Below are 55,224 nucleotides of genomic sequence, written 5' to 3' on the forward strand. Positions count from 1 at the left end.
CGTGTGCCAAATACCGAAGTCCACGCCGCCGTCAGCGGGCCGCACCATCCAGCGCAGGTACATGTTCAGGCGCTTGCAAGCCGACTTACGGGCCGGGGTGGAAATGTGCTTGCGGGTGCGGTGCGGAGCATCCTCCAAACTAAATACCAGGTTATGAAAATGCTCCAGCCGCTCTTTTTGTGTCCTGACCTCGTTCCGCTCTCCTGTAAAAGCCATCTCCAGACTCTCGTGCTGCTGGTAGTACCACCGGAACCAGTGAATCAGGTATAGCAGGTCGGTATCGTTGAAAGTACGGTGTTTGAAGCCGAGAAATCTAGGCAGATCCTGCTCCTGGTGCTGCAAAATAAACTCGTGCGGGGCATTGTCCATCAGGTCCATCAACTTCAGGCAGTTGTTGATGATCGTTTTGCGCTGCCCCCAGGCCAGGATGGACGCAAAAAAACCACTGATCTCGATATCCTGTTTTTTGGTAAAGCGGTGCGGTATGGAGACCGGGTCGTTCGGAATAAAGTTAGGCTGGTTGTAGCGGGCTACCCGGTCGTCGAGGAGGGCTTTGATCTGGGCGATATCCTGTTTCATGTGCTTGGTACGAGAAATGGCGCTATGCAAGTTAAGTAATATGCAGTTGGTAGCCCAGTTTTCAGCTGCCAACTGCAGGTATATAACGGCAACAAAAAAGCCCGGACATCGCTGCCCGGGCTTTTTCTTTATCGCTATACCTACTTAGGGCATGTAAGACAATTCTACTCTGAACTTCTGATCAATGGCGCCCAGTTTCTGGCAGGCTTTCTTGGACAGACGCACTACCACGTTGTTGTTCTCGCCTGTGCTAGGTAGTTTACCGATCACACGTACGTACACTACCTGGTCGTTCATGGCGTTTTTCACCTGCATAATGGTGCCTACCGGAGCTGTTTTGTGCAGTGCCAGGTATTTGTTGGTATCTGCTTTCGGGTCGATCATTTCGGCCATACCTGTTTCAAGAATCTTCTTGGCACCAGATACAGAATCCACCATCTCTTCATCATCGTCATCCTTAACGCTGGTAGCAGGTGCCGGTGTGGCAGGCTGCGGCGTCAGCACAACGTGTGTATTGGTCGGAGTAGCTGGAGCAGCTACAGGGTCTGTAGAAGCTACAGCTGTTTCCGTTACCTTATCTTTTGCAATCTCGTCATCCGTCTCGCTCACGTAGATGGGGTTCTTGGAAGGAACCGGCTGGCCTTTGCCTACGATCAGCAAAGCACCTACGCTGATCGTGTTATCTGGCAGGTTGTTCCAACGCTTAATGTCATCCACTTTCACGGCATGCATGCGCGAGATGGAGTACAGCGTCTGCTGCGGCTCTACCTGGTGCAGTTTCTCGCCACGGCTGTTCACAGTAAAGGTACGGTTGCTGGCCGTGCCTGCGGCAGGCGCCTGCTTAACAGCGGGAGATGCTGCGGCATACTTACGCGGAATCAGCACCAGCTGCCCAACATTGATGGTAGTTTCTACAGATGGGTTGGAGTCCACGATCTGGGCCACGGATACACCATACTTTCTGGAAAGGGCGTAAAGCGTTTCTCTTGGCTCTACGCGGTGCTGCACGTATACCTTACCGTTCTTACGCTCCACACCAACCGAGTCGCGCAGGGCAACCATGTCGAAGGCTGAAGCCGAAATAGGAAGCAGCGGTATTGCTACAAGGGCGATAAGTAAAATTCGGATCATAGCTAAAAGTCGAACTAAAAATTAAAGAGAATATGCCTTCAAGGTTGTTTTGTTTTGCACGAAATACAAACTGCGCATAAAGATAAAAAAAGTATCTGAACCTACGCCATCAATTGCACCTGCAAGTAACTCATTTAAGTGCAAAAAACCATTTAAATCAAAAATAGCCAGAAAATTATCTAACTTATTTTCACCAGTCTTAAGGTAATAACTCACCACCAGACAGGTGTCCGTTTCGGCATACTCCAAGACACTTACAGGCTCACAATCAAGCTCCTGCGCCAAAAAATCGCGTACCTGACCGAAATAAGTTTCCCCCTCCCGGTATAGGTGTGGGTACTGCACAGCCCCAAATCGTATTTGATGGAAGCGCTGCACGCGATCAGCCGCCTCTTTTTGACTGATATCGTTTTGAATGGTTTTACCGTAACCGCTTTCCAGCAAAAGCAGTTCCCCGCTTTCCTGACTAATATCGTAAGCCAGTAGTCCTTGTTCCTCTATTCCATAAAATGCCAGCTCCGGCTGCTGCCACAGCGCTATACCTGAGTCAGTTGCAAAAGCCCGTATACCTTTGTGCTGCCCCAATTTGCGGTCGCCGTACCCGTGCAGGTATAGCACATGTTCCTGCACGTCTTCCAGGCCCAGCCACCAGGTGTTAGGATCGGGCAATTTCAGCTCCTGGAACTGGCCAGCAGGCAGGTGCAAGGTATAGAAGCGGGCCTGCAGCAGGTCGGCGTCACGCACCTCCAGCGCCAGCCAACCACCGGGGGCATCCAGTCGGATCCGCCATACGGGCGCCTCAAAGTCGTATTTAAAAAGCAGGGAAAGGATAAGCGGGATTTTTTTAGTATCTTATTTCCGATTAAGCCCAAATGTATGAAATCTAACGCAAAAATATGGCCCTGGTCCTCCCTCCTCTTGCTGGCCCTTCTCTTTTCTTGCACGACTGCCTGGGCGCAGGAGCGCCAGAAGGTGTTCATCATGGAGATTAGTTCGGAGATCGACCCACGTACCAACCGCTATACCCAGCTGGCCTTGGAAGAGGCCACCCGCGTGGAAGCTGACCATGTGCTGCTGAAACTGAACACCTACGGCGGTGCCGTGAATGATGCTGATGCCATCCGCCTGCGCCTGCTCGAGTATCCGAAGCCCATCTATGTTTACATCGACAAAAACGCTGCCTCGGCCGGGGCGCTCATCTCCATCGCCTGCGACAGCATTTACATGGCGCCGGGTGCCAACATCGGGGCAGCCACTGTGGTGGGGGCCGACGGGCAGGCCGCTCCGGGCAAGTACCAGAGCTACATGCGTTCGATTATGCGCTCCACCGCCGAAGCCAACGGCCGCAACCCCAGACTGGCCGAAGCCATGGTAGACGCTGCTGTGGACAGCACCTTGTCCGCAGATCAAGTGCTTACTCTCACCACCTCCGAAGCCATCCAGCACGGCTTTAGCGAAGGACAGGCCAACAACATCGAGGAAGTGCTGCAAAAGCTTAATCTGCAGGACGCCGAGATCGTCCGCTACGAACTTAGCACGACAGACAAAGTCATTTCTTTTTTCCTGAACCCCGTTATCAGCGGCATCCTCATCCTGATCATCATCGGCGGACTGTGGTTTGAGCTGCAGACTCCGGGTGTGGGCTTTCCGCTCATAGCCGCTATTGTAGCCGGCGTGCTATACCTGACGCCCTTCTACCTCAACGGACTGGCCGAGCATTGGGAAGTGCTGTTGTTCATTGTAGGGCTGGTGCTTATTGGCCTGGAGGTATTTGTCATTCCGGGGTTTGGGGTAACAGGTATAAGTGGCATTGTGCTCGTATTTCTGTCGCTGCTCCTGATTATGGTCAACAACCAGGCCTTTGACTTTACGTTCGTTTCGTCTGAGCGCCTGATGGAAAGCCTGGTATCGGTGTTGCTCGGTATGATCAGTGCCGTGATCATTGTGGTGCTGACCTGGAATCGTGTGCTGGGAAGCCGGGCCCTGCGCCGTGTCACGCTTGTCAATACCTTCGAAAGTAAAGAAGGCTACCGCTCCAGCCACTCTGCCGAGCACCTGATCGGTAAAACAGGTATAGCCTATACCCGCATGGCGCCAAGCGGACGGGTGATGATAGACGACAACGTATACGACGCACAGGCCCGCGACGGCTTCATCGACAAAGGCGATGTGGTGCAGGTGATCGACCAAAGTACCTTTGCGCTGCGGGTGAAGAAAGTTTAGAAAAGGAGGGTGCAGCATAAGTGGGAAGCCCTTTCTGTGCCATGCAACCCTTTCTGTAAATTTGGGGTCATGAGAACAGAAAATATCCTCTACTTTCGGAGATGAAAAAATCCAAGCTATACCTGCTGGCTCCGCTGGCCCTTATGCTGACTGCCTTTTCCTGTGACAAGGACGATGACTTCGAAACTGTCGAAACAACCGCCACCCTCTTCTGGACAGGCGATATTGCCGTCGACGGCTGCGGGTTTTCAGTACATATTGGTGAGAAGAGCTATAAGCCCGAAAATGAAGGCGACATTGACGATTCTTTCAAGGTATATGAGCCTACCACGGTAGAGGTAAAGTTAGTTCACCTGGGTCAGCGGGACTTAGCATGCGATATGCTTCCCGGTAAATCAAAAAGGGACTTCATCCGCGTTCTGTCAATTAAAAAACGCTAAAACATCATCAATTGCTATCAATCTACTTCTACTCTAAACCTATGAAACTATTCCTTCAGCTTACACTACTATTTGGCCTTTGCTCGCTCTTGTTGGTTGCATGCCAGAATAATGCGGACGGCAACGCCGAAACCGATGACGCCATCCTGATCTGGTCGGGAGAGTATATGGTAGACGGTTGCGGTTTTGAAGTGGAGATAGACGGTAAGCGCTTTAAGCCGGACAACGAAAACGAAATGGACGCAGCCTTTAAGGTGGAAGGCGAAACGCCCGTGATCATCACCTACGAGAAGCTGGGCCGCCAACTCGACATCCGCTGCGGACTGTCTACGCAAAGCAGGGCCATGGACGCTATCCGCGTGATATCCGTTAAGAAACGGACCTAGCCCGCTCCAAGCTTTTTATACCTGTCTGCTGCATTACTCCTATCTCTTGCGTAACTTGCCGGGGCCTGCCGCTGCATGGCCGGCCACCGAAACCCGTATGCCCTATGCAAGTACTCGGCATTATACCTGCCCGCTATGCCTCCACCCGTTTCCCCGGAAAGCCACTCGTCGACATCAACGGCAAAAGCATGATCCGGCGGGTATACGAACAGGCTTCATCATCTGGTTTAGCAGAAGTGATTGTAGCCACTGATGATCAGCGCATTCTGGACCATGTACATGGCTTCGGAGGCAAGGCCGTAATGACGGCTGCCCACCACCAGAGCGGTACTGACCGTTGCTTCGAAGCCTACCAGCTTCACGACCAGCCATTCGAGTATGTGATCAACATTCAGGGAGACGAGCCCTTTATCCGGCCCGAGCAGATCGAGCTGGTGGCCACCTGTTTCAATAACCCGCAGACGCAACTGGCGACCCTGATCAAGAAGATCACCACCCCGGAAGAGCTCTTCAATGTGAATGCGCCGAAAGTGGTGGTAAGCCGCCATGGGGAGGCCCTGTACTTCAGCCGCCAGCCTATACCCTACTGCCGCAACGTCCCCAACGACATCTGGCACAAACAGCACACGTATTACAAGCACATTGGCATTTACGGCTACCGCACCGACATCCTGGAGCAGATCACACAACTGCCCCCTTCCAGCCTGGAACTGGCGGAATCGCTGGAGCAACTGCGCTGGCTCGAAAACGGTTTCCGCATCACCACCGCCATCACCGAGTTCGAAACCATCGGCATCGACACCCCGGAAGATCTGGAGAAAGTTAGAGAAGTTTGAGAGTTATAAGGCATAACCCACAGGTATAGATTTACTCTTGGATGTTTATCTATTCAATTATTTAACAATCAGAATTTTATCCATCAACAAATAAACCATACCTTGAAGCATTATACCTTGCTGCGATTTGTAAAGCTGAACCTATACTTCTTCGGGATGTATGGGCTGCTGACTGCGGCCTGGTTTGGAATTACGGGAAGGTTCAGTGAGGAGTCGACTGGGGCGATCAATGAAATCCTGGTAAATGCGGCGATCTTCTCGCTGCTGTTCACCATTGCCCTCCTGCTGTGGTATAGGAGAACGGAAGTGAGAATACCAGTCAAGAGTATCTCACCAAAAGCGCTGGATCAAAAACTGGAAGAGATCGGCTACGAGCATATACCTGGCAAGGACAAAGGCGCGGTGCAGGTATACAAGCCCCGTCCCCCAAAAGCTCCTGCTCTGGCCGGCCACCTGTTCGTACAAAAGTCTGCTAACTTCTACCACCTGCAAGGGCCGGTGAGTCAGCTGAAGAGTCTGGAAGTTTAGAAGGTTTGCTAGGTTAGGTAACCTACGCATCAGTGTGACGTCGTTCACGTCTTGGAGTAGCCATTTTAACGCTCTTCCGGACTTCCATGCCTGGAAGTATTTCTGCTGGGGACATACCTGTCCCCGTATACCTGCGAAACAAACACGGCACACGGGAATTAGGAAATCCCCGACAGTTTGCTTAGGGATTAATAAATTCCGAAGAGCCTTATAGCAAAGCGTTTGAGGACGAGACCACGCGTCCTGTCCGAATGAATCGTGTACTTCTATACCTTGTTAAACCATGCAGGAAAATCCCCTGGTGGTATGCCTCTACAAAAGGAGGCCAGGGGCAGATTACTCTGGCTTCCAACAATTTAACCATCAACAGTTCAACAATCCACTAAAATCACCCTCCCGCTTTCTTGGCTTTGTAACCAGCAGCTTGGAGTACCTGCAGCACTTTATCGCGGAAGTCGCCCTGTATCAGGATCTCACCATCTTTAGCCGAGCCGCCAACACCGCATTTGTTCTTAAGCATTTTACCAAGCTCTTTCAAGTCATCGTCCGTCCCGACAAAGCCAGCCACCAGCGTCGCCTGCTTGCCTGCACGGGATTTTTTGTCGAGCATCACTTTGAGGTTCTGCTGCTGGGGCGGAAGCGTTTCGGCTTCGTTCTCCTGCTCATATTGGTAATTGAAATCAGAACTAGTGGAGTACACCACTCCCTGTCTGCCTTTTTTATTCTTGTCGCTCATAATCTTGTTCTCTATACCTGTACTCGCTCCCCTTCTTTAGCGTGCCACCACATGCAGCGATTGTGGCACCATACGCACCTCAAACTCTTTCGCCTTGCCCAGATATTCGCCGTCGGCGTGGTGCATCATCTCATGGTCGGTCTGCACGGTTACCCCTTCTGTCTTAAAATATTCGGCGCTGTCAGCACTGGCCGGTTTGTTGGCCAGCATCGCGTAGCTCAGTTGCAGCGCTTTAAACATATCCAGTTTACGGATCAGGCACACGTCCAGCATACCGTCCCGTATATTGGCCATGGGAGCAATATAGGCGTTATTGCCATACTGTGCCGCATTGGCAAAGGCCATCACGAACAGCTCTGTCTCGATAGTTTTGCCATTGATGACGGCCTTCACCGGGAGATGGCGGTAGTTGCGTACCTCCTTCAGGATTAGCTCCACATAGGTCTGCAAACCGCGCTTCTTGCTCCCTGCAAATACCGAACTGATGTAGGCATCAAAGCCTATACCTGCCGTCGTGAAGAAAGGGCGCCCGTTGATCGTTCCGCTGTCAATCTGAGAACGGTGTCCCAGGTTGAGGAAGCGGATGGCCGCATCAACTGTGAGAGGTACCTGCAGATGGCGGGCAAGTCCGTTGCCAGAGCCTCTTGGGATAATGCCCAGTGCCGTTTCAGTATGCAGCAGTCCCTGAGCCACTTCGTTCACCGTACCATCGCCCCCAACAGCTACTACGACCGCATAGCCCTGCGTCGCCGCCTCTCTCGCCAGTTCCGGGGCATGACCCGCGTAATCGGTGTACACGATGTCGTGGTCAAACTTTCCGTGGTCCAGGTGGAGTTTGATGCGGGCGGCCACATCAACCCGGCTGCTGGGTCCGGAGGTGGGATTGATGATGAACCGGAATCGGGGACGTTTGCTCATATCGGTCAGATCGGCCAAAGGCGCTGTTGACTGGGTAAATTCTACGCAAATTAACCGATTCCGCAGGAGAATAAAAAAAGCCCGACATATTGCCGGGCTTTCTGTTCTTAAGGTATAGGTTCCTTATTTGAGGTGGAATGTCAGCACTGGGGTATCAGAGTGGTTTACCAGGTCTTCAGCGATACTGCCGCTGAGCAGGTGGGCCAGACCAGTACGGCCGTGTGTGGCCATCATGATTAGGTCAGCGCCAACCTCCTCTGCAAAGTTAAGGATACCGTTTTCCTCAATGACGTCGTTGTATACATTGGTGGTATAGTTTTGCAGCCCGTAGCGTTCGGCAGCATCCTGCATGCGTGTGCGCAGGATGGCGTTCGACTCAAAAGCGCCAGGCGTGTTGACGTATACCAGGTGCAGCTTTGCACCGAACATCTGCTGGAAGAACTTGAACTTCTCCATGGCAGTGCCGATCTCGCGCTTGAAGTCAGATGGCAACACGATGTTGCGAACCCGGAAATTGGCAATAGGGGCTTTGATAGTTAGTACCGGGCACTCGGCCGTGCGCACCACCTTCTCTGTGTTGGAGCCCAGCAGGAACTCATTCATGCCGCTAGCGCCTTTTGAGCCCATTACCACCAGGTCTACCTGGTCGTCGCTGATCACCCGGCGGATCTTACGGATCACGTTGTCGGCATCCACTTCCTGCACCACCTCAACCCCGGCATGCTCTACCGAACGCTCCAACTGGGCCATTCGGCTTTTGGTCGCCTCGAGCAGCTTCATCATATATACCTGTTCCATACCGTCTCCGCCAACCAGGTCACCGGTTACGCTAAAGGATTGTGAGTAGGGCATCTCCACAACGTGCAGCAGCTTAATGGCGGCTCCTGTCTGGCGTGCGATGGCAACAGCTACTTCAAAGGCATTATGGGCCTGGTCAGAAAAGTCGGTGGGTACAAGTATTCTTCTCATAATTGGTGCGGTTTATTGCTTTGCTTTGTTTTCATTGTAAAGATACAGGGCTCTATACGCCCAAACGATGACGAATGTCATTTCAGGTGAAATATAGTGATTTTCTTTTATATACGCCATAAAACACAAAAGCCCACCAGAAAGGCGGGCTTTTGCGGGTATAAGGTATAAAACCGATGATTAGCCAAGCTTGGCGATCAGGTCAGCCGTTCTGTTTGAGTAGCCGGCCTCGTTGTCGTACCAGCCTACCACTTTTACCAGTGTTTCGTTAGCAGAAGTCAGCTCTGCATCGAAAACGCAAGAGTGGGTGTTGCCTACGATGTCAATCGAAACAATTGGATCTTCGGTGTACTCCAGGATGCCTTTCATATCGCCTTCAGCGGCTTTCTTCATGGCAGCGTTGATCTCTTCTTTCGTGGCAGGACGCTTCAGGATACAGGTAAGGTCGGTCAGCGAGCCATCCGGAATAGGAACGCGCATCGCCACACCGTCCAGTTTGCCTTTCAGGTGAGGAAGCACCAGGCCAACAGCCTTGGCAGCACCTGTAGATGTTGGGATGATAGAATATGCTGCTGCACGTGCTCTTCTCAGGTCGCTGTGCGGGGAATCCTGCAGGCTCTGGTCAGAGGTATAAGCGTGTACTGTAGTAATATAGCCTTTCTCGATACCGAATGTGTCGTCCAGTACTTTCGCCATTGGCGCAAGGCAGTTGGTAGTACAAGATGCGTTGGATACGATGCGCTCATCACCTGTCAGGATGTCCTCGTTCACGCCGAGTACTACAGTTGGGATGTTACCTTTGGCTGGAGCCGAAATAACCACTTTGCGGGCACCTGCCTCCAGGTGGCCACCAGCGCCTTGCTCGTCCACGAAACGACCAGTAGACTCCAGTACTACGTCCACGCCCATTTTGCCCCAAGGCAAGTTCTTAGGCTCGCGCTCTGCAGTGATCTGAATCTCTGTGCCATTTACGATAATACCGTTGTCAGTGGCTTCTACTGTACCATTAAAACGGCCGTGCACTGAGTCATACTTCAGCAGGTGAGCCAATGTTTTGGTGTTGGTCAGGTCGTTAATCGCTACTACCTCTACATTGTCCTTCTCCAGAAGGGCCTTAAAAGTAAGTCTGCCGATACGGCCAAAACCGTTAATTGCAACTTTAATTTTAGACATGGTATTTGGGATTGATTTGTTTTAAAATTTTGATGGCACGAAGTTACGATTACAGACAAGGAAAAACAACATATTTTTTCCTTACTGATTCTTAATGTTTTACGCATAAACAGGCTAAAAAATCAAAAAAACATTTGCCTTGTAAGCTCTTTGCCTTATCTTTGCACCACCAAACGACAAAATGGTCCGTTCGTCTAGGGGTTAGGACTCCAGATTTTCATTCTGGCAACAGGGGTTCGATTCCCCTACGGACTACTCGAAAGCCTCTCAGTTAACGCTGAGAGGCTTTTTTTATGCTATTCGGACGCTAAAGGGGCCGTTCTCCTTCTGCAGAGTTCCAGGAGTTCTTGCTTATAGATACACCACAAGGCCATAGATAGCTTCAACCCCTTCAGATTTATTTGCTTTTAGGCCTGTGGGCTATAACTCATTGTACCTAATCTTAGACTCTCACTTACACATCTCCTAAAAATAAAATATTCTGATTCTCAGGATGGCAAAATGGAACTTCAGACGCACCACTCGCTTAGTAGCCTCACTATATCACTACGAATGGCCGTATCATGCAGAGGGAGAGCATGGCTAGTTTTGCTATTAAAAGCTATCTTTAGCCCCGCCTCATTCCGATGGAAAATTCATCCCCAAGTGGACGCGGGTGAAACCTGATACCACTAACATGTTGCCAGATGACAAAACTCTACTTACTGCTCGCTTTTATACTGATGTCCCTGGGCGCGCTAGGCCAGAACCTCGTACCCAACGGCGACTTTGAGGAGTACACCACCCTGCCGGTGGAGTCAGGGGAATGGCACAAGCTCAAAAACTGGTCCAACGTCAATGAGTACATCCCTTCCAAGTTCCCCTACGGCTCCCCCGATTACTTCCATATTCAGGCAGGACAGGAGGTCCGGTTACCTAATCTCCACAACGCCACTGTTAACCCATACTCTGGATCCGCAGTGGCGGGCTTTTTAACCTTCACCAGCGATGTGTCTAACTTCCGGGAGTACCTGTCCGTTCGACTAACCTCCGCAATGGAGGTGGGAACGAAATACAAGGTATCCTTCTGGGTAAGCAACGGCGGCGGAAAGCTCAGTTATGGTACCGCCAGCAACAACATAGGCGTTTACTTTTCTACGGCCGCACCCAGGCAGTTCACCCACGAGCCAATTAAGGTCACCCCACAACTTGAAGTGAAAGAAGAGATTTGGTCTAACGAATGGCAGGAAGTCTCTTTTGACTTTACTGCAGACTCGGCCTACACGCGCCTGACGATAGGCAACTTCTACACCGACACAGAGACGTCCACCTCCGTCCGGATAAAATACACGTATAACACAGCCTACTACTATCTTGACAAAGTAGAGGTAGTCGAAATTCCGACGCTCAAGATTACTGGCCAGCTTATGATTTGCAGAGGGGATTCTGCCGTGCTCAAGGCAGTTAACGGCACTGAGTATAGCTGGGCAGAAAGCACGAGACCGGGAGTAATTCTGTCCACAGCAGAGACGCTAAAGGTGGCACCAAAACAGGCCACGACATATGTGGTGAGCAGCAGCACAGAGAACGCCTCCTTTACCGTTCAGGTGAACGAGCCTCCCCTCATCAATCTGGGTGCGGATACCACCCTATGCCCCGGACAGTCGCTTTACCTCAACCCAGACGTTCCCGGTGCCACGTACAGGTGGCAGGACAACAGCACCGTTCCAAACTACACCATTACTAAGCCCGGCCTTTATTGGGTGGAGGTGACCTTAAATGGATGTAGCACAAGAGACGAGCTGCAGGTATCGTACAAACATTGTGAGATTACGCTCGTGATGCCCAACATATTCACTCCCAATCATGACGGCCTCAATGACTCCTTTAGGCCTATAAAAATGGCTGGTATAGAGCAGGCGTCCCTTTTTATTTACAACCGTTGGGGAAATAGGGTGTATGCTAGCGAAGACCTCCTGAAAGGGTGGGACGGACAGGGACATGGAGCCGGAAGCTATTTTTGGCAAGCAGTATATATTGATGCGTATGGGAGCAGGAATTCTTTAAGTGGCACCCTGACACTGGTTCGGTAGGCTGCAGTTGGAGGCAAAGACCTTTTGAGTTACAAGGCTGATAACTTGATAGGCCTTTGCCAACTCTACCTCTACTGAGCTGCAAAGCTGATCTACTTACTGTCCTTCTAGCTCTAAAAGCTCATCAAAAGTTATCAAATCCCTGTGAATTTTGTTGACCCGGCGCATGAAAAAATGATGCAGGAACTCAAAAAGGCAGATTATGCCAAGGCCGTAAAGGACATGGAGCTACAAAACAGCTTTGTGCCGGACAGGTTCCGGCAGGAGAACGAAGCGATAAACCAAATATTTGAAACAGGCACGCTGCCAGCTGTTGGAAAACTGCCGCAGGTGCCGGCAGTGGTGCTCACATCGGTGCAAAAAAGAGCTAAGCCTGAATTGTTTCTCCATGAACCTGAAGGCGTGGAAGTTTGGCGCAACCTGCACGCCGAGTTTTTTAGCCAGTTTACCAGCGGTTCCCATATAGTAACAGCTTTCAGCGGGCACAACATCCACCGCGAAGAACCGGAATTAGTAGTTAATGCAATCAACCAGGTAGTGCAAGCAGCCACCAAGGAAAAGCAGCGACAGGATCATGAAGCAAAAATGGCTGCCTTAGAAGATAAAATAATGCAGGCGGCAGCCTACCTGAAACAGCGAAAAGAGTCGAAGGCTGAAGCAGTGGTGTTCGAGGAGCTGAAGGGTTCCGGCTTCGGCGAGCGCACTATCAATACCATTGCCTACCAACAGCTCAACAACCCAGCTACCATGCCAGTTTCCCTGCTGATCTTCAAGTATAACACGGTAGCATATGCTACCTCGGCCAATGCATTAGATAGCTACGGAGAGGCATTGCTGAAGCAAGGAAAGCTGAAGCTGGCTGAAGAGCAGTTCCAGAAAGCCATCGATCTTGCCACTGCTGCCAACGACGCCTCCACGCTTAAAAACAGCAAAAGCAATTTGGAAAAGATCAACCAGATGAAAAAGTCAAAATGATGCAAGGATAGCGGCGGCAATATGTTTTTCAGCCACTCTTCTATATAAGATAAGTTTATAGAACATTCAAATCTATGTGGATAAGGTTCGATATTTCGATCCTTTGGTCTACCATAGTAAAAAAGCCGCTTCACATCACATGGAGCGGCTTTTTTTATTCCCTTCGAATAGGGTTCAGTCAAAATTCTCTCCCTCTCATTTTGTGTGCAAATCCTACATTCAAATTTGATCAACTATCAAATTAAATACCTTATAATCATTTATTTACAACCAGTTACGAATACTAAGCATGTCTTTGCTCTGAGGGACTAAACCAGCACAAAAAACGGTAACCTGGAGAGATACCAAAAAATACAGATTGCCTTCCTATTGTTTGCAGCCCCTACTATGTTTTCAGGGCCAATGCTCAGACTTCTCATATCTCATCAGGTGTAAAATTGACCAATGTCTATGACGCGTTCGGCGCTGAAAACGCAGGGCTAAAGCAGGATTTTGGTTTCTCTTGCCTGATAGCGTACAAGGGGAAGGTGAATACCTATTTAGGCCTTCGGGAAAGCCAATTTTGCGTCACATACGGAATCTAAGTCGTGCATCTGTAAAAATGACATCAAAGGAAGCGTCCATAAAAAACGGCAGCCGATTAACCGGCTGCCGTAAGGAATAACATTTTAAAAAGGATTTGCTTTCAGGAACCTGACATTTATATGGCGTAATAAAGTAGCTCAGGTACACGGGCGGTAAACGGCCGGTTGCGGGTACTCTCCGGTTCTGTCCTGTTGCCCGAAGCGTGCAACTGCAGTTCATTCGCCGCATACCATTTCATCCTTCCTTTCGGATGCTCTACCAGCACATTCTGATCTTTAAAATTTCCGTCTTTATACAATCTGAATCTTCCTATTCCCGCTGGGGTTTCCAACTCAATGCCAGCAATTAAGCGTTCAAAGTTGATTTTCGTTTTTACAGCCATTTGATTTACAAAGAATGATTAAGAATAAGCACTTTAAATCTATCTGCTGCAAGGTAGAAAACGACTGTTGCCAGAATGTTACCCTATTATAACGCTTTCATAAAGTTTTGTAAGAGGGTATAATATGCTGGACAGTTACTGCTCATCGCATCACGATTTCAGGAAATCACTTTAGCAGCAAAGGCATAAGATGTCGTTATACCTGCGGGATACTGACACTATGGGCTACTAATAACCTGGAGCACTTTGCAAGATATCCTGGCAGTAAGTTAGGTGGCCCTTCAAATGGATGTCGCTTTATGAAAGAGATTGGCAGCGAATGATTAAGGTGGGGAGGAACAGGAGAATTAAAAAGGGCCTGGATTGACTCATCAGGGGGTAAAAATTACCTTTTGTTGAGGAATACGATGGTAGTTTCTGCTACTGGTTTAAAGCCAACCCATTGGAATTTATGGGAATGATCCTCATCTTTGGACCGTAATTATACAACATGGCATCTCATCCTTATATCACCCCTACTCCATACCGTTTTGCTTACAAAATAACATTTATTACCTCGCCTCAGTGCTCTCATTTCTCTTACTGCCTGGCCTTTATTTGAGCAGTTAATCTAAGGAATCAGATTGTTTTGCAGCCTTAAACTTCCTCAGGGGCTTCACTAAAATTTTGTCGCTTCTACCCTCATCTGTAAAATGTCAAATCTTACAAATAAGAAAATAGCTATACCGGCTATACCTGCCGTTCTGCTTGCTATGATCAGTGTGCAGGGTGGCGCTTCTATTGCCAAGCACCTTTTCCCTGTTTTAGGGGCGAGTGGTACAGCCTCTTTGCGTATTGGCTTCGCGGCGCTTATCCTGCTGGCTGTCTTCAGAACCAACCTCTTTAAGCTAACCAAAAAGCAGTGGCTGTACTGCCTGGCTTACGGCACCTGCCTGGGAGCCATGAACTTGGTGTTCTACTTTGCCATCAAGCGCATCCCGCTCGGCTTGGGGGTTACCCTGGAGTTCACCGGACCACTAGTGCTGGCATTGCTGGGTTCCAGAAAGCTTCTGGATCTGGTTTGGGTGCTGCTGGCCTGCATAGGTATAGCGCTTATTGCACCCTGGCAGAACAACAACGTGGACCTGTTAGGCGCAGGGTTGGCTGTCGGGGCAGGCGCCCTGTGGGCCGGCTATATTGTGCTGGGTGGAAAGGTATCGAAAGTGATGAAAGGCAGCGATGCAGTCGGAGTTGGAATGCTCTTTGCCAGCCTGTTTGTAATTCCTTTTGGCGTTTTCAGTGGAGATTTGGCTGCAGTAACTGGCCCCCTTTTGCTGATCGGTGTGGCTGTTGCGCTTTTAACCAGTGCTATACCTTATACCCTGGAAATCGGGGCACTGCGTCAGCTCCCACCCAAAACATTCGGCATCCTGATGAGTCTGCACCCGGCCTTCGCCGCTCTCTCGGGTTTGCTATTTCTGGATGAATACCTAAGCGTGACGCAGTGGGTATCCATTACCTGCGTCATCGCGGCAAGTGTGGGCGCTACTTACTTCTCAAGAAAGGTATAATGGTGCGCAAACTGACTGGCAGGGTAGTCATGCTTAAGGTAGCGACAGGGAACTGATTATCTGGGGATAGCTGGGTATAGGTATACGCTTTAACAGAAGTGTTCTTTTAATCATCTTTATTCACTTGCTTGTAGGCACTGCGATCCGCTTTCCTCCGGTTGTCGAAGTTTTCCTGTTCCAACGCTTTTCGATCCCATCGGGCCAGGTCAGCGGCCGCCTCATAAGTGCTGTGCAGGAAGTCTATCAGCACAGCTTCCGGATCATCGGCACCTTGCACTGCATCGTAAGGTAGAATGAACTCCCGAAGCTCCGGATGGTAGTAGGCCTGATCAGGTTTTATGCGGGCTTCTTTATACCCTTCCGGTTCTGGATAGATGTAGCTGTAAAACGCTGCTGAAGGAAACGCCTCGCTTCCCGGCCAGAAGCCGCAGCTACAAACTTCTTTTGAATAGGCTTCCTGTGCTACCCAATCGGGTAGGTTGGGCACGCCTCCCGGATGCTTGGGTGCCTCACGGCCAGAGAAACGCGACACTGCCAGATCGAAACTACCCCAGAAGAAATGCACAGGGCTGCACTTGCCTCTGAACTCAGCCCGGAACCGGGTAAAAACATCTTGCGCTCGCAGGAATGCCTGGTGCAAAGATGCGGCATGTTCCGGGTTGTAGGTAGCATGGGTTACATCTTTGTCAAATGAAATAGGGTTTTCCAATTCATTCGGGACCGGGTAAATGTCTGCCCGTATACCTACTTCCCGAAGGGCATCCAGAACCTGTTGGTAACAGCCCGCCACCGACAACTTTTTTAAGTCAATACTTTTTGTTTCGCCCGCACTGGTTTTTAGTTGCAGTTGGTGGCGTATAAAGTCAAAGTCAAGCTGAAAGTGCTTTTCCCCGTCCACGATATCCGAAGTAGTGAGTCCGCTGGGCGTGACATAGAGTGTGACGTGCCAGGAATGATTGATCCAGGGCGTTTTAACCAGTCTGATCTTCCCCACGATCTGCGTCCACAGGTGTATCGTTTCATAGGTTTTTTGAGCTTCCTCAAAGGAAAGCTTAGGCCATGTTGTTTTCATCGGCAATTATTCTCAAACAGACGTTAATCCAGTAGTGTGATGATATCGCTGGGCTTGCTTAAAAGGCGGTGCAGCGGACATGCTTTCGCTATTTTACACAGCTTGCCCCGTTGCTCTGTCGTCAGCGTTTCACCAAAAGATACACTGCAGTAAAAAACGTTATTACCAGAGGCTGCATTGGTGTTTTTCACCAGGTTCACCTTTGCTTTAATCCAGCTTATCTCCCACCCTTTTCGTGTTATATACATACGCAGGGTAATCACCATACAAGATGCCAGGGCCATACACAGGTAGTCCCCGGGGTTAGGCCCCAGATCCTGTCCTCCAAGATCAATAGGTTCATCGGCTACCAACCTATGTTGGTTCGAGAGAAGTTTTGTCGTATAGACTTCCCCGGTATTTTCGGCTTCAGCAGTAGCAATTATGTTGGGCATTTTTTGTTATTAAATGTTCGTACAGGACTGAATCACTCGTCTTGAAAAATTTGACAGACAACAATCTAACACCAATACCAGGTTAACTGTTTTTGCTTAATTCCCAGTCCATTACACCTTATACCGCTTCGATAGGCAAGTGGTTCTGAAAGCGTCACACCTATCTTGCTTTGCCTTGAACGCCGGGTTTGTGTCGGGGTGAAATGGCCCATAATTGCAACCTACGGCATGCCCCAGATTGAAGAGGAGCAACCAGTGTAGACGATCGCGGTCACCAGGGCAGGAAACACCTTGGGTATCAGACTGGGGATGACACTTGTGACCTTTATTAGAAGTCAATATGGCTGGCAATAATATATACTGACTTATACCTTAGGCGAATGACTTTGGCCAACCTATACCTTCACCGGATGTGTTTCCAGGTATGCTGAAGTGTAAGGATGTTCCTTAGCTACTCCTTCAGACATGATGTGCATCACAGTCCATCCTCTTTCTTTAAGATAGTCCGAGATGATGGCGCGATGGCACCGCCACCACACGGCTTCGGAACACATGTAGGCGGTTCGCTTCTGGGTGGCGAGCTCCGTCAGCTTTGCTATTGCATCTTCAAATTCCTTGGTTTCAGCGTAGTCGGCATAGCCTCGAAAGGATTCGCTCCTCCAGACGGTGTGGGGTGAGTCAGGCCTTGGCTTTCTGCGGCCGCCCAGCTCTTGCTCGGGCATATACCTGATACCAGCCTCGGGCAGGTAAGATTCCAGGGCTGACACGTTGAATTGAGGATACTTTTTAGAGCCGGGATACCGGCGCACATCTACTAGCACCTCAATCTGAAATGACTGCAGCGCTACCACAAATTCCTCCGGACTTCTGGTCGAGTGACCGAATGTCCAGATAGTTTTGTTCGTTGTTGCCATATTTGTTTGTCTTCACGTTAAACACCTTCATCTTTTGTAACAAATGCGCGGCCTTCCTGGAAGCACTATGAGATCGCTTTCAATCCAGCCTCGATCAAGACAATGTTATTTTGAGGTGCTTTCTCCCTGACTGCCTGTACAGCCTCTTGCGCCTGTTCCAACGGCATTCCGATTTGTTTCGAGAATTAAGTGTTGAATGGCCTCATTGCCTGGCTTTTCATACTGCAGGCAGGACGAAAGGTTGGCTTGAGATAGTGTATGTTCCTTAAAGCGGCCCCGAAAGAGCCTGCTTACTCTGTCACTGCGCTGGAACTTCGGGCACTGGCAGACTGACTATATCGTAGCCCCTCTTCGAACTAGAACATGTCATACTCATCACCTTCTTTATGGCCGATAGGGTCAGCATGGAGCCGTGTGATCACTCATTATTACTCGTTGTAGGCCGCGGTAATGGCAAATGCGCAGATCCCGAACAGGTCAGGTTTACAATTCCGGGTTGTCGTGGCCCAGCTTAAGTAAAGGCGAAGGCCCCTGCCAGATCAGGGACGAAGTAGAGCGACTTTAGTTCTTTCATTCTGATACCCCCAAGTTTAATGGAACCAGGCCGCGGCGGCCGTCATCATCGCCTGCAAACCAGTTTTTAAGGTTGGGTGTATTACGGGCGCAAACTTAGGTGAATGGTTACTGGGTATAGAATTTAATTTATCTGCCTTCAGCGCCTCCCGGAAAGTCTGCGGATTGGTTCCGCCTACAAACCAAAAAACATAAGGCACTTTCCAATTCCGGCCAAAAATACTAAAGTCCTCGCTGGCTGAAGCGGGCTTGGTTTCAAAAGCCCGGTCCCCAAACTGCATCTTGAAGGCTTCCACCACCCTGGCGGTAGCTTCGGCATCGTTCACGGTCATCGGGTAACTGACGAGTTCGGTAAATTCAGGATCTCTTGGGGCATTGGAAGCGGCACATTCCGCACAGCAGATCCGTTTTACCGCAGAAAGGATGTGATCCTTTACACTGTCGTTGAAGGTGCGGATGTTCAGTTTGAGCGTGGCCTCCTCCGGGATGATATTTTCTTTTGTGCCTGCCTGCAGGGCTCCTACAGTCAACACGGCATTCTCTATCGGGGCCACCTCACGGGAAATAATGGTCTGCAGGCGCATGGTAGTGGCCGCCGCCATCACCACCGGGTCGATGGAAGTATGGGGTTGGGAGCCATGTGAGCCACGCCCAAAAAGCTTTACTTTCAGGCTATTGCCGGCCGATAAAATCGTGCCGCTGCGATACTTGACAGTGCCGGCTTCGCCTACCATCACATGCTGCCCCAGGATGATATCCGGCTTGGGGAAACGCTCCATCATGCCATCGTCTATCATACTCTGGGCGCCGCGTCCTACTTCTTCTCCAGGCTGGAAAACAGCCATCAGCGTCCCTTTCCACAAGTCTCTGTTTTCTGAAAACAACCTGGCCGCACCCATCAGCCAGGTAACGTGCAGGTCGTGGCCACACACATGCGACACCCCAACCTCTGTTCCTTCTTCGTCCCGGGCTATTTTAGTGCTGCCATAAGGCAAGCCTGTGTCTTCGGTCACAGGCAGTGCATCCATATCTGCCCGAAGCATCACAACCGGCCCGTCGCCATTCTGTAAAATACCAACCACACCGGTTACTCCTACGCCCGTAGAAACCTCGAAGCCATACCTGACTAAATAATCCGCAGCAATTTTAGCCGTCCGGAATTCCTCCATAGATAACTCTGGGTTCTGGTGAATATCTTTATAGATGGCTTCCAACTCTGGAAGTAGCGGTTCTATCAAGCTGTCCATTTTGTCGTTGAAGGCTTTGATTTGAGGAATCTCCATAACTATCGTGTTAACTCTAACTAAAAATTATACGTCGGCTGATACAAGGGCTTCTTTTGGGCTGCTTTTCGGGATTGTCAGCAGGATAGCCACGACGGCTACCACGATCATAAATACGTTAAACAGCAACCCTATACCGGCAGCATACCGCACGTTTACATTATCTGTTCGGCCCATAAAAAGATCTGCCATAGGCGGAATACCTTCCATCTGACTGAGGCCGTAGAAAATAGCTGCCGAAATAGCCACACCGAAAGCAGCCCCCAGCGACGATGCCATCTTGTAAATGCCGGAAGCTGAACCGGCCTTGTCACCAGGAACATTACTTAGAGCTGCATCAGTGGAGGGCGTGGCGTAAAAGCCTAACCCTATACCAAACAACGTAAACCCGATAAATGAAACGATGATATACTGCTCAGCCAATAAAAAGGTAAGACTGGTGAGTAGAATACCTACTCCGGTAATAAAACAGCCAAGTAGCATGGGCTTTCTCGGTCCCATTTTTTGAAGCAGTTTCTCACCTACACGAATGGTGCTCAGGATCGCTACTAAATATCCAATCGTAATTAAACCGGATTGCAAGGAAGTCAAGCCAGCCTCTGCCTGCACAAGTGCCAACGATACAAGCAGTGTTCCGGCAGCGCCGTTGAGCAGAAAGTTGGATAATGTTGCTCCTGTAAATGTCCGGTTATCAAAAAGCGACAGATCAACAAACCCGTTTTCGCTTCTTTTCTCTATCCTCAGAAAGATAATGGTTGAGATGATGAAAACGGCTATACCTGCAAGTACGGCAGGGCTTAACCAGCCAAGGCTGGCACCTTGCCCGATCACGATATTGATGGCCAGCATGGCGATAATGAACGCTATTAGCCCGGCCCAATCGAAAGCTTTTTCGTCCGTTTCAGTTGATTTACTTTCCGGAGTGCCTCTTATGAGCAAATAACTAATAACCGCGACAAGTATGGACAGAATAAAAATCCAGCGCCAACCCATGGTGGAGGCAACAAGGCCACCAAATAACGCACTCAGGCCGGAACCGCCCCACGAGCCGATGGACCAGAAGCTAAGCGCCCGCTGGCGCTCTTTCCCTTCGTAGTAAGCTTTCATCAGGGCCAGGGTTGCCGGCATGATACAGGCTGCTGAAAGCCCCTGCAGGATGCGTCCGGCCAGGAGCAACACCGCAGTACCCGTAGGCGAGATCACGATCAGTATGGAGCCGATAACACTCAGCAACAAGCCGATGTTTGTCAGCTTTACCCTACCTAAACGGTCTGCCAAACCGCCTGCCACCACTATAAAAATTCCCGAGAAAAGCGCTGTGATACTAACGGCCAGGTTGTTCAGGTCGTAGCTAATCTGTAGGTCTTCCTGCATGGCAGGAGCAATGTTCAGGGTTGTTTGGGCAAAGAGCCAGAACGTAACAACAGCTAAGACAATACCTAAAATAAGCTTATCTGTTCCCTGATAGTTTGCGGTGCTAACCTGAGTTTGATTGAGAGAAGCCATACACACATCATCATTTGATATTTGAACGTAAATGGCTGTAAAACAATAATGAAAAAGAATAAAATTACTTTATATTCCACTTGCGCTGTCTCCTTCGCAGGGTTTATGAGCCGATATCGGGCTGTGACTTCAGGATAGCCAGAATGCAATAGAACGTCTTCCCGCAAAGAGAATGCTCGTGTTATTTTTCAATAGTTGCTCCCTAAATCCTATACTTCTGCTTCATCACCTCAATCAGTTCTCTCTTTATAGAAACGTCAGGTTGGTGCGCGGCAAAATATTTCCAGACGCCGTCGATGTGAATCAGCAAGAGCTCTGCCTCCAGGGCAGGGTTGCTATACCCTAACGCGCTGAAACATTCGGTCAGCCTGAGCAGACAAGGGCGCATGAAATTTTCGTGGTAGCGGGAAGAGATGGGGTTGAGCGGCATGATCTTGTACTGCATGCGCCAGAAGTCGGGGTTGGAGCGCGTGAGGTGTATGGGCAGCTCGATCATGCTGCTGATGTAGGCGCTTTCCGGGAGTCCTTTCAGGTAGAGGTTGGTTTCAACAACGGAAGTCTGGTAGGCTTTTTTGATGATGGTTTCGAGCAAATGGTCTTTGGTGCCGTAGTGCTTAAAAATCAGCGCTTCTGAAGTGTTGGCTTCAGAAGCGATTGATTTAGTGGAGGTGGCCCGGACGCCATTCTCTGTAAACAGCTTTAAGGCAGCATCGAGTATGGCCTCTTTCTTACTCATCAGATCTTAATCAAAAAAAACAGCGTAAAGGGTCTATACCCTTTCCAGTATGACGGCATAGCCCTGCCCTACCCCCACGCACATGGTTGCGAGGGCATAGCGCTTCTGCTGTCTTTTCAAGGCAAGCGCCGCGCTGTACACGATGCGCGTACCGGACATGCCAAGCGGGTGCCCCAGGGCAATGGCTCCCCCATTCACGTTCAGGCGCTCGTCATCATCTGCCAGTCCCCAGGCCCTGGTGCAGGCCAGGCTCTGCGCCGCAAAAGCTTCGTTCAGTTCAATGATGTCCATGTCGTCCATGGTCAAGCCTGCTCGCTGCAGCGCTTTCTCAGTGGCGGGTACCGGACCGATGCCCATGATGCGGGGCTCTACGCCTGCCACTGCCGAGCTCACGATACGGGCGAGCGGCTTGAGCTTGTATCGCTCCAGGGCTTCTTGGGAAACGATGTAGGTGGCGGCCGCGCCATCATTCAGCCCAGAAGCGTTACCGGCCGTCACGGTGCCATTGGCTTTGAAGGCTGGCTTCAGTTTGGCCAGTGTCTCCAGGGTGGTGTTCGGACGTACAAATTCATCTTTGGAAACGATGATCGGTTCTCCTTTTCGCTGCGGGATAATGACAGGCATGATCTCTTCTGCCATCGTACCGTTTTGCTGCGCTTTGGCCGCTTTCATCTGCGAGTGGTACGAGAACTTGTCCTGGTCCTCGCGGGAGATCTCATACATTTCAGCCAGGTTTTCGGCCGTCACGCCCATGGGGTCGGTACCGTATACCTCTTCCATTTTGGGGTTGATGAAGCGCCAGCCGAAACTGGAGTCGTGCATTTCGGAATCGTTGCCGAAGGCTTTGCTGGGCTTGGAAACCACCAGCGGGCCGCGCGTCATGTGCTCTACGCCACCGGCTATAAACACATCGCCATCTCCTGCTTTAATGGCCCGTACGGCGTGAATAATGGCCGACATGCCGGAAGCGCACAGGCGGTTCACGGTTTCGCCGGGCACTGTCACCGGCAGACCGGCCAACAGGCCCGCCATGCGGGCTACGTTCCGGTTGTCCTCGCCGGCCTGGTTATGGCAGCCCAGGATCACATCGTCCACGGCGTCTTTCGGTATGTCCGGATTTCGGGAAACTAACTCTTTTATGACCATCGCTGCCAGGTCATCGGTGCGGATGGGTGAAAGTCCGCCGCCCAGCTTTCCGACCGGTGTCCTGATTCCATCTACGATATAGGCTTGCTTGCTCATGATATTTCTCAATTAACTGGTTTGATTTCTTCTTAGCTTATCAGATAAAAACGAGGTCGTGCCGGACACTCCGTATCCGATCAGACAACCCAACGCAACACATAAAAAACGCTCCACCCCCGCCCAGTTGGACATGGTTTCCTGTTCATGTATCACCACAATAACAAGGGCCACCACAGCAGTTCGGGCCACACTCATCAGGTTAAAAAAATGGCAGACCAGAATGGATACCGCGATTCCAAGCACCATCATGACCACCTGAGGAACCTGGAGCAACACGCACAACAGTCCGACACTCGACCCGATCAGGTTCGATTTTACGCGCTCGACCGTGAGTCTGGAAGAGTCCTTTATTTCCGGGGACAAGACCAGCAAAATAGAGATCATCGTCCAGTAGAACTCAAACTGAGGAAAAGCCAGGTATAGCGTGTAGCCGATCAGGAAACCAATGGTACACCGGATAATGTACAGGACCATGTCTACATCAATGCTATACCTCTTGACTGCCATCTGTGCGGTTCTCCTTTACATAATTGAGCGGCGCGGGGCCATTTTTACGCTGAAAGCGCCTCTTTGAACCTTGCGGTCGTCTTCTCCCGCACTTCTTCTAAAGTCGTCCCCGGCATCAGCTCGGTCAGCGTCAGCTGCCCGTCGATAAAGCGGAAAACGGCCAGGTCCGTGATGATCATGTCCACCGCTTTCAGGGCTGTGAGCGGCAGTGTGCAGGCCGGGACCACTTTGGCGGAGCCGTCTTTGTTGGTATGGGTCATGGTGATGATGAGGGTTTTGGCGCCTGAAGCCAGGTCCATGGCGCCGCCTACACCCAACAATGGCTGACCGGGCACGGCCCAGTTGGCCAGGTTGGCTTTTTCATCCACTTCCAAGCCGCCCATTACGGCAATGTCCACGTGCTTACCGCGGATCATGGCAAAGGAGTCGGCACTGTCGAAGTAGCTGGAGCCCGGAAGCGCCGTTACCGGAATCTTACCGGCATTAACCGGGTAATCCATTGCGCCACCGCCATCTTTTGGCGACGGCCCCACACCCAGCATGCCGTTTTCGGTGTGCATCACGATGCCGTCTTCCGGCGTGATCAGATCGGCCACCAGCGTAGGTATACCGATGCCCAGGTTCACGACATCACCCCGTTTCAGTTCCCTTAAAGCACGCTTGGCCATGTTCATGCGGCGCTCACTCACTTTGCGTGAAGAGTCCACTGAGGCAGAGGAGCCCAGATCCTCCAGGGTCAGCGTTGCCTGCACGAGGTAATCCACATAAGAACCGGGCGTGTGCACGTGTTCCGGGGCGATCTCCCCTACCGGCACAATCTCTTCCACCTCGGCTATTACCAGATCGGCAGCAGTTGCCATGGCGCGGTTAAAATTCTGCTCGGTCATGCGGTAGGTCAGGTTGCCGGCTGTGTCGGCTTTCCAGGCGCGCACAAAGGCCACGTTGCCTCTTATACCTTCCACAAACACCTGCTCTTTTCCCTGGATCACTTTCGTTTCGCGGCCTGCTGCCAGTTCGGTGCCCGCAGAGGTAGGCGTATAAAAGCCGCCTATACCTGCGCCACCCGCCCGGATGGCTTCGGCCAGGGTGCCCTGCGGCAAAAGCTCGTATTCCACTTTGCCGTCCTGGGCTGCTTTCACCGCCTCTGGGTTGCTGGTAAAAAAGGAACCGATCATCTTTTTGATCTGCCCGTTGCGCAGCAGTTTGCCACCGCCTATACCTGCCTCGCCGACGTTGTTGCCGATGAAGGTCAGGTTCTTCGTTCCGGTCTCGGCAAGCGCGTGCATCAGATGCACTGGATTGCCCGTCATTCCGAAGCCGCCCTGCAGCAAAATATCCCCATCCTTTACCAAAGCAACTGCTTCTTCAAGGCTTATCTGTGGTACCGATTTCATGTTTATATCAATGGTAGATTTCTAAATAAAAGTCGCCTTCGTTTTTGGCGGCATAGAGCACATTCGTGGCAAACTCGGTGGGCAATTCCACACTGGACAGGTGATTGGCTTCGAGTTGCACGTGCCGAGAACGCGGGATGCCACTGGCCAGGAATTCCCCGTCGACAGTCGTCGTCACCTCATCCTGGGTGCCGCTGATGACCAGGGTCGGCACTTTCAGATTCGAGAGGGCCTTCCTGAAATCGGCATCGCGCACAGCGGCACAACAGGCCTTGTAGCCCTGCAGGGACGTTTGCGTGAATTTCTCCAGCACATCGCGTACCGCTTCCGGATGCCCCTGCCGGAAGGCCGGGGTAAACCAGCGCTGCGCTGTGCCATCGAGTATACTTGCCAGGCCGTGCTCCTTCACCTGGGCAATGCGCGTGTTCCAGCCCTCAGCGGTTCCGATCTTTGCGGCCGTATTGGCAATGATGTTCTTGATGAAGCGCTCCGGGTGGTGGATGCCCACCCATTGCCCGATCAGCCCGCCCATCGAGAGGCCGCAGAAGTATACCTTGCCCAACTGCAGGTGATCCAGCAACCCAATGACATCCTGACCCAACTCCGCGATGGTGACGGTGTCCGAGTTAATGGAGCTCTGGCCGTGCCCGCGGGTGTCGTAGCGCAGTATGTTGAGGTGCTTCCTCAGGCACTGCACGACCTGGTCCCACATGCTGAGGTCCGTGCCCAATGAGTTGGAGAACACAATGGTGTCATCGTGCCCCAGGTCTTCATAGGTATAGAAGCAGTCGTTACCTGCGATTTGTATTGTTGGCATCTGGTCCTGTGCTAAGGTTTTAACGTGGTCCGTGCGTGCGCTCTATTTCTGCGGCAAACACGCCTTCCCGCTCTTTGTGTATCTCAAAATCGAAGTCGATGGAAGCGAAAGGTTCGCCGATGTTGAATTTCTCTTTGGCCTCTGCAGCGGCGTAGCGAGTGATGTGCGGCACCAGTTCCGGACGGGAAGCAAAAGCGAAGTCATCCCAGATCAGCGGGTCGCCCTCTATGTTGATCTGCGTGGTTAATTTGCGATAGTTGGGTGCGGTCACGAAAAAGTGGATGTGGGCAGGACGACTGCCGTGGCGGCCAATTGCCTTGAGTAGCTGGTCTGTCGCGCCGCCCGGGGGACAGCTGTAGCCAACCGGCAAAATGCTCTTGAACTTATACCTGCCATTTCCGTCGGTGATGATGGCGCGGCGCAGGTTGAAAGGCGGTTGTGACGAATCAAATATGGAGTACATGCCACGCAGGTTGCAATGCCATACCTCTACTTTCGCGCCGGGTACTGGCTTGCCTTCTTCATCTTTCACCTGGCCTTGCATGTAGAGTCGCTCCCCCCCTTCTTCGGGCTCCGTTTCCAGTTCTGCGTAACCAACCGATTCCGGTGAGCCGGGAACGTACAGCGGACCTTCAATTGTTCTTGGGGTGCCGCCTGTTATACCTGCTTTGGCCTCGGCCTCGTCCATGCGCAGGTCCAGAAAGTGCTCCAGGCCAATGCCGGCCACAACCAGTCCCCATTCGTTGTTCCGGCCAGTAGTAGTCAGCCAATCCACCGCTTTCCAGATTTCCTCAGGCTGAATATCCAGGTCTTCGATGGCGTAGAACAGGTCGGTGGTGAGGCGGTTTACAATCTCTTTAATGCGCTCTGAGCCTTGTCCGGGCACTTCTGTCGATTTTATTTTTTCAACAACGGCATCTATTTGGTGTCTTTCCATGGTTAGTTTATGCTATAGTTTTAGGTTGATTTGCTTTTTAAGGTATAAGGCGGGTTTGTTAGTGGGCTTCCTCCTCGTTTTTGACAGAAGAGTAGTGCTGGCAGAGGGCTGTGACTTCCACCTGCATGAACGGGTATAGCGGGAGCGACATGAGGATGTCGTGGAGTTCGCCGGCGCTGGCCACATTAAAAATGCTGATGTTGGCATACTGTCCGGCAATGCGCCAGATGTGGGTCCATTTGCCCTGCCGCTGCAGGTCCTGCGCGAGCGCTTTCTCTTTTGCCTTTAAATCCTCTACATAGACTTTATCTAAATCCAGCGGGATGTTCACTATCATGTGCACGTGAAATAGCATAGCTTATTTTCTTTTGAATTTTTCTACCTGATTCATATCCAGTTCTATACCTAGTCCCGGTCCCTGCGGAATTTCCATGATGCCGTTGCGGTAAGTCAGTCTGGTTTTGACAATATCTTCGGTGAGCAGCAGCGGGCCAAAGAGTTCGGTGCCCCAGTCGAGGTGCAGCGTGCTGAAGACCTGCGCCGAAGCCACCGTGCCCACTGTACCTTCCAGCATAGTGCCGCCATACAGGCTTATACCTGCGGACTGAGCAATAGCTGCCTGTTTCTGGATGTTGATGAGGCCGCCGGCTTTGGAGATTTTCAAGGCAAAGACACTGCCTCCGCCGATCTTGGCGAGTTTAAAAGCATCAGACACCGTGCCTGCTGCTTCGTCGGCCATAATCGGCACTTTAAAGTATTGTGTCAGTCGGGCGAGTCCGTCGAAGTTGGTTTTAAGAATGGGCTGTTCGATCAGATCGATGCCATCCTCTTGAAGTTGGGCTATACCTTGCTTGGCGACGCTCTCCGTCCAGGCCTGGTTGATGTCGACAGTCACTTTTACATCCGGACCAACCGCTTCTTTTATCGCACTCACATGGCGCACATCGGTTTTCCAGTCATAGCGACCGATCTTCAGTTTGAAGGTATTGTGCCGACCATCTTTTAAGAGCGCATGAGCTTCGGCAATATCTTTTTGGGTATCCCCGCTTGCCAGCGTCCAGAGCACGGGTAAAGTGTTGGTTACAGCACCGCCAAGTAAGGTAGCTACTGAAACACCGAGTCGTTTGCCCTGGGCATCCAGGAGTGCGGTTTCAATGGCGGACTTCACAAAGTTGTTTCCTTTGATGTTGTAGTCCAGCAAGGCCATAATGGCGTTGATGCTCAGGGCTGATTTTCCTTGTAGCAAGGGGGCAATGTAGGTGTCCACCGTCAGCTTCATGCCTTCCGGCGATTCATCCCCGTAGCTTAATCCGCCAATGGTGGTCGCTTCGCCTATACCTTCGATGCCGTCGCTGCAGAACAAGCGAACGATCACCATCGCCTGGTTGCGCATCACGGCCATCGACAAGTGGTGCGGGCGGATCGTTGGCAAGTCAACGATCACGGATTCGATGCGTTCTATCTGTATGTCTTTCATTTAGTTAAGTGTACGAGTATACCTTAAAATAAGCGTGTACTTACTCTGGAAAGTAACCACTCACTAAGTATTACAAATGTACTCTTACCCCAGCCGCACGGGTAGGACTAATGCGCTATAAACAAGACAAATCGAACATATGGGTGCTTAGCACTTCTTCACGCCTATATTTTTTCGGAATTCGAGCGGGGTCTGGCCGGTTTTCTTTTTGAAAAGACGGGTAAAATAGGCGGGGTCGTCAAAACCGAGTGTGTAGGAGATATCGGCAATGTTGCTGTCCACATCGGAGAGCGCCAGTTGGGCTTTGGTGATGAAATAATTGATCAGGATGTCTTTGGGGGATTGATTGGCGATGCTTCTGCAGATGCGGCTCAGGTGACCGGTAGAGATGAACAGGTCGCGTGCGTATTCTTCCACCGTTTTTTTGTAGGTATTCTCTGCCCGGATCAGTTGCTGAAAACGCCGGAAGTATACCTTGCTGATGTTAGAGGACGAAAAGAAAGCTTGTTTTCCTCCCAATGATATGCGGTAGAGTTGTACCAGCATCTGTCCGACCAGGTACTGCAGCATCAGGAGCCGCCCCGGTATTTGGCTGTTATACTCGTCCACACACTTCTGCATGGTTTCAAATAATTCTGTAGTGGCAGGTTCTTCTTTTATGACCGACACCATATGAACTTCCTCCATCCCGAAAATCACATCGGCTTCCCGCTGCAACATGTGCTCCAGCACGGTGTCCGCCAGGTTGATGATCCAGCCGGAAACTTCTGTCAGGTGCAAGAAGCCGTGTTCAATATTTTTGGGGACCACAAGGAAAGCGGGTGCCTGTACCGTAGTTTTCTCTGTTCCATGATAGAACTCGGTGCAGCCTTCCTGCACGAGAAAGATCTGCAGAAAATTATGGTGGGCATGCAGTTTTACCTGTCCCTGGTGCTGTTTCCCGATTTCGCCGAAAGGATGCACATGGATGAGCCCTCTAGCAAATTCGATGGTGTTGGTACCGTAAAGGCCTTTGTAAAAGCGTTTCTCCTGCATGTTTTAAGTTGGCACATTTTGCGATAGGAAGCAACGGAAAAATGAATTTAAGTCTGGTTGCTCAAAGTTTATGTACATTGCGTAATTTAAACTTTGTGTGGAACTGTTGAAATCTTATCTATGGAAATCGGAATAACCACCTTCGTCGAGAATACCCCAGACCCTTTTAGCGGCAAGATGCTTCGTCCGGAGGAAAGGATGCAAAACCTGATGGAGGAAATAGAACTGGCAGACCAGGTGGGTTTGGACGTTTTTGCCATTGGGGAGCACCACCGACCTGACTATATCGTTTCTTCTCCGGCTGTGGTCCTGGCGGCTGCGGCTGTAAAAACCAAGAACATCAAGTTATCGAGTGGTGTAACGGTATTGAGTTCCGATGATCCGGTTCGTGTGTTCCAGGATTTTGCGCATGTCGATCTTTTATCAAAAGGCAGAGCGGAGATCATGGCCGGTCGCGGCTCCTTCATCGAGTCTTTCCCGCTTTTTGGCAACGACCTGAAAGACTATGACACCTTGTTTTCAGAGAAACTGGAACTGCTTATTGCGCTCAACAAAAGTGAGAAGATAACGTGGGAGGGCAAGCACCGGCCAGCTATTGATAACCGCGGGGTATACCCGAGGCCGTTCCAGCAGGAATTACCGATCTGGGTGGCAGTTGGTGGCACACCGCAATCTGTGGTTCGGGCTGCTACACATGGCCTGCCGATGGCGCTGGCCATTATTGGCGGTGAGCCGGAGCGTTTTGTGCCGTTCACAAACCTGTATAAGGAAACCTACAAAAAGGCCGGACATGATCCTGCCAAAATGCAGCTGGCTATCAATTCGCATGGGTTTATTGCGGATGATGCTCAAAAAGCCGCCGATGATTATTATGGTCCTTATGCTTACGTGATGAGTAAGCTCGGGCGCGAACGGGGCTGGTCCCCTATGAACAGGGAACACTACGAAGCGATGCGCGCTCCGACAGGGTCTTTGCTGGTGGGCAGCCCGCAGCAGGTCATCGACAAAATACTATATGAGTATGAGCTATTCGGCAATACCCGTTTTCTGCTGCATATCAGCGTGGGCACCCTGCCGCATAGCATCCTGATGCGCGCCATCGAGTTGCTTGGAACCGTGGTGGCACCGGCAGTTAAAAAAGCGGTGGCAAAGGCTACGTCGTAAATCCTCTTACAACCCTTATGCTTTCAGTCATTTGCTGCTAAGGCAGGCTATTTGGTCAGTGGACCTAAAAAAGCAGGTTTATCCCTGGCTGGTTTCGGGGAGAACTGGGGTGTCTTTTATTACGTAGGGCTTCCCGATCAGCCTCACTTCATAAGGCGTGCTGACGCCCTTCAGATTCAGGTAATTGCAACCCACGGCATACGGCGGGTTTTTGAGTAAGCGGTAGGCAACAGCCGAGATCACGAAGCTATTGTTCAGCTCTTTGGTAGCGGCCTGTAGCCGGGCTGCGATGTTCACCGGAAAGCCCATCACCGTCAGGTTATGGCTCAGGCCTATACCTACGTTACCCACTACCACCTTTCCTACATGCACGCCTATACCTACTTCAAAGGTATGGTTAAAGTAAGGCCGCATGTAGGTGTTGTTAAAGATCCGAAGGTCTGCCAGTATCTTTAACCCGGCCAGCACGGCCGAGTTGGTGGCTTGCTTTATTTTACTGTTCAGCCCAAATACGGCATAAAGGCCATCACCGGCTGTATCAATAATCTCCCCATCATACTGAGTGATGGCATTTTTGAAAAGCGCGAAGATTCTGCGCATGATGTGGATGACGTCGAAGGGAAGGCTCCGTTCGACGAAAGGCGTAAAGTCACGGATGTCGATAAAGAAGAGCGCCAGCTTACGGCTCTCCCCCATCACTGTAGTTTTGTTATCTTCCGTGTCATCCACAAAAATATAACGGTCAATTTCATCCCGGATCAAGCGCTGCACGGCTACCCCTTCCCCGTTTACCCTAGACTGACAGGCAAGTCGCACATTGTCCGGAAACTTCTTCACTTTTTTAATCGCCTGCTCCAGACTGGTGGGCGGTGTTAGTTTATCCTGCCCCTCCAGTACCAGCACGCGGCACGTCGTGCATTGCCCTTTTCCACCACAGGCGTGGTAGTGCGGAATACCGGCAGCCAAAGAAGCCTGCAGCATCGTCTGCCGCTCCGCTACTGGTACTTCTTTCTCGCCTTTAAAATTTACATGGTGGGTCATGAGCGCTTTACCTTGACTATACCTTATTCGTTTTATCGGGTTCCTTACGCACCAGGTGCTGATATTCCGGGTGCTTTTTGAGGTATGAGCGCATGTAAGGACACAGCGGCACCAACGCCAGCTTTTTATTTGCTATATGCTCCAGCGCATACTTGGTCATCGTGCCGGCTATACCCCGGCCTTCCAGTGCTTTCGGCACTTCGGTATGGAGCACAGTCATCACACCGGGCTTCAGTTTATACTCGATGATGGCGGTATGTCCTTCCAACGTTGTCTCGAACCTGTTTTTGGCCGGATTATCTTTTACTTCTATCTCCATGATACTAGTTTTTAGATTAATTCTTTCAACGGATGCGAGCTATACCTTATGCCAGCGTAATGAAAATAGAGCTCCGGACGGCCTGCTCCAGGTTACGGGTTTTATGGCCCTTCCCGGTTGTGTCCTCCAGCAGCAGGACTTCCCCCTGCCTGAAGGTGCGTTTTTCACCAAGCGAAGTTTCTATCTCTATACCTACGTCCAGCACGACAATGTACTGCCGTGCCGGTGCTGTATGGAAGTCATAATCATAGGTAGGCACAACTTTCCGGAAAATGACACTCTCCGCTTTTTCCGCCACCGATAGAAAACCAATTTCTCCTTCCGGATTCAAGGGCCTTGAAATATCCTCAAACCTGCTGTCACCATTTTCGTCAGCGTATACCCTGGTTATTGCAAAAGCTTCCATACCTTCTTTAGCTATTATCATCATACTCTTTCTGCCCCTGGCTTAGTCAATTTTTGGTAGGGCGGCTTCAATCTCCGCTCTGCGCGACTCGTAACGTGGTGGCAGGAGCAAACCAGTTCCCAGTTCTTCCCACGGCTCGTCGATGCCAAATCCGGGATTGTCGGTGGCGATCTCGAACAGGATACCATTCGGTTCGCGGAAGTAGAGCGAATAAAAGTAGTTGCGGTCTATCTTCTGGGTGATGTTATACCCCAGGTCGGCAATCTTTTTCTGAAAATGCATCAGCACCTCTTCGTTCTTCACCCGGAAGGCAATGTGGTGGTTGGTGCCGGCTCCGCCCAGTCCACGCGGCTCGTTGGGCAGTTCCACCAGATCGATGATGTTGGCCGTGTCCACTACGTCGGTTACATAGCGGTATCGGTTGACGCTTTGCTCCTGCAAGGTATAGCCGAAGATATCGGTCAGCACCTGCGCAGTTTTGTCTTTGTCCTGCACCGTCAGCGTTACGCCATAAAAGCCTTTTGTCGCCACATCGGCTTTCACTTCGTCAGTTTCCCAAGGTATGCGGTTATCCTGTTTTTGGGGTATCACCAGCTCCAGTTTCAGACCATCCGGATCCAGAAACGTGAGGTACTTCTCACCAAACTTTTCGGAGGGCTTGTTGTAAGTCACGTAGTGCTTTTCGAAGCGGTCGATCCAGAAATCGAAGCTGCCTTCGGGCACCGCATAGGCAATGTTAGTGGCCATACCGGTGCCGGCGCTTCCTCTGCGGGCTCCCTCGTGTGGGAAGAATGTCAGGATAGTACCTGCGCTGCCTTTTTCATCACCGAAATAGAAGTGATAGGTACCCGGATCGTCGAAGTTTACAGTCTTCTTGAGCAGGCGCAGCCCCAGTACTTTGGTATAAAAATCAAGATTTTGTTTGGCCATACCCGCGATCGCTGTGATGTGGTGTAGACCTGCTATTCTATTCTCCATAATCTTAGTTTTATGTGCCATCTACCTGGTAATCAGGTATACGGCTTTTTTATATATTGAATTATCTTTCAGTAAGTTTACACCGACTGCTTCACCAGCTGCACTTCTGCGTGTAGTCTGATCTCGTCACTCACCACAACGCTGCCCGCTTCGGTCACGGCGTTCCAGGTGAGGCCAAACTCCTTGCGGCTTATCTTGCCATCTACCGTAAAACCGGCTTTTGTCTGTCCATAGGGGTCGACGACAATACCGCCAAGCTCCACTTTTACAGTTATGGGCTGGGTCACATCGCGTATGCTCAGGTCGCCGTGCAGTTTGTAGTCACTGCCTCCTACCTTCTCATAACGGCTGGCTACAAAGCGGATCTCATTGTGCCTCTCCACGTCAAAAAAGTCCGGCGATTTCAGGTGCGTGTCGCGTTGCTCGTTGTTGGTACTGATCGAGTTCACATCGGCTGTAAAAACAACGCGCTCCACGTTCGTGAAAGCCTCATCCGGCGTAAGCGCTTCTATGTTAAAGCTCCTGAAATAACCAGTCACAGTCGTGATCATCAGGTGCTTTACCTTAAACTGTACTTCGCTGTGTATTGGGTCTACTACCCATTTCGTGTTTGCCATGCTGCTTCTTTTATTTTAGTTCTTAACCCGGTAATGGGATTAGATTTCATCTGAACTCCGATACAAATGTAGATACATTTATTGTATATACATCAATAATGCTTAAAAAGTTTTGCGTTCTCTGAACATACCGTAATAGCGCAGGCCATTTCCTTTCTTTTGTAGCGGGCACCGCGATTCAACACCTTCAAAGAATTTATCAGCCAAGGTATAGCCTGAGTATCCTCCAGCTTGTGTGGCCGCCTTGACGCTACCTCTTCCTGGCTATATACCTATTCCACTATAGCAACAGCGCTCACCGAACGGCTCTATTCTTTGGAAAACTCCTTTGTGCTTCGCACGGTATCAATCGGCCGGACCATTTTTTCGATGGCCTCGCGCTTGGGCTCCAGGAAGGGAGGCAGGGATAGTTTCTCCCCCAGCGTTTCATAGGGTTCATCTCCCATAAAACCAGGGCCGTCTGTAGCCAGCTCAAATAAAATTCCGGGCGCAACACGTGTGTACAGCGACTCAAAAAAGTGACGATTGACATAGCCAGAAGTAGGAAGCCCTATCTTCTCCATCCGCTCAATCCAACTTTCCAGTGCTGCGCGGTCCTCTACCCGGAAAGCTACATGGTGTACTGTACCAAAGCCTTGCTGCGCCATCGGAAGACTGCCATTCTTTTCGACGATAACGGAAGCACCGTTTCCGCCCTCCCCCACTTCAAACAAATAGAAGGCTCCTTCACTGGCAGTCTCTTTAAACAACAGCACTTTCTCCAGCACCTCCTTAAAATAATTGAAGTCCCCGATCCGGATAAAGATTGGCCCCAATCCCGTAATGGCGTATTCCAGCGGAACAGGGCCTTTTTGCCAAGGCGTGCCCGAAGTTATACCTGTATTTGTTTCATCGGACACTAACTGGTACTGCTGATCATCAAAATCGACGAAGGGGAGTGTTTTCTTGCTGAATTGAGTTTTGACTCCATCATGCTTGACCTTGAACCGGTCAAATCGTTTTTCCCAGTATGCCAGAGCCGCATCGTCCGGCACTCTGAAAGAGGTCCTGGCGATCTCGTTTGTCCCGTGCTTGCCTTTCGGAATGCCTGGAAAGTCAAAGAATGTCATATCCGTTCCGGCGCTGCCTTTGTCATCGGCGAAGAACAAATGATAGGTTTGAATATCATCCTGGTTGACCGTTTTTTTCACCAGACGCATTCCCAGCACGTTTGTGAAAAAGTCATATATCTTTTCTGCGCTGCTGGTAATAGCAGTTACATGGTGCACCCCTTTAATTTCGTTCATGTCGTTTGCCCTTGATTGATCCTGTTAAAAGTATACGCTTTACCTGTATACCTATACGCTGATAATCAATTGAGTAGGTATAGCAAATAAGACAGGGCTCCTCATGCCTACACGCACTGGTCCGGCAAGTGCGGGTTATCGGCAGGAAATCTGCAACCTGCCTAGTCATAACTTTTTATTGGGCTGCCGTTTAATAAATGAAGTGAAAGACAACAACTAATTGTGGAAGCCGATCTCACTTGAAATGAAAGAGTAGATGGCAACATCTGAAACAACTTATACTTAAGGATAGCAAATGGAAGAGCAACAGAATAAAAGTCGTGAACACACCAGTTTTCTGGTTTTTTCAGCCTCGCTCAGGAACGGATCGCTCAATACCAAGCTGGCAAAACTGGCCGTGAAAGTCATTGAGGAACATGGCGGCACGGTGGACTTTGCCGACATGGCGGAGTTTGAGTGTCCTACTTTCAACCAGGATCTGGAGGTGGATAATTTCCATCCCGAGGGAGCTGAAGCGCTCCGTAAACGTATGCTGGCCAACGATGCCATGATCATTTCATCGCCAGAGTACAACGGTTCTATGCCCGGTAATCTGAAGAACATCATCGACTGGACATCCCGCTTCCGTCCGCAGCCCTTTCACCAGCATCATGCCTTATTGATGTCCGCTTCTGCGTCTATGGCGGGTGGCAACCGCGGACTTTGGGCTTTACGCGTTCCCTTTGAGCACCTGGGCACCAGGGTATACCCGGATATGTTCTCGCTGGCTACGGCGCCCGAAGCATTTAATGAAGATGGCAGCCTGAAAAATAAGACGCTGGCCAAAAGGTTTGAAGACAACCTGGTCGCATTTATGAATCTGGTGGAAGCGTCCAAACACTATCCGTGTATTAGAAAAGCCTGGGTTGAGTTTCTGGGAGAAAAGCCGGCCAAAGAAACAGAACGGGTGGAATAGGTATAGGATCCTAGGCTACAGTTTTTAACCCGTACAGTTAACGTCGCGAAACTTCTTAAGTAGAGGTGCTGGTGAGTTGGTCGAGTATGTTCTCGCCTAAGACAATGTCGGCAACTTTTATACTTCCCTTGCCGATCTGGTTCCACACGCCGCTTACCTGCAGCACGGCTATCCTGTCTGTGGGGGAGACTTCGGCAACATAGGAGACATTGGATTCAAGTAACTTGTTGGCAACAGCCTCGTGCATTTCTTTTACAGACGTAGGATGCGTGAGCATGTTACGGAAGTCGGCCAGCAGGGTAAAGCCAGGCGATGCTATACCTATCACTTTATTCCAATCATTCAAATAATTTGGCACCACCTCCGGCGATTTCCAGTAATTATTGATTCTCATGTAAATCCGGTTCTTTTTTAGATCGTAGGCCAACTCGTAGAATTGGTTATCAGATACAGTAATCATCCCGCTAGTAGTAAGTAAGTGTGGCACAAAGATAATAAAACAACAAATGCTTTCGATGTAAGTTTAGCACTGCAAATAGGTATGTCATTTCCTGCAAGTGCCAATTGTTCGTAAGGTTAAAGCAAGCGTTCAGGCATATTACGAGCATTAAGCGGGAATGGCTGGTGTTTCCGGAAGAGATGCCTGCGAAGGAAACAGAAAGGGTGGAATAAAATTGTAAATTTGCACAGGTATAAGGGCCCGATGTTAGAATGACAGCAGGAAGGTATACCTTTCCTTCCCGAAAACCAGCCGTAAAAGCGTTGTGATGTACACATTATTCTTTCAGAATCTAAACAGTAAAGTCCAGCTTACGAAAGAGGAGGAGGAGCATATCAAAACCTACCTTACCCTGAAGAAGCTACGAAAGAAGCAATACCTGCTGCAGGAAGGCGATGTGTGCAAAATGATCGCCTTCGTAGAGAAGGGGGCCCTGCGCGCGTACTCAGTTGACGAAAACAGCAACGAGCACATCATCCAGTTTGGCCTCGAAGGCTGGACGATCTCCGATCTGTACAGTTTCTTGACTGGAGAACCTGCCACCTACAACATCGATGCCCTGGAAGACTCGGAACTGGTGATCATCAGCAAATCGGCCCATGAGGAACTGTTACAGACGATGCCCAAGTACGAAACTTTCACCCGACTGAATATTACAGGCGCTTACCTGGCCATGCAGCGCCGGCTGACTTCCATTATCAGTGCCTCGGTGGAAGAGCGCTACCAGGAATTCATCGCCCTCTACCCACACATTGTGCAGCGCGTTCCCCAGCACATGATCGCCTCCTACATGGGCCTCACCCCAGAAACCCTGAGCCGCATCCGGAAACGCATCTCTTCTAAGTAACAATCTACCAATCTCTTCAAAAGCATTGATTTGGATCAATGCTTTTTCTTGACCGGACGCAATGCATCGGGGCATGGCTCGGCCGTACCTTTGTATTGTTCAAAATCACCAATATGAAGACAAAGCAAACCATAGCGATTATAGGAGCTTCCGGAAACATGGGTTCTGCCATCTCCAGAAGTCTGTCGAAAGGCAACTACCGGCTGCTGCTTTGCGCCAATGACCTGAATAAATTGCAGGCTATTGCGGCGGATATTAAAAGCAGCAACCCAGGCGCCGATGTAGAAGCATCGGATTGCTCCAGGGATGCTTCCTGGGAAGCGGACATCATCATCGTGGCGGTCCCTTACTCGGCTGAGAAAGAAGTAGCCGATAGGATAAAGGAAGTTGCCAACCAAAAAATTGTCATCAGCATCGCCAATCCGCTTAACGATACTTACGATGGCTTGGTAACCGCGCCGGATACCAGCGCGGCGGAGGAACTGCAAAAGCTGCTGCCTAATTCCAAAGTGGTAAAAGCCTTTAACACCACCTTTGCAGCCGATTTCGCCACACCAGTGATCGATGGAAGGCAAGTGGACGCTTTTATAGCTGGCCATGACGAAGAAGCTCTGCAAACCGTGACAGAGTTAGTCGAGACGGCTGGTTTCCATCCGATTGTGGCAGGCGACCTGGCCGTAAGCGGCACGCTGGAGCGCATGCAACTGCTGCTTATTCAGCTGAACATGAAGCACGACTACAACTGGCTGGCAGGCTGGAAAATCCTGCACTAATAAACGAATCACACTTAACATTTATAAACACAATTTAAATCACAAATTTTATGAAAAGAGTATCCTTAGTTTTATTCGCATTCCTGTCACTGACGGCTTTCACAACCCTGAACACCGTTTGGACAAACGATGACGCGCACTCGCAGCTTGGCTTTACAGTGAAACACCTGGGCATTTCCGATATTTCGGGCCACTTCGATGACTTCGATGTAAAAATCACCGCCACTAAGCCGGATTTCAGTGACGCTGTTGTAGAAATGACCGCTAAAACAGCTTCTATTGACACGAGAGTAGATGACAGAGACACGCACCTGAAGAGCCCGGACTTTTTCAACGTAGAGAAGTACCCGACCATGAACTTTAAGAGCACCTCTGTAAAGAAAGCAGGCAAAGACAGCTACAAGCTAACCGGCAACCTGACCCTGAACGGCGTAACCAAGCCCGTTACCATGGACATGAAATACAACGGTACAGTAGAGAACGCCATGAACAAAAAGCAGACCGCTGGTTTCCAGGTAACAGGTACCATCAAGCGCTCAGACTTTAACTTAGGCAGCGGTTTCCCAGCCCCGATGATCAGCGACGAAGTGCGCATCAAGGCGGACGGTGAGTTTATCCAATAATCTATAAACGAATAATCAGCGATGAAAAAGCTATTGAACGTGAACCAGAGCGCCATAAGCATTGATGTGGCGCTGCTGATTACCCGGGTCAGCATTGGAGCGCTGATGCTCGTGCACGGCTGGCCGAAACTGGAAATGCTTTTCTCAGATGGTCCGGTGCAGTTCCCTGCTATGTTTGGGCTAAGCGCCACTGGCACACTCGCCTTGGCAGTATTCTCTGAAGTGCTTTGCTCCCTACTGATTCTGGTAGGGCTGGGCACCAGATTGGCGACTATCCCATTGATTGTCACCATGGTGGTTGCAGTATTTATATTCCATGCGGCAGACCCGTTTGCCAAGCAAGAACTGGGAATCCTATACCTGATGCCTTATATCGTGTTGCTACTGACAGGCAGCGGCAGGTACTCACTGGACTACCTTCTCATGCGAACGGTGCTTAAGCCATCTTATGCCAGATCGCTTTCTATCCAGTAAGCTAAGTTTTAATAGGTGCTTCCGGGATGAAATTTCCTGGGAGCACCTTTAAATTAATCAGGGTGCCATGCAACGGAAACAGTTTATTAAATCACTTTTAACAGGAGTAGCAGGTATGACCACACTAACCGCATTCAATAGATTTACAGATAGCCTGGGTGAGCAGGAGCAGTTAATGCCGGTCCTCTTTATGGGCCATGGCTCCCCCATGAATGGTATTCAGGACAATGAATTCAGCCAGAAATGGGCACAACTGGCCAAAGATATGCCCACGCCCAAAGCAGTACTGGTGATATCGGCCCACTGGCTGAGCAAAGGCACCCGCATCACGGCTATGGACTTCCCGAAGACTATCCACGATTTCGGTGGCTTTCCGCAGGAGTTGTTTGATGTGCAGTACAAGGCACCGGGCAGTCCGGAACTGGCCAAGGAAACTGCTTCGTTCATCACAACAACCGCAGTAGAAATGGACCACGACTGGGGCCTCGACCACGGCGCCTGGACCGTTATCCGACACATGTACCCGGAGGCCAATATACCTGTGCTACAGCTCAGCATCGACTACACCAAAGGACCGCAGTACCATTACGATCTATCTAAAGAGCTGGCCGCCCTGCGCAAAAAAGGTGTCCTGATCATGGGCAGCGGCAACATGGTGCACAACCTGCGCATGGTCGCCTGGGATAAAATAAACGAGCCGGAGTATGGCTTTGACTGGGCGGTGCAGATGAACACCACTTTCAAAGACCTCATCCGCAACGGGCAGCACGACAAGCTGATCAAGTACGAGCAATTGGGCCGCGAAGCCATGCTGGCTATACCTACACCGGAGCACTACTGGCCTTTGCTCTATACCCTGGGCCTGAAAGGCAGCAAAGAGGATGTTTCCTTCTTCAACGACAAAGTGGTGGGCGGCTCCCTGACCATGACGTCGGTGATGATCGGGTGATAAAGTAAAGAACAGCCTTTTAACTTAGAACGACTAAACGATGTCACTTACAGAAACGATGAAGAACAACCTTGAAAATGACTTGGGACTACAGTATTTGGTACGGCCTGCCATTAGTACTTCCAACCACTCCAAAGCAGTAATATTGTTGCATGGTGTCGGCAGCAATGAGCAGGATCTGTTCTAGCTGGCTCCTCACTTTCCGGACGATTTCACGGTAATTTCACCGCGCGGTCCGGTTGTGCTGGGAGGCGGACGCTTTGCCTGGTATGAGGTGGATTTCTCTACGGGCAAGCCGGAGATAAATGCAGAGCAGGAAGCGAAAAGCAGACAGAACATTCTGCAGTTCATCAGTCAGGTGAAAGAAAAATATAACCTGGACGAGGTATACCTGGGCGGCTTCAGTCAGGGCGCTATCATGAGTTTCAGCATTGGGCTGACCCACCCGGAACTGGTAGCAGGTATACTGGCATTCAGTGGAAGAATACTGCAGGAAATCAGGCCCCTGGTACAACCCAAAACGGCTTTGCAGAAACTGAAAGTCTTTCTCTCGCACGGTACGCAGGATAACACACTGCCCATACACTTTGCCCGTGAAGCGAAGGAATATCTGCAGGAGGCAGGCGTACAGCTAACGTACCACGAACAGGATATGGGGCACCAGATCAGTAGTGAGTCGATTACAAAATTGAAAAGCTGGCTACAGGTATAGCCAGCTTTTCAATTTAATAATTACCCCTGATTCTTTTCAACGCATTTGCAAAAACCTATCCTGACTTAGAAGTCTCCTTCATAGCATCTCCCACCGCAACGGAAAGTGGTGTGGTAGGTCGTCCGATCAGTTTGGAGAGTTGGCGGCTATCATCAAACAAATCGCCCTTCGACACGGAAACATCCCAACCAGCAATTGCCTTCGCCATTTCTTCAGGTATACCGAAGCTGGCAAGCGCGGCCGCATACTCCTCCTCGGGCAGATTTTTGTAAGGAATTTCACGGCCCGTCTGGCGGGATAGCTCCGCAGCGAACTCGCTGAGGGTGAAAGCTTCGTCACCGGCCAGTTCGTATACCTTGCCATCATGTCCTTCGCTGGTCAGAACGGCAACTGCCGCCTCTGCATAATCTTCGCGCGTGGCTCCAGAAATCCTACCCTCTCCTGCACTGCCAATAAATGCCCCACCGGCCAGAGCACCCGGAATAGAGCCGGTATAGTTTTCGGTATACCAGCCGTTGCGCAGGTTGGTATGCGGAATACCGGAAGCCTTCAGGGCCTGTTCTGTTGCACGGTGTTCTGTTGCCAGACTAACGGATGTGTTGTCGGCATGCAGCAAGCTCGTATACACGATACGCTGTACGCCATTTTGCTTGGCTGCATCGATGATGTGCTGGTGTTGCTTGGCACGCTTCCCCACTTCGCTTCCTGAAATCAACAGCAGGGTATCTATACCTTCCAGGGCACGTTGAAGTGTCTCGGGCTTGTCATAATCAGCTTCACGGGCCTCTATACCCAGTTCTGCTGCCTTTTGAGGGGAGCGTACGAGCGCAACCAGGTCACCGGTGGCTGCTTTTTCTTTCATTTTGGCTACGATAAGGCGTCCGAGGTGCCCGGTAGCTCCGGTTATTCCTATTTTCATTCTACTTGTTGTTTATGTTTGACTATTGGATTGTACGCTGAATCCGTGTAATCAGGAAGTACTCCCGCTATAATTATTCAGTGTTTAAGGGAATAGCTTAGGATTATACATACCCTAAAATGGGTTATGTAGCTCTCTGAGCGCAAACTGCAATGTATCGTTTTATAAGCTGCATAGGGTGTAAAAACACGTGACAAAGTCAAATTTCAGGCACGACGCGTAGGGCGCTGTACCCGGATTGCACTTCCGGACGTTCTGGTGTACTGCTCGTACAAGGTGATGGAGTAGAATTAGCCCTGTTTAATTCAGAGGCTCTAGTAGAGGGTAACCATTTGCACATCCTGCCCTTGGCTCTGATTGACAAAGATTTAATAAATAAAAGCATAAAGCTGAATACGCAAAGGAATAGTACAATGGTTGAAACGCTTAACAAACTGCGGGAACGAGGTTACACAGTAGATTTTAACTTAAAGTCTACCTGCCTGGAATGCCCCAGCTACACATGGAGTTTAAACCTGAGGAATTTGAGATCGATGAGGTAGATCTGTTCGAAGGCGCCAGCAATCCGGATGATAGCTCTGTTGTGTATGCCGTCTCTTCTGATAAAGGCATTAAGGAGGTTCTGGTTGATGCGTAAGGCGTATACGCTGATGTTATTACGCCCGACATGGCGCTCAAATTGAGGAGAGAGTATTAACCAAAAGATCAGTCCCTATTCTACCGCGTCACCACCGCTATCCCCCGGGCTAGGTGCAGGTATACCTCGTTGCTATCTTCGTAATGGTATCCCGTTGCTTGCTCTGGCGTATATAGTGCTTTGCTCCTCGGCCGCAACCAAATGTGGACGAGGGACACGCTGTTTAAAAACGCCTCTGGTAGTGGCGTAATACCAATGCATTTAACATACATGGAGCTACTGCAAATTAACCTGTCCGAACTCTTCCGCATAGAAACCCCTATACTTGAGCTTGTGCTGCGCGCTGCTATTCTATACCTGGGTATTTTGTTCCTGCTGCGCATTGTGCCACGCAGAACCGGAGGCGAACTGGCGACCATGGACCTGCTCTTTGTTGTGCTTATTGCAGAGGCTACAACGCACTCACTCGGGGGCTACAAGTCCATTACGGAAGGCTTTATTGTTATCCTGACACTGATGGTGCTAAACTATGCTATCAACTTCCTGAGCTATTATTCTCCATTTATAGAGAAATTCGTATCCTCCCCGGCACTGCTCGTGGTGAAGGACGGCAAACTGCTGCGCCGAAACATGCGACGCGAGTTTCTGACAGAAGAGGAATTGATGGAACATCTTCGCAGAGAAGGTATAGAAAATATTCAGGATGTCAAGTCGGCTCATGTGGAAGCAGACGGGCACATTAGTTTTATCAGTAAGAATGGGGACCGCTGAAGTGCGTCACCTTTCTCTCTCCGTCGCCTGCTCCTCCCAAAAAATACCGGTACGCCGCTCATTCAGGGTCGAACTTCTGGAGGCACTTAGCCAACTTGCTTCAGCCATACTGAAACTTCCTTTCTGAGTTCAGGATTAAAATGAGGCAGGAACAAAGCCACCGTGACGGCCACATAATGTTCAATGCGCTCTTCCTGGCTGAGATGACTGTACTGCGGCAGCCGCGCATACCGTACCCAGCTGTCAGACAGGATGAACACCTGCTTGAACAGCAGCGGGAACAAGTGGTCTTCCACTGTTTCCTCAAATACACCCTCTCGCCTGTATTGCTCAAAAAGCGCCAAAAACATGCGCCGGCGGTTTTGCATGAGTTGCTCGTAGGCCGTGTATACTTTGGGGAATGTCTCGAGTATGGACGAAGATTCAGCAAAGAAGAAAACGTACCGGTACATGACCCTGTAAATGCTGGTAAGCGGCGCCACCAAAGTCTGTACGTTTACAGGGCTGGAACCCGTACCAGCGGCGAATGAACTTATCTCCTGTTCCATTTCTGAGAAAATGGCCAGCACAAGCTCTTCCTTGGTCTTGAAGTAATAGCGCAGGTGGCCGTCGCTGATCGCCAACTCCCGGGCAATAGCACGAAGCGTGGTCTTGCTGATGCCCTTGCGGTTAAAGACCTCCACTGCCTGATTGATAATCCTCTCTTTCATGTTAGCTCTTCCGAGCTAAATAAGTAAAAAATAATTACCTTTGTACTAGCTCAATTGAGCAAGTGAAATTAAAATTATAATCCGCATTTCATGATCAGTGGATGTGGAGTGCTACCTACCTGAATACCTATGAGCGCCAGCAGAAAATGCCCCAACTGCGGTCAGTGGTCCCGCTGGACTCAAAACCCTGCTGACCGATGCGAGCATTGCCAGAGCATGCTTGACCCAATTACCGTAGCCCGTGATCAGGCCCGGGAAGAACGCCGGGAAGAGGAGAAAAAGCGTCTATCCATAAACTTCATCGAGGTAAACCCGGATGATCCTGGCTATATCAAGTTCTTTAAACGGATTGGCTTGGGCTTTCAGATCGCCTTTGTGTCCATCATCTCCTTTTTTCTGTGGCTGATCGCCTTGCTGGCCGGATGAGTTGGCGCACCCTCCGTCCGCTGTTCTGGGTGCTGGCGGCGGTATACCTGGGGCATTTGGTGTGGCGCTGGCTCGAGCTGCCGAGGCCCTGGTGGGTGCAACATTACCTGGATGACCTGCTTTGTCTGCCGCTTGTGCTCACCGCCACGTTGTTTATACTTCGCTTCTTTTTCGGGCCGCAGTTGCGCCTCTCCTGGTACCACGTAGCTTTCACAGTCGTCTATTTCTCGCTAGCCTTCGAGGTATTCTTCCCGAAGTTTATGCCCCGCTATACCTCTGATTGGGTAGACGCCGCACTATACGCAGCAGGTGGTTTGATTTTCTACCGGTTTCTGAATAAGTAAGAAAGGTACTCCGGCACTGATTTTAGAGAAACAAAACAATCTATACCTGCACCCTCTGAGCAGCGCTTGCTTCCTTCACCCGCAGCTTTTCATACTTCCTGCCAAAATAGACCATTGAAAAAGCCGTCAGCAGAACACCAATGGCGGAAAGACCGATCACGCTGTTAGAGAAGAAGGTGACCCAGTTCAGCTGTACCTGAAAGATCTCTTTGCTGAACAGGACCCCCACGCTGCCCACATACCCGAACGAGTCGGCCAGGTAGATCAGGAAGCCGACGTTGCCGGTATACTTGAAAGTAGAGATCAGCCGGTCGAAGAAGACGGCGTTGAAGGGAATGTACACCATGTATAAACCGAGGCCAACTAGCGTCATCCACCAAACCGGGTCCATGGACTGAGCGGCAAAAAGTGCTGTTGAAATACCGGCAATCGTAAAGCCTATCAGGATGAAGACGTGGGCCGTTTGCAGCGCTTTGTAGTTGTTTTTAATAAGCACCATGCTACCGATCAGAACCAGGATGATCAGGGTGATGGGCGTCTCTGTCTGCGAGAAGATAGCGGGCTGATCGAAGTAGCCCAGTTCCTTCCACATTTCTGCCCCAAAGTTATCGCGTATGTCCCGGAAAATGGTGGCAAAGCAGTAAATCAGCACGCAGGCTACAATGCCGGCCAGGAACTCCTTTACAAAGCGCTTCCGATCGTCTTCGGTCATAGGCGCGCGTTCTGTCCGCAGCCGGATGTCCTCTTCGCTGGGTGGTGGAATTTTCTCCATCAGGAAAACAAAGAGCAGAAGCGGCAAGGCAAAGACCAGGCCGGTAAAGAAAGGCACCCAAAACTCGGTTATGCCAAACTCCACCATCAGCCAGGCACCCACGGATTTAACGAACCCGGAGGCGAAGATGAAGCTCACCGCCAGCGTGGCCCCGATGAAATCGGTGCTTCGCCTTCCCTCTACATAGGAGAAAACGACTCCCCAGAGCATGCCGAGCGGGAACCCGTTGACGAACAGAAAAGCGATGTTGTAAGGTGGTGGCACCAGGGCGAAAAACAGCCAGCTGAGCCAGGCTATACCTGTCAGGAGCAGGATGACGCCTCCCCTGCCCGTCCGTTTGAGCTCTGAGATGTACTTGATGCCGTAGAATTTGGCCAGCAGGTAACCCAGCACCTGGCTGATGACCAGAATCGTTTTGTAGCTATACCCGGCAATTTCAATTCCGTCGAAAGTGGCCACCGTAAAAGACTTCCGGAAGCCAAAGATCATGGTATAGGCAAAGAACACCACCACCGCAGCGTATAGCCCCACTTTGAGCTGGCTGCTATTTTTGTTTATCATCGTTGCCATACGTTGTAGATCGTTTCCTGCATAGTGATTTTACTTTTCGCATTGGGAATGTAGTAATTAGCGATGGATTTACTAAATGGGCGGCCAGAAATGTTTTCATTTTCTTATGACTAAACACTTCACCAGCGTTAGTTCCTCTCGATTCGACACCCTGATCCCACGTATAGCAAACCACAGGTATACAACAGTATGTAGGGCTTAATCCCCTCCCCCTCCAAAAGAATTAAAATTTAATGTCCTTTAAACTCCGTAGATTGGGGTTGCGGCATATACCTGAGGAGTTTCTGAATTAATATCAGGAAACAAACGTACTAGGTATATACTACCAGAACCTGTTTTACATCTTCGTGTAAAAACCTGATCTCATTGCTCATCACTCGCTCCAGGTTCTCAGCATTTTCCCAGCAGCAACGCCGTACCATACTCCCGGATTTGAGTATGCACCTAACCACAGTAAATGAAGTTATACATTAAGTACATGGTCAGCAGCCGCTGCAAAGCGCTGGTGCAGGAAGAGCTGATAAATCTCGGGTTACGATCAGAATATGTGGTGGTTGACCTTGGCATCGTTGAAATCCTCAAAGACATCACCGATATTCAGCTGAACCAGTTGAAAGAGAACCTGAGCAAGGCCGGACTGGAGTTGCTCGACGACAGCAAAAGCAAACTGATCGAGAAGATCAAGACGCTGATCACCGATATGATCCACGCGTCGGAAGAGCAACCGAAAGTGAATTATTCGGTTTACATAAGCGAGAAACTCGGTTACAACTATAACTACTTGGCCAACATTTTCTCAGAGGTCAAGGGCATTACCATTCAGCAGTTCATCATCATCCATAAAATAGAGAAAGCAAAGGAACTGCTATTTTATGATGAGCTCTCCCTGACCGAAATCGCCCATCGCCTGCATTACAGCAGCGTGGCCCACTTGTCTGCTCAGTTTAAGAAAGTGACCGGCCTCTCGCCTTCTTTTTACAAGAAAATAAAAGACAAGCGGGAGGGCGTGCTCGAAAACCTGTAACATTTGAAACATACTTGAATAAGTATGTAAAGTATTCCCTGCTATTACACTCACCTTTGTACATCCCTATACCTGCCGATTCATCATGCAGGGTGACTGCACGCATGTTTGATTTTCCCTGGCCAGTATCCTAACATAAGGTGTTCTGCTGCCTGGCAGGAGTAAACGCACAGGGGATTAGGATCGCATTCTATAAAGCATTTTTAAAACTACCTGTCATGGTAACACCTCGACCTGTGAGTTCAGCACCATACCTACACTTCCCAAACCGCTTACGTTTGCCTATGAACCTTCAAAAACTAGAAACCGGAAACGCATCCTTCGATCATATATCCCATGGCGGACTGCCCATAGGCCGCACTACACTTGTGGCGGGTAGCTCTGGTAGCGCTAAAACTTTGTTTGGGGCACAATTCCTGGCACTGGGCATTCAGTTGTTCGACCAGCCGGGTGTTTTTGTCACCTTCGAAGAACAGGTAGACGACATCCGCAAACACCTGAGGAGCTTCAATTGGGACATCGACACCTGGGAAAAGGAAGGGAAATGGATATTTGTGGATGCCGCCCCGAAAGAAGAGATCATCATTGCTGTCGGAGACTTTGACCTGAGCGCCTTCAGAATAAGGCTGGAAAGAGCCGTAACGAAATGCAAAGCGCAGCGCGTTGTCATCGACTCCATAGGCAGCATCTTCACGCAGTTTCACGAAGAGACACACACCATCCGCCGGGAGCTGATACAGGTAGCGCTTACCTTGTCGCGCTTAGGTGCCACGTCCATCATCACGGCGGAGCGGCTGGAAGAGTATGGGAATATCACGCGGTTTGGGGTAGAGGAATTCCTGACGGACAATGTGGTGATACTCCGCAATGTGCTCCATAATGAAAAGCGCAGGAGGACCATCGAAATACTGAAGTTCAGGGGCAGCGACCACGAAAAAGGAGAAAACCCCTTTACCATAAACCCGGAGAAGGCGATCGTCATCATCCCCTTGTCAGCCATGATCCTGAAGCACACCTCTTCTAATGAAAGGGTTACTTCCGGTATACCTGCACTCGACGAGATGATAGACGGCGGGTTTTACAAAGGCTCTATCAACCTCGTTTCCGGGGCCATAGGAGCCGGCAAAACTTTGCTCGTGGCAAACTTTATAAACGGCATCCGGGAGAAAAAAGAGCGCTGCCTGCTCATGGCTTTTGAAGAAAGCAGCGCACAGCTTTACCGCAACGCCACTGGATGGGGAATTGATTTCAAGCAGCTGGAAGACGAAGGACTACTGAAAGTGATCTGCGTATATCCTGAGATTTCCTCCCTGGAAGACCATTTCATCAACATCCAGGAAATTGTAAAATCCTTCAAGCCCGACAGAATCGCCATTGACAGCTTATCGGCTTTGTCTCGCGCATCATCTGACAAAGGTTTCCGGGAGTTTATCATCGCTTTCACGGCATACCTGAAACACCAGGAAATTACAGGCCTGTTTACCTCTAACACGCCCTTGCTGGCAGGTGGCACATCCGACACAGAAGGCAATATCTCTCCTATCACGGACTCCATCATCCTGCTTCGCTATGTCGAGATGTCGGGTGCAATGCAACGCAGCATCGCTGTGCTGAAGATGCGCGGATCCAAACACGATTCTTCTATCCGCAAGTTTACGATCTCGGACAAGGGTGCTAACATAGGCAAGCACTTCGAGGGCATCAGTGGTATCCTGACGGGTAACCCCATGCTGATCAAGCTAGAGTAATTTTGAAGACAGTACACCCATAGTAGCCGGTTACTTCCGGAGCTTTTAGCCAAGAAAAACAAATGAGCATGCATGTATTTCAGCTCTTTATTAACGGACACAGCCTAAACTCCATCGAGGCTGTGGACACGCTTCTTAAAATTTGCAGGGAGAATTTGAATGGTAACTATCAGCTTGAAATAGTCGATATCCAGAAAGACCCTGACAAGGCGGAAGAGGCGGGCATTATTGCTATACCTACCCTCATCAGAATGGAACCGGCACCAGTCAACCGCATTATAGGCGCTTTAAACGTCAGGAGCCGTGTTTTAGCCGGGCTAGGTATATCGAGTATGCACAAATAAGGTCCAGGAGAATGGCCAGTATTTTAACAAAGTCAAGGTTTTGTAATTTATTCATCGTATATTGTAGAAAATAATGAGAAAATGTGCCTGCTAACAAGTAGCAGGTTCGTCAAAAAAACACAAAAATGAACACAGGAACAGTAAAATTCTTTAATGACTCGAAAGGGTTCGGTTTTATTAAAGAAGCAAATTCAGATCAGGAATACTTTGTACACGTTTCTGGCCTTACTGACGAGATCAGAGAAAGTGATGAAGTGACTTTTGACCTGCAAGAAGGACGAAAAGGATTAAACGCGGTTAACGTAAAGCGCGCTTAGTTCTAAGCCATATTCAAAGGAAAGCCTTGCCTCCGGCAAGGCTTTTTTATTGCTGCTGTGGTTAATTTTAGCGCTCACAGCTTTTCTTATACCTATAAATTTAAATACGCGAAAGATGAACAGAAAATACCTGGTTGATACCGAAACAAATGAATATCTGTGCGTTGCTCTAAAAAAGGGAATGGAGTGGATTCCTAACAATCAGGACTCTCTTCCTGACTTTATGAGCACGCGCACGCCTGTAACTGAGAGCGGCTCCGTGCTACTTTCGGGAGAATTCAATGATAATGCCTTTTTTGAAAAGTGGATTCGCAACGGCACGAACGTATTGTTTAAGTATTAACGGCGGCTCGCTAACGAAAGCAGCATCCTAACAACAACTAGAGCTCCCTCTATCAAAGCTTTAGTCACTTCTTATTGAAGATTAGTTCAGGACAAAAAGAGAGACAGAAAATAGCCACACTAAAAGCGAAGCCCGCTTGCATGGCCTCATCCCAATATCTCTCTCCCTTAAGGGAAAATCAACCTGGACTAAAGCCTTCACCAACAACCTCACAATTGTGCTGAACGGGTGGATATAAATTTGTAATTTTGATAAGCAAATTTAAATCAAACACCAGAAAAAGCACTTCTTTGAATACTCCTGAAAGAAATCAGATCAAAGCCATTGCGCTTTACCAGATACTTGGCGGCATCTTAGGTATAGCCCTTACCGTTTGGGTCATGTTTAGCGGCGAAATGGTTGTAGACCAGACGGCCCTGCGCATTGGCCTGTTCGCCGGCGGACTTTATATCTTCTCCATTCTTTGCGGTCGCATGCTTTTCCGTAACCCTAGACGCGGCCTGGTGCTCTCTATCATCAACCAGTTGCTGCAGGTCATCTACTTCTCGTTCGGCGCCTACGGCTTTCAGTATGTGGCAGGCCTACGCATAGGGGTGGGCGTGGATATGGTGGAAGGCTGGATCTTCAAATTCAGGCTGGCCCTCTCCTCTTTTCACTTCAGCATCGGCACCGACCTCGGCCAGAAATTCATCGGCATCAACCTTATCGCCCTGTTTCTGATCTTCTGGATAGAGCGGCTGATGGAGAAGGTAAAAGCATAGCGGCTATACCTTCGCCAGGTATAGGTATAGGTATGCAGTATTAAATTTATAGAATGGTAAAAACAGGTATACCAGCTAATACTTATTCTCTAATTCTCAAAGTAGTAGTTCTATCTCTGCTGCTTGGGTATGTTATAGAAAACACTCTTTTGGCGATTGGCTTAGGAATCTTGTCAGGGCTTATACTGCATGTTTGGGTTAGCTACTATGATTGCGTGGTACATCTGGAAAACGGAGTAGCTAAGTTCTACTTCCTGAGACCACTCTTCTTTAAAGAAGAGCATGACTTAAAGCATCTGGACAAGGTGGAAATAATCAGGGAAGATAAGGATAAAACCCAAAGAGAAATCTGGTGGCAGGCTGATATGCTCTTCCAGTTCAGCTATGATAAGATGATTCTCTATAAAGGTAAGACAGTTCACGAAGTCAGATTCAGGACCAATGAGAGCGACTTGCCTAAACTGGAAGCAGCAGTAAGAGAAATATCTGAAAGAAAAGAAGGTGTAACTAAGAATAACCCTGCATAACCAAGTTCAGCCTTAACCCTCGCTACGCTTGGGCTTCGGCTGCACAAATCCGGTATAGCATATACCTCACAGCCTAAAGTATGAACGCAAAGCCCCGGTTGTATGGCCGGGGCTTTTCGTCTATAATAGGATATCAAATCCTGTGTTTAGTGCCTGTACAAACGATCAACTCACATAAGAAGATTCTTCTGCTAGTGCGAGCTTGCAGCTCGTACTGTTACTCTTGCTGAAGGTATAGCTGCTTGGAAAGGTGTAGGCATGAGATGCAAGCTCGCGCCAGCTGTGTCCTCTGTACCAAGATCTTTTCGGGATGACAAATAACAGGATGGAGAGGGCCTAACGCTAAACCGTTAGAGGTATAGGTATAGCTCAATCCCACTGTCTGAATTACAATTAAAAAGCCCCGGCCAAACGGTCGGGGCTTTTCATTTATTCCAGAATCAAAGATCCAATTTCTTAGATCTTGTGCCTACACAAACTATCGATTCACATAAGCAGGATCACCACCATCTTCATCCGGAAGGTCTCCGCCTTTGGCGCGCAGTTCGGCCAGGCCTTTTTTACCGTAGGCTAGTCGGGTGATCACTACATACAGTACCGGAACCACGAAGATCGCCAGGAAGGTAGCAGCCAGCATACCGCCAATAACTACCCAACCAATGGTCTGGCGCGAAACGGCTCCTGCACCGGAAGACATTGCCAGCGGAACCACACCTAATATGAAGGCCAGCGAGGTCATGATGATCGGACGCAGACGCAGCTTCACCGCTTCGATCGTAGCCTCGAGCAGGTCCATCCCCCGGTCCACCCGTTCCTTGGCAAACTCCACGATCAGAATGGCGTTCTTGGCCGCCAGACCGATCAGCGTGATCATACCCACCTGGGCGTACACGTTGTTATCCAGTTTAGGCAGCAGCGTGAGCGCAAGTATCGCCCCGAACATACCCAGCGGAATGGCAAACAGGATAGAGAACGGCACCGACCAACTCTCATACAAGGCAGCCAGCAAGAGCAACACCAGGATGATCGAAAGCGAGAAGATGTAGATCGTACTGCCGCCTGCTGCAATCTCCTCACGGCTCAGGCCGGAGAATTCGTAGCCATAGCCGGCAGGCAACACTTGTTCCGCCACTTCTTCCAGCGCCTGAATAGCCTGGCCCGAGCTGTAGCCCGGCGCTGCGCTACCGTTGATGTCCACGGAGCGGAACAGGTTAAAGTGCGAAATCACAGGGGCGTTCTCCACTACCCGGGTTGTTACCAAAGCACTCAGCGGAACGGACTCTCCCTGGCGGTTCATCACATAGAACTGCTTCAGGCTTTCGATGTCCATGCGGTAGGCCGTGTCGGCCTGCGCCACCACCCGGAAGTTACGGCCGTAGCGGGTGAAGTCGTTGACGTAGCGGCTACCCATGTACGTTGACATGGTGGCATACACGTCGGCGATGTTTACGCCCAGGCGCTTGGCCTTTTCGCGGTCCACATCCACGTGGTAACCCGGCGTTTTGGCTGTGAAGAAGCTATAGGCCATGGCAATTTCAGGGCGCTGGTTGGCTGCTCCCAGGAACTGCCCCATCACCTGCTCCAACTCTTTTACATCGCCGGCCCTGCGTTGCTGCAACACAAACGTGAAACCACCCGAAGCGCCCAGTCCAGGTATAGCCGGCGGTGCCACCACCAGAATATTGGCTTCTTTTATACCTGACAGCTTTTGCTGCAGCGTGGCCATCACAGCCTGCAGTTGCTCTGATTCATCCTGCCGTTCATCCCAATGCTGTAGCTGCACGAAGAAAGTACCGCTGTTTGATTTGAATGAGAAGTTGATCGCGTTGAGACCTGCCACCGAAGTATAGTTGCGAATAGCCGGAATAGTGGCCATTTGCTCGCCTATTTCGCTCAGAATAGCGGAAGTTCGGCTGGTGGAGGCACCTTCAGGCAGCTCTACTGACACGAACATGCGGCCCTCATCCTCAGTAGGTATAAAGCCGGTCGGTTTGTTCACAAACAGGCCAAAAGTCCCCACATAGAGGCAAACCAGCAGGATGAGTACCAGCGGGGTCGCTTTGATGCTCTTCCGCACGCCGACAGAGTAAGATTCGGTTGTGCGGGCAAACCAATTGTTAAACTTATAGAAGAACTTGTTGATGCCACGTGAATCCTTATCCACGTTCATCGGCTTCAGCATCAGCGCGCACAGTGCCGGTGTCAGGGTAAGGGCCACAAAAGCAGAGATTAGTACCGAAATGGCAATCGTGATCGCGAACTGCTGATACAGACGGCCCACTATGCCCGGTATAAAGCCCACCGGTATAAACACGGCTGCCAGTATAAGCGCAATGGCGATTACGGGAGCCGTAATCTCTTTCATGGCCTTCCGGGTGGCATCTTTCGCGGAAAGCCCCTCATGGTCGATGTTATGCTGCACCGCTTCCACTACCACAATGGCATCATCCACCACAATACCGATCGAAAGCACGAAACCGAAAAGTGTCAGGGTGTTGATCGTAAAGTCGAGCGGGATGAAGAAAATGAAGGTACCGATGATGGACACAGGTATAGCCAGGATCGGGATGAGCGTAGCACGCCAGCTCTGCAGGAACAGGAACACCACAATGATCACAAGTATAAGGGCTTCAATCAATGTCAGCACCACCTCGTTGATCGACACCTGCACCACCGACACCGTCTCAAACGAAACGATGTAGTCCACATCGGCCGGGAAGGTTTCCCGCAGGTCGTCCAGTGCCGCGTAAATGCCCTCGGCTGTATCCAGGGCGTTACTGCCCGGCGCCTGGTAGATCAGCATCATGGTGGCCGGGTTGCCGTTGATCTTGGATTCACGGCCATAGTCGAAGCGGCCAAACTCAATTCGGGCCACATCGCGCATGTAAACGACCGAGCCATCAGCGGGATTGGTGCGCACAATGATATCGCCGAACTGCTCCTGCGTCTGCAAGCGCCCCGTTACGGTGATCGGGTACTGAAATGCCTGCGAACTATACTGCGGTGAGTTACCGACCGAACCAGCGGCCACCTGCAGGTTTTGCTCCTGAATGGCGGCCGTCACTTCGCTGGCCCCGATGTTGTACTGCGCCAGTTTATCCGGCTGCAGCCAGATACGCATACTGAAGTCCTGGCCAATCGAGAAGATATCGCCTACCCCGTTCACACGCATCAAGGCATCTTTGATGTAAATGTTGGTGTAGTTGTCGAGGAACTGGATATCGTGGGTGCGCTTAGGGGAGTAAATACCGATCACCATCATGATACTCGGGTTACGTTTACGCACGGTCACACCCAATCGGCGTACCTCTTCCGGCAGGGTTGGCTCTGCAATACTGGCGCGGTTCTGCACATCCAGTGTGGCGATGTCAATATCGGTCCCGATCTCGAACGTAACTGACATGTTCATCTGTCCTGTGCCCGTACTCGTGGACGAGATATAGGCCATGCCCGGCGAACCGTTGATCTGCGTTTCGATTGGGGTGGCGACCGCTTGTTCTACCGTGAGCGCATCCGAGCCGGTATAGTTAGCCGATACCGAAACCGATGGCGGCGAAATATCCGGGTACTGCGTTACGGGCAAATTCAACATGGCCAGCACACCCACCAGTACGATCACGATCGAGATCACCATGGCGGTAACGGGCCTTCTTATAAATACGTCTGAAATCATAATGTCTGCTTAATCTACTGAAAGACCTGTTTCCAATTATCTTGCGGCTCCTGCCTGTGGCTTGCCTTGCTCAGGTCCGCCCAGCTGTACTTTGGCCCCCTGGCGCAGGCGCTGTATACCTTCGGTCACGATCTGCTGCCCTTCTTTCAGGCCTTCCCGCACGACAATGCTGCCGTCCACGCGTGAGCCCAGCTGCACGTTCTGCTGCACCACGGAGTCGCCCTGCACCACATACACGTAATACTCACCCAATTGCTCTGTCACCGCCTTGGACGGGATCAC

62 protein-coding genes and 1 tRNA gene (2 of these 63 running past the window's edge) are annotated in these 55,224 nt (G+C 50.3%); 29 read left to right on the forward strand and 34 right to left on the reverse strand.

Annotation, left to right across the window (positions count from 1 at the left end; genetic code table 11):
• The 3 genes from AC4QZR_RS09730 to AC4QZR_RS09740 all read right to left on the reverse strand — a co-directional run.
• Positions 1 to 579, reverse strand: the 5' portion of a protein-coding gene (locus AC4QZR_RS09730) for a TIGR02757 family protein (RefSeq protein WP_494480731.1). 198 nt of this gene lie to the left of the window's left edge; 579 of the gene's 777 nt are visible here — the first part of the coding sequence; it begins with the start codon at positions 577 to 579; its stop codon lies beyond the left edge, outside the window.
• Positions 580 to 723: 144 nt separating this feature from the next.
• Positions 724 to 1,710: a septal ring lytic transglycosylase RlpA family protein gene (locus AC4QZR_RS09735; RefSeq protein ID WP_494480732.1), complete on the reverse strand. Its 987-nt coding sequence runs from the start codon at positions 1,708 to 1,710 to the stop codon at positions 724 to 726.
• Between the two features lie 21 nt (positions 1,711 to 1,731).
• On the reverse strand, positions 1,732 to 2,550 hold the full coding sequence (locus AC4QZR_RS09740; protein ID WP_494480890.1) for a DUF4905 domain-containing protein: 819 nt from the start codon (positions 2,548 to 2,550) through the stop codon (positions 1,732 to 1,734).
• 36 nt (positions 2,551 to 2,586) lie between these two features.
• On the opposite strand from AC4QZR_RS09740, the gene AC4QZR_RS09745 reads away from it, so the two are divergent.
• The 5 genes from AC4QZR_RS09745 (at position 2,587) to AC4QZR_RS09765 (ending at position 6,123) form a co-directional block, all read left to right on the forward strand.
• Positions 2,587 to 3,933, forward strand: a complete 1,347-nt coding sequence (locus tag AC4QZR_RS09745; RefSeq protein ID WP_494480733.1) for an NfeD family protein — start codon at positions 2,587 to 2,589, stop codon at positions 3,931 to 3,933.
• A 101-nt stretch (positions 3,934 to 4,034) separates the two neighbouring features.
• A complete protein-coding gene (locus AC4QZR_RS09750; RefSeq protein WP_494480734.1) occupies positions 4,035 to 4,373 on the forward strand; it encodes a hypothetical protein in 339 nt (112 codons plus the stop codon).
• Positions 4,374 to 4,414: 41 nt separating this feature from the next.
• On the forward strand, positions 4,415 to 4,759 hold the full coding sequence (locus AC4QZR_RS09755; protein WP_494480735.1) for a hypothetical protein: 345 nt from the start codon (positions 4,415 to 4,417) through the stop codon (positions 4,757 to 4,759).
• A gap of 104 nt (positions 4,760 to 4,863) precedes the next feature.
• Complete coding sequence (gene kdsB / locus AC4QZR_RS09760) at positions 4,864 to 5,595, forward strand: 3-deoxy-manno-octulosonate cytidylyltransferase (RefSeq protein ID WP_494480736.1); 732 nt, start codon at positions 4,864 to 4,866, stop codon at positions 5,593 to 5,595.
• Between the two features lie 102 nt (positions 5,596 to 5,697).
• Entirely contained in the window at positions 5,698 to 6,123 is a 426-nt protein-coding gene (locus AC4QZR_RS09765; protein ID WP_494480737.1) for a hypothetical protein, read from the forward strand.
• Between the two features lie 388 nt (positions 6,124 to 6,511).
• Here AC4QZR_RS09765 and AC4QZR_RS09770 read toward each other — a convergent pair whose 3' ends face one another.
• From AC4QZR_RS09770 to gap, 4 genes are all read right to left on the reverse strand, one after another.
• The gene (locus tag AC4QZR_RS09770) at positions 6,512 to 6,859 is read right to left on the reverse strand and encodes a translation initiation factor (protein WP_494480738.1); all 348 of its coding nucleotides are present in this window, start codon (positions 6,857 to 6,859) and stop codon (positions 6,512 to 6,514) included.
• A gap of 36 nt (positions 6,860 to 6,895) precedes the next feature.
• On the reverse strand, positions 6,896 to 7,777 hold the full coding sequence (locus AC4QZR_RS09775) for a diacylglycerol/lipid kinase family protein (RefSeq protein WP_494480739.1): 882 nt from the start codon (positions 7,775 to 7,777) through the stop codon (positions 6,896 to 6,898).
• 123 nt (positions 7,778 to 7,900) lie between these two features.
• Positions 7,901 to 8,746, reverse strand: a complete 846-nt coding sequence (locus AC4QZR_RS09780) for a universal stress protein (RefSeq protein WP_494480740.1) — start codon at positions 8,744 to 8,746, stop codon at positions 7,901 to 7,903.
• A gap of 180 nt (positions 8,747 to 8,926) precedes the next feature.
• Entirely contained in the window at positions 8,927 to 9,919 is a 993-nt protein-coding gene (gap, locus tag AC4QZR_RS09785; RefSeq protein WP_188499857.1) for a type I glyceraldehyde-3-phosphate dehydrogenase, read from the reverse strand.
• A gap of 183 nt (positions 9,920 to 10,102) precedes the next feature.
• On the opposite strand from gap, the gene AC4QZR_RS09790 reads away from it, so the two are divergent.
• The 3 genes from AC4QZR_RS09790 to AC4QZR_RS09800 all read left to right on the forward strand — a co-directional run bounded on the left by AC4QZR_RS09790 (position 10,103) and on the right by AC4QZR_RS09800 (position 12,966).
• Positions 10,103 to 10,174: transfer RNA gene (locus AC4QZR_RS09790), tRNA-Glu, on the forward strand.
• Between the two features lie 431 nt (positions 10,175 to 10,605).
• On the forward strand, positions 10,606 to 11,991 hold the full coding sequence (locus AC4QZR_RS09795; RefSeq protein ID WP_494480741.1) for a T9SS type B sorting domain-containing protein: 1,386 nt from the start codon (positions 10,606 to 10,608) through the stop codon (positions 11,989 to 11,991).
• Between the two features lie 144 nt (positions 11,992 to 12,135).
• Positions 12,136 to 12,966: a hypothetical protein gene (locus AC4QZR_RS09800; RefSeq protein ID WP_494480742.1), complete on the forward strand. Its 831-nt coding sequence runs from the start codon at positions 12,136 to 12,138 to the stop codon at positions 12,964 to 12,966.
• A 700-nt stretch (positions 12,967 to 13,666) separates the two neighbouring features.
• Here AC4QZR_RS09800 and AC4QZR_RS09805 read toward each other — a convergent pair.
• Positions 13,667 to 13,933 carry a hypothetical protein gene (locus AC4QZR_RS09805; RefSeq protein ID WP_494480743.1) on the reverse strand — a complete coding sequence of 89 codons (267 nt, stop codon included), beginning with the start codon at positions 13,931 to 13,933 and terminating at the stop codon, positions 13,667 to 13,669.
• A 692-nt stretch (positions 13,934 to 14,625) separates the two neighbouring features.
• Here AC4QZR_RS09805 and AC4QZR_RS09810 point away from each other — a divergent pair.
• Positions 14,626 to 15,483: an EamA family transporter gene (locus AC4QZR_RS09810; protein WP_494480744.1), complete on the forward strand. Its 858-nt coding sequence runs from the start codon at positions 14,626 to 14,628 to the stop codon at positions 15,481 to 15,483.
• Positions 15,484 to 15,589: 106 nt separating this feature from the next.
• Here AC4QZR_RS09810 and AC4QZR_RS09815 read toward each other — a convergent pair whose 3' ends face one another.
• The 14 genes from AC4QZR_RS09815 to AC4QZR_RS09880 all read right to left on the reverse strand — a co-directional run bounded on the left by AC4QZR_RS09815 (position 15,590) and on the right by AC4QZR_RS09880 (position 29,413).
• The gene (locus AC4QZR_RS09815) at positions 15,590 to 16,555 is read right to left on the reverse strand and encodes a DUF5996 family protein (protein ID WP_494480745.1); all 966 of its coding nucleotides are present in this window, start codon (positions 16,553 to 16,555) and stop codon (positions 15,590 to 15,592) included.
• 23 nt (positions 16,556 to 16,578) lie between these two features.
• Positions 16,579 to 16,989: an OsmC family protein gene (locus AC4QZR_RS09820; protein ID WP_494480746.1), complete on the reverse strand. Its 411-nt coding sequence runs from the start codon at positions 16,987 to 16,989 to the stop codon at positions 16,579 to 16,581.
• A gap of 395 nt (positions 16,990 to 17,384) precedes the next feature.
• Positions 17,385 to 17,903 (reverse strand): DUF488 domain-containing protein, encoded by a 519-nt coding sequence (locus tag AC4QZR_RS09825; protein WP_494480747.1) that lies wholly within the window; start codon positions 17,901 to 17,903, stop codon positions 17,385 to 17,387.
• A 590-nt stretch (positions 17,904 to 18,493) separates the two neighbouring features.
• Positions 18,494 to 19,759, reverse strand: coding sequence for an amidohydrolase (locus AC4QZR_RS09830; protein WP_494480748.1), 1,266 nt, complete (start codon positions 19,757 to 19,759; stop codon positions 18,494 to 18,496).
• A 27-nt stretch (positions 19,760 to 19,786) separates the two neighbouring features.
• On the reverse strand, positions 19,787 to 21,265 hold the full coding sequence (locus AC4QZR_RS09835; RefSeq protein ID WP_494480749.1) for an MFS transporter: 1,479 nt from the start codon (positions 21,263 to 21,265) through the stop codon (positions 19,787 to 19,789).
• Between the two features lie 202 nt (positions 21,266 to 21,467).
• Positions 21,468 to 22,001: a TetR/AcrR family transcriptional regulator gene (locus tag AC4QZR_RS09840; protein ID WP_494480750.1), complete on the reverse strand. Its 534-nt coding sequence runs from the start codon at positions 21,999 to 22,001 to the stop codon at positions 21,468 to 21,470.
• A gap of 33 nt (positions 22,002 to 22,034) precedes the next feature.
• Entirely contained in the window at positions 22,035 to 23,243 is a 1,209-nt protein-coding gene (gene pcaF, locus AC4QZR_RS09845) for a 3-oxoadipyl-CoA thiolase (protein ID WP_494480751.1), read from the reverse strand.
• Positions 23,244 to 23,255: 12 nt separating this feature from the next.
• Positions 23,256 to 23,753: an FUSC family protein gene (locus tag AC4QZR_RS09850; RefSeq protein WP_494480752.1), complete on the reverse strand. Its 498-nt coding sequence runs from the start codon at positions 23,751 to 23,753 to the stop codon at positions 23,256 to 23,258.
• Positions 23,754 to 23,797: 44 nt separating this feature from the next.
• Positions 23,798 to 25,147 carry a 3-oxoacid CoA-transferase gene (locus tag AC4QZR_RS09855; protein WP_494480753.1) on the reverse strand — a complete coding sequence of 450 codons (1,350 nt, stop codon included), beginning with the start codon at positions 25,145 to 25,147 and terminating at the stop codon, positions 23,798 to 23,800.
• A gap of 7 nt (positions 25,148 to 25,154) precedes the next feature.
• Entirely contained in the window at positions 25,155 to 25,964 is an 810-nt protein-coding gene (gene pcaD, locus AC4QZR_RS09860; RefSeq protein ID WP_494480754.1) for a 3-oxoadipate enol-lactonase, read from the reverse strand.
• Between the two features lie 19 nt (positions 25,965 to 25,983).
• On the reverse strand, positions 25,984 to 26,901 hold the full coding sequence (gene catA, locus AC4QZR_RS09865) for a catechol 1,2-dioxygenase (protein ID WP_494480755.1): 918 nt from the start codon (positions 26,899 to 26,901) through the stop codon (positions 25,984 to 25,986).
• A 58-nt stretch (positions 26,902 to 26,959) separates the two neighbouring features.
• Positions 26,960 to 27,256: a muconolactone Delta-isomerase gene (gene catC, locus AC4QZR_RS09870; protein ID WP_220626748.1), complete on the reverse strand. Its 297-nt coding sequence runs from the start codon at positions 27,254 to 27,256 to the stop codon at positions 26,960 to 26,962.
• 3 nt (positions 27,257 to 27,259) lie between these two features.
• Entirely contained in the window at positions 27,260 to 28,378 is a 1,119-nt protein-coding gene (locus AC4QZR_RS09875; RefSeq protein ID WP_494480756.1) for a muconate/chloromuconate family cycloisomerase, read from the reverse strand.
• 147 nt (positions 28,379 to 28,525) lie between these two features.
• Complete coding sequence (locus tag AC4QZR_RS09880) at positions 28,526 to 29,413, reverse strand: helix-turn-helix transcriptional regulator (RefSeq protein WP_494480757.1); 888 nt, start codon at positions 29,411 to 29,413, stop codon at positions 28,526 to 28,528.
• 120 nt (positions 29,414 to 29,533) lie between these two features.
• Here AC4QZR_RS09880 and AC4QZR_RS09885 point away from each other — a divergent pair, with 120 nt between their 5' ends.
• Positions 29,534 to 30,577: an LLM class flavin-dependent oxidoreductase gene (locus AC4QZR_RS09885; RefSeq protein WP_494480758.1), complete on the forward strand. Its 1,044-nt coding sequence runs from the start codon at positions 29,534 to 29,536 to the stop codon at positions 30,575 to 30,577.
• A 78-nt stretch (positions 30,578 to 30,655) separates the two neighbouring features.
• Here the strand turns inward: AC4QZR_RS09885 and AC4QZR_RS09890 are convergent, their stop codons facing one another.
• The 6 genes from AC4QZR_RS09890 to AC4QZR_RS09915 all read right to left on the reverse strand — a co-directional run bounded on the left by AC4QZR_RS09890 (position 30,656) and on the right by AC4QZR_RS09915 (position 35,224).
• Positions 30,656 to 31,618 (reverse strand): adenylate/guanylate cyclase domain-containing protein, encoded by a 963-nt coding sequence (locus tag AC4QZR_RS09890; RefSeq protein ID WP_494480759.1) that lies wholly within the window; start codon positions 31,616 to 31,618, stop codon positions 30,656 to 30,658.
• Positions 31,619 to 31,634: 16 nt separating this feature from the next.
• Positions 31,635 to 31,937 carry a GNAT family N-acetyltransferase gene (locus AC4QZR_RS09895; RefSeq protein ID WP_494480760.1) on the reverse strand — a complete coding sequence of 101 codons (303 nt, stop codon included), beginning with the start codon at positions 31,935 to 31,937 and terminating at the stop codon, positions 31,635 to 31,637.
• Between the two features lie 46 nt (positions 31,938 to 31,983).
• Positions 31,984 to 32,367: a cupin domain-containing protein gene (locus tag AC4QZR_RS09900; RefSeq protein WP_494480761.1), complete on the reverse strand. Its 384-nt coding sequence runs from the start codon at positions 32,365 to 32,367 to the stop codon at positions 31,984 to 31,986.
• Between the two features lie 18 nt (positions 32,368 to 32,385).
• The gene (locus AC4QZR_RS09905) at positions 32,386 to 33,321 is read right to left on the reverse strand and encodes a ring-cleaving dioxygenase (protein WP_494480762.1); all 936 of its coding nucleotides are present in this window, start codon (positions 33,319 to 33,321) and stop codon (positions 32,386 to 32,388) included.
• Positions 33,322 to 33,398: 77 nt separating this feature from the next.
• A complete protein-coding gene (locus AC4QZR_RS09910) occupies positions 33,399 to 33,938 on the reverse strand; it encodes a YceI family protein (protein ID WP_494480763.1) in 540 nt (179 codons plus the stop codon).
• Positions 33,939 to 34,246: 308 nt separating this feature from the next.
• Positions 34,247 to 35,224 (reverse strand): ring-cleaving dioxygenase, encoded by a 978-nt coding sequence (locus AC4QZR_RS09915; protein ID WP_494480764.1) that lies wholly within the window; start codon positions 35,222 to 35,224, stop codon positions 34,247 to 34,249.
• A gap of 295 nt (positions 35,225 to 35,519) precedes the next feature.
• On the opposite strand from AC4QZR_RS09915, the gene AC4QZR_RS09920 reads away from it, so the two are divergent.
• Positions 35,520 to 36,179 carry an NADPH-dependent FMN reductase gene (locus AC4QZR_RS09920; protein ID WP_494480765.1) on the forward strand — a complete coding sequence of 220 codons (660 nt, stop codon included), beginning with the start codon at positions 35,520 to 35,522 and terminating at the stop codon, positions 36,177 to 36,179.
• Positions 36,180 to 36,234: 55 nt separating this feature from the next.
• Here AC4QZR_RS09920 and AC4QZR_RS09925 read toward each other — a convergent pair whose 3' ends face one another.
• Positions 36,235 to 36,573: a hypothetical protein gene (locus AC4QZR_RS09925; protein ID WP_494480766.1), complete on the reverse strand. Its 339-nt coding sequence runs from the start codon at positions 36,571 to 36,573 to the stop codon at positions 36,235 to 36,237.
• Positions 36,574 to 36,946: 373 nt separating this feature from the next.
• Here AC4QZR_RS09925 and AC4QZR_RS09930 point away from each other — a divergent pair, with 373 nt between their 5' ends.
• The 7 genes from AC4QZR_RS09930 to AC4QZR_RS09960 all read left to right on the forward strand — a co-directional run bounded on the left by AC4QZR_RS09930 (position 36,947) and on the right by AC4QZR_RS09960 (position 41,056).
• A complete protein-coding gene (locus AC4QZR_RS09930; protein WP_494480767.1) occupies positions 36,947 to 37,525 on the forward strand; it encodes a Crp/Fnr family transcriptional regulator in 579 nt (192 codons plus the stop codon).
• 113 nt (positions 37,526 to 37,638) lie between these two features.
• Positions 37,639 to 38,298: an NADPH-dependent F420 reductase gene (locus AC4QZR_RS09935; RefSeq protein ID WP_494480768.1), complete on the forward strand. Its 660-nt coding sequence runs from the start codon at positions 37,639 to 37,641 to the stop codon at positions 38,296 to 38,298.
• Between the two features lie 50 nt (positions 38,299 to 38,348).
• Entirely contained in the window at positions 38,349 to 38,921 is a 573-nt protein-coding gene (locus AC4QZR_RS09940) for a YceI family protein (protein ID WP_494480769.1), read from the forward strand.
• A 21-nt stretch (positions 38,922 to 38,942) separates the two neighbouring features.
• On the forward strand, positions 38,943 to 39,395 hold the full coding sequence (locus AC4QZR_RS09945) for a DoxX family protein (protein WP_494480770.1): 453 nt from the start codon (positions 38,943 to 38,945) through the stop codon (positions 39,393 to 39,395).
• A gap of 115 nt (positions 39,396 to 39,510) precedes the next feature.
• Entirely contained in the window at positions 39,511 to 40,344 is an 834-nt protein-coding gene (ygiD, locus tag AC4QZR_RS09950; protein WP_494480771.1) for a 4,5-DOPA-extradiol-dioxygenase, read from the forward strand.
• Between the two features lie 40 nt (positions 40,345 to 40,384).
• Positions 40,385 to 40,531, forward strand: coding sequence for a hypothetical protein (locus AC4QZR_RS09955; RefSeq protein ID WP_494480772.1), 147 nt, complete (start codon positions 40,385 to 40,387; stop codon positions 40,529 to 40,531).
• Positions 40,532 to 40,564: 33 nt separating this feature from the next.
• Complete coding sequence (locus AC4QZR_RS09960) at positions 40,565 to 41,056, forward strand: alpha/beta hydrolase (protein WP_494480891.1); 492 nt, start codon at positions 40,565 to 40,567, stop codon at positions 41,054 to 41,056.
• 55 nt (positions 41,057 to 41,111) lie between these two features.
• On the opposite strand, the gene AC4QZR_RS09965 is transcribed toward AC4QZR_RS09960, so the two are convergent.
• Positions 41,112 to 41,975, reverse strand: a complete 864-nt coding sequence (locus AC4QZR_RS09965) for an SDR family oxidoreductase (RefSeq protein WP_494480773.1) — start codon at positions 41,973 to 41,975, stop codon at positions 41,112 to 41,114.
• Between the two features lie 502 nt (positions 41,976 to 42,477).
• Here AC4QZR_RS09965 and AC4QZR_RS09970 point away from each other — a divergent pair.
• Positions 42,478 to 42,612, forward strand: a complete 135-nt coding sequence (locus tag AC4QZR_RS09970; protein WP_494480774.1) for a hypothetical protein — start codon at positions 42,478 to 42,480, stop codon at positions 42,610 to 42,612.
• A gap of 255 nt (positions 42,613 to 42,867) precedes the next feature.
• Positions 42,868 to 43,383, forward strand: coding sequence for a DUF421 domain-containing protein (locus AC4QZR_RS09975; protein ID WP_494480775.1), 516 nt, complete (start codon positions 42,868 to 42,870; stop codon positions 43,381 to 43,383).
• A gap of 86 nt (positions 43,384 to 43,469) precedes the next feature.
• Here AC4QZR_RS09975 and AC4QZR_RS09980 read toward each other — a convergent pair whose 3' ends face one another.
• On the reverse strand, positions 43,470 to 44,093 hold the full coding sequence (locus tag AC4QZR_RS09980; protein ID WP_494480776.1) for a TetR/AcrR family transcriptional regulator: 624 nt from the start codon (positions 44,091 to 44,093) through the stop codon (positions 43,470 to 43,472).
• 129 nt (positions 44,094 to 44,222) lie between these two features.
• Here AC4QZR_RS09980 and AC4QZR_RS09985 point away from each other — a divergent pair, with 129 nt between their 5' ends.
• A complete protein-coding gene (locus AC4QZR_RS09985; protein WP_494480777.1) occupies positions 44,223 to 44,519 on the forward strand; it encodes a hypothetical protein in 297 nt (98 codons plus the stop codon).
• Positions 44,492 to 44,863 (forward strand): hypothetical protein, encoded by a 372-nt coding sequence (locus tag AC4QZR_RS09990; RefSeq protein ID WP_494480778.1) that lies wholly within the window; start codon positions 44,492 to 44,494, stop codon positions 44,861 to 44,863. Before AC4QZR_RS09985 ends, AC4QZR_RS09990 begins: the two co-directional genes overlap by 28 nt.
• 40 nt (positions 44,864 to 44,903) lie before the next feature.
• Here AC4QZR_RS09990 and AC4QZR_RS09995 read toward each other — a convergent pair whose 3' ends face one another.
• Positions 44,904 to 46,205, reverse strand: a complete 1,302-nt coding sequence (locus AC4QZR_RS09995; RefSeq protein ID WP_494480779.1) for a DUF5690 family protein — start codon at positions 46,203 to 46,205, stop codon at positions 44,904 to 44,906.
• Between the two features lie 457 nt (positions 46,206 to 46,662).
• On the opposite strand from AC4QZR_RS09995, the gene AC4QZR_RS10000 reads away from it, so the two are divergent.
• The 7 genes from AC4QZR_RS10000 to AC4QZR_RS10030 all read left to right on the forward strand — a co-directional run bounded on the left by AC4QZR_RS10000 (position 46,663) and on the right by AC4QZR_RS10030 (position 51,269).
• Entirely contained in the window at positions 46,663 to 47,229 is a 567-nt protein-coding gene (locus AC4QZR_RS10000; protein WP_494480780.1) for a helix-turn-helix domain-containing protein, read from the forward strand.
• A 284-nt stretch (positions 47,230 to 47,513) separates the two neighbouring features.
• Positions 47,514 to 48,977, forward strand: coding sequence for a circadian clock protein KaiC (gene kaiC / locus AC4QZR_RS10005; RefSeq protein ID WP_494480781.1), 1,464 nt, complete (start codon positions 47,514 to 47,516; stop codon positions 48,975 to 48,977).
• A 68-nt stretch (positions 48,978 to 49,045) separates the two neighbouring features.
• Positions 49,046 to 49,321: a circadian clock KaiB family protein gene (locus AC4QZR_RS10010; RefSeq protein ID WP_494480782.1), complete on the forward strand. Its 276-nt coding sequence runs from the start codon at positions 49,046 to 49,048 to the stop codon at positions 49,319 to 49,321.
• 125 nt (positions 49,322 to 49,446) lie between these two features.
• Positions 49,447 to 49,638, forward strand: a complete 192-nt coding sequence (locus tag AC4QZR_RS10015; RefSeq protein ID WP_494480783.1) for a cold-shock protein — start codon at positions 49,447 to 49,449, stop codon at positions 49,636 to 49,638.
• Between the two features lie 115 nt (positions 49,639 to 49,753).
• Positions 49,754 to 49,981 (forward strand): hypothetical protein, encoded by a 228-nt coding sequence (locus AC4QZR_RS10020; RefSeq protein ID WP_494480784.1) that lies wholly within the window; start codon positions 49,754 to 49,756, stop codon positions 49,979 to 49,981.
• A 290-nt stretch (positions 49,982 to 50,271) separates the two neighbouring features.
• Positions 50,272 to 50,742, forward strand: a complete 471-nt coding sequence (locus AC4QZR_RS10025) for a hypothetical protein (protein ID WP_494480785.1) — start codon at positions 50,272 to 50,274, stop codon at positions 50,740 to 50,742.
• A 53-nt stretch (positions 50,743 to 50,795) separates the two neighbouring features.
• Positions 50,796 to 51,269 (forward strand): hypothetical protein, encoded by a 474-nt coding sequence (locus AC4QZR_RS10030; RefSeq protein ID WP_494480786.1) that lies wholly within the window; start codon positions 50,796 to 50,798, stop codon positions 51,267 to 51,269.
• 478 nt (positions 51,270 to 51,747) lie between these two features.
• Here AC4QZR_RS10030 and AC4QZR_RS10035 read toward each other — a convergent pair whose 3' ends face one another.
• The gene (locus tag AC4QZR_RS10035) at positions 51,748 to 54,942 is read right to left on the reverse strand and encodes an efflux RND transporter permease subunit (protein WP_494480787.1); all 3,195 of its coding nucleotides are present in this window, start codon (positions 54,940 to 54,942) and stop codon (positions 51,748 to 51,750) included.
• Positions 54,943 to 54,978: 36 nt separating this feature from the next.
• On the reverse strand, positions 54,979 to 55,224 hold the final stretch of the coding sequence (locus AC4QZR_RS10040; RefSeq protein ID WP_494480788.1) for an efflux RND transporter periplasmic adaptor subunit. 900 nt of this gene lie beyond the right edge of the window; 246 of the gene's 1,146 nt are visible here — the last part of the coding sequence; its start codon lies beyond the right edge, outside the window; its stop codon occupies positions 54,979 to 54,981.

Source organism: Pontibacter sp. YIM B11418 (assembly GCF_059278805.1).

Coding starts and splice junctions, on each gene's coding strand:
- pcaD (WP_494480754.1), bottom strand. CDS start 25,964: ATGCCAACAATACAAATCGCAGGTAACGACTGCTTCTATACCTATGAA.
- AC4QZR_RS09905 (WP_494480762.1), bottom strand. CDS start 33,321: ATGGAGAATAGAATAGCAGGTCTACACCACATCACAGCGATCGCGGGT.
- AC4QZR_RS09850 (WP_494480752.1), bottom strand. CDS start 23,753: ATGGCAGTCAAGAGGTATAGCATTGATGTAGACATGGTCCTGTACATT.
- AC4QZR_RS09840 (WP_494480750.1), bottom strand. CDS start 22,001: ATGAGTAAGAAAGAGGCCATACTCGATGCTGCCTTAAAGCTGTTTACA.
- AC4QZR_RS09920 (WP_494480765.1), top strand. CDS start 35,520: ATGGAAGAGCAACAGAATAAAAGTCGTGAACACACCAGTTTTCTGGTT.
- AC4QZR_RS09945 (WP_494480770.1), top strand. CDS start 38,943: ATGAAAAAGCTATTGAACGTGAACCAGAGCGCCATAAGCATTGATGTG.
- AC4QZR_RS10000 (WP_494480780.1), top strand. CDS start 46,663: ATGAAGTTATACATTAAGTACATGGTCAGCAGCCGCTGCAAAGCGCTG.
- gap (WP_188499857.1), bottom strand. CDS start 9,919: ATGTCTAAAATTAAAGTTGCAATTAACGGTTTTGGCCGTATCGGCAGA.
- AC4QZR_RS09775 (WP_494480739.1), bottom strand. CDS start 7,777: ATGAGCAAACGTCCCCGATTCCGGTTCATCATCAATCCCACCTCCGGA.
- AC4QZR_RS09835 (WP_494480749.1), bottom strand. CDS start 21,265: ATGGCTTCTCTCAATCAAACTCAGGTTAGCACCGCAAACTATCAGGGA.
- AC4QZR_RS09820 (WP_494480746.1), bottom strand. CDS start 16,989: ATGCCCAACATAATTGCTACTGCTGAAGCCGAAAATACCGGGGAAGTC.
- AC4QZR_RS09975 (WP_494480775.1), top strand. CDS start 42,868: ATGCATTTAACATACATGGAGCTACTGCAAATTAACCTGTCCGAACTC.
- pcaF (WP_494480751.1), bottom strand. CDS start 23,243: ATGAGCAAGCAAGCCTATATCGTAGATGGAATCAGGACACCGGTCGGA.
- AC4QZR_RS09910 (WP_494480763.1), bottom strand. CDS start 33,938: ATGGCAAACACGAAATGGGTAGTAGACCCAATACACAGCGAAGTACAG.
- AC4QZR_RS09735 (WP_494480732.1), bottom strand. CDS start 1,710: ATGATCCGAATTTTACTTATCGCCCTTGTAGCAATACCGCTGCTTCCT.
- kaiC (WP_494480781.1), top strand. CDS start 47,514: ATGAACCTTCAAAAACTAGAAACCGGAAACGCATCCTTCGATCATATA.
- AC4QZR_RS09955 (WP_494480772.1), top strand. CDS start 40,385: ATGTCACTTACAGAAACGATGAAGAACAACCTTGAAAATGACTTGGGA.
- AC4QZR_RS09855 (WP_494480753.1), bottom strand. CDS start 25,147: ATGAAATCGGTACCACAGATAAGCCTTGAAGAAGCAGTTGCTTTGGTA.
- AC4QZR_RS09925 (WP_494480766.1), bottom strand. CDS start 36,573: ATGAGAATCAATAATTACTGGAAATCGCCGGAGGTGGTGCCAAATTAT.
- AC4QZR_RS09900 (WP_494480761.1), bottom strand. CDS start 32,367: ATGATGATAATAGCTAAAGAAGGTATGGAAGCTTTTGCAATAACCAGG.
- ygiD (WP_494480771.1), top strand. CDS start 39,511: ATGACCACACTAACCGCATTCAATAGATTTACAGATAGCCTGGGTGAG.
- AC4QZR_RS09815 (WP_494480745.1), bottom strand. CDS start 16,555: ATGAAAACAACATGGCCTAAGCTTTCCTTTGAGGAAGCTCAAAAAACC.
- AC4QZR_RS09940 (WP_494480769.1), top strand. CDS start 38,349: ATGAAAAGAGTATCCTTAGTTTTATTCGCATTCCTGTCACTGACGGCT.
- AC4QZR_RS09980 (WP_494480776.1), bottom strand. CDS start 44,093: ATGAAAGAGAGGATTATCAATCAGGCAGTGGAGGTCTTTAACCGCAAG.
- AC4QZR_RS09745 (WP_494480733.1), top strand. CDS start 2,587: ATGAAATCTAACGCAAAAATATGGCCCTGGTCCTCCCTCCTCTTGCTG.
- AC4QZR_RS09770 (WP_494480738.1), bottom strand. CDS start 6,859: ATGAGCGACAAGAATAAAAAAGGCAGACAGGGAGTGGTGTACTCCACT.
- AC4QZR_RS09915 (WP_494480764.1), bottom strand. CDS start 35,224: ATGAACGAAATTAAAGGGGTGCACCATGTAACTGCTATTACCAGCAGC.
- kdsB (WP_494480736.1), top strand. CDS start 4,864: ATGCAAGTACTCGGCATTATACCTGCCCGCTATGCCTCCACCCGTTTC.
- AC4QZR_RS09965 (WP_494480773.1), bottom strand. CDS start 41,975: ATGAAAATAGGAATAACCGGAGCTACCGGGCACCTCGGACGCCTTATC.
- AC4QZR_RS09830 (WP_494480748.1), bottom strand. CDS start 19,759: ATGGAGATTCCTCAAATCAAAGCCTTCAACGACAAAATGGACAGCTTG.
- catC (WP_220626748.1), bottom strand. CDS start 27,256: ATGCTATTTCACGTGCACATGATAGTGAACATCCCGCTGGATTTAGAT.
- AC4QZR_RS09750 (WP_494480734.1), top strand. CDS start 4,035: ATGAAAAAATCCAAGCTATACCTGCTGGCTCCGCTGGCCCTTATGCTG.
- AC4QZR_RS09885 (WP_494480758.1), top strand. CDS start 29,534: ATGGAAATCGGAATAACCACCTTCGTCGAGAATACCCCAGACCCTTTT.
- AC4QZR_RS10030 (WP_494480786.1), top strand. CDS start 50,796: ATGGTAAAAACAGGTATACCAGCTAATACTTATTCTCTAATTCTCAAA.
- AC4QZR_RS09825 (WP_494480747.1), bottom strand. CDS start 17,903: ATGGCAACAACGAACAAAACTATCTGGACATTCGGTCACTCGACCAGA.
- AC4QZR_RS10035 (WP_494480787.1), bottom strand. CDS start 54,942: ATGATTTCAGACGTATTTATAAGAAGGCCCGTTACCGCCATGGTGATC.
- AC4QZR_RS09890 (WP_494480759.1), bottom strand. CDS start 31,618: ATGACCCACCATGTAAATTTTAAAGGCGAGAAAGAAGTACCAGTAGCG.
- AC4QZR_RS09970 (WP_494480774.1), top strand. CDS start 42,478: ATGGAGTTTAAACCTGAGGAATTTGAGATCGATGAGGTAGATCTGTTC.
- AC4QZR_RS09795 (WP_494480741.1), top strand. CDS start 10,606: ATGACAAAACTCTACTTACTGCTCGCTTTTATACTGATGTCCCTGGGC.
- catA (WP_494480755.1), bottom strand. CDS start 26,901: ATGGAAAGACACCAAATAGATGCCGTTGTTGAAAAAATAAAATCGACA.
- AC4QZR_RS09995 (WP_494480779.1), bottom strand. CDS start 46,205: ATGGCAACGATGATAAACAAAAATAGCAGCCAGCTCAAAGTGGGGCTA.
- AC4QZR_RS09935 (WP_494480768.1), top strand. CDS start 37,639: ATGAAGACAAAGCAAACCATAGCGATTATAGGAGCTTCCGGAAACATG.
- AC4QZR_RS10015 (WP_494480783.1), top strand. CDS start 49,447: ATGAACACAGGAACAGTAAAATTCTTTAATGACTCGAAAGGGTTCGGT.
- AC4QZR_RS09780 (WP_494480740.1), bottom strand. CDS start 8,746: ATGAGAAGAATACTTGTACCCACCGACTTTTCTGACCAGGCCCATAAT.
- AC4QZR_RS09755 (WP_494480735.1), top strand. CDS start 4,415: ATGAAACTATTCCTTCAGCTTACACTACTATTTGGCCTTTGCTCGCTC.
- AC4QZR_RS09880 (WP_494480757.1), bottom strand. CDS start 29,413: ATGCAGGAGAAACGCTTTTACAAAGGCCTTTACGGTACCAACACCATC.
- AC4QZR_RS10020 (WP_494480784.1), top strand. CDS start 49,754: ATGAACAGAAAATACCTGGTTGATACCGAAACAAATGAATATCTGTGC.
- AC4QZR_RS09805 (WP_494480743.1), bottom strand. CDS start 13,933: ATGGCTGTAAAAACGAAAATCAACTTTGAACGCTTAATTGCTGGCATT.
- AC4QZR_RS09875 (WP_494480756.1), bottom strand. CDS start 28,378: ATGAAAGACATACAGATAGAACGCATCGAATCCGTGATCGTTGACTTG.
- AC4QZR_RS09930 (WP_494480767.1), top strand. CDS start 36,947: ATGTACACATTATTCTTTCAGAATCTAAACAGTAAAGTCCAGCTTACG.
- AC4QZR_RS10010 (WP_494480782.1), top strand. CDS start 49,046: ATGCATGTATTTCAGCTCTTTATTAACGGACACAGCCTAAACTCCATC.
- AC4QZR_RS09985 (WP_494480777.1), top strand. CDS start 44,223: ATGAGCGCCAGCAGAAAATGCCCCAACTGCGGTCAGTGGTCCCGCTGG.
- AC4QZR_RS09810 (WP_494480744.1), top strand. CDS start 14,626: ATGTCAAATCTTACAAATAAGAAAATAGCTATACCGGCTATACCTGCC.
- AC4QZR_RS09895 (WP_494480760.1), bottom strand. CDS start 31,937: ATGGAGATAGAAGTAAAAGATAATCCGGCCAAAAACAGGTTCGAGACA.